General features: G+C 71.5%; 50 protein-coding genes (2 of these 50 running past the window's edge). 25 read left to right on the top strand and 25 right to left on the bottom strand.

From position 1 onward, the window contains the following. Together ETAA1_RS10060 and ETAA1_RS10055 are read right to left on the bottom strand one after the other, a co-directional pair. Positions 1-842: the 5' portion of an outer membrane beta-barrel protein gene (locus ETAA1_RS10060; protein ID WP_145237118.1), read on the bottom strand. The gene continues 478 nt to the left of window position 1, outside the view; 842 of the gene's 1,320 nt are visible here — the first part of the coding sequence; the start codon lies at positions 840-842; its stop codon lies off the left edge, out of view. Between the two features lie 213 nt (positions 843-1,055). Continuing rightward, positions 1,056-1,364 (bottom strand): putative quinol monooxygenase, encoded by a 309-nt coding sequence (locus ETAA1_RS10055; protein WP_145237115.1) that lies wholly within the window; start codon positions 1,362-1,364, stop codon positions 1,056-1,058. Positions 1,365-1,508: 144 nt separating this feature from the next. Here ETAA1_RS10055 and ETAA1_RS10050 point away from each other — a divergent pair, with 144 nt between their 5' ends. Further along, on the top strand, positions 1,509-2,210 hold the full coding sequence (locus tag ETAA1_RS10050) for an ROK family protein (RefSeq protein ID WP_202920807.1): 702 nt from the start codon (positions 1,509-1,511) through the stop codon (positions 2,208-2,210). Between the two features lie 12 nt (positions 2,211-2,222). Next, entirely contained in the window at positions 2,223-2,948 is a 726-nt protein-coding gene (locus ETAA1_RS10045; RefSeq protein WP_145237112.1) for an HAD family hydrolase, read from the top strand. Between the two features lie 11 nt (positions 2,949-2,959). On the opposite strand, the gene ETAA1_RS10040 is transcribed toward ETAA1_RS10045, so the two are convergent. Further along, a complete protein-coding gene (locus ETAA1_RS10040) occupies positions 2,960-3,781 on the bottom strand; it encodes a glycerophosphodiester phosphodiesterase (RefSeq protein ID WP_202920806.1) in 822 nt (273 codons plus the stop codon). Positions 3,782-3,856: 75 nt separating this feature from the next. Between ETAA1_RS10040 and ETAA1_RS10035 the strand changes: the two genes are divergently transcribed. Both ETAA1_RS10035 and ETAA1_RS10030 read left to right on the top strand, forming a co-directional pair. Beyond that, entirely contained in the window at positions 3,857-4,489 is a 633-nt protein-coding gene (locus ETAA1_RS10035; protein ID WP_145237106.1) for an FMN-binding negative transcriptional regulator, read from the top strand. Continuing rightward, the gene (locus ETAA1_RS10030) at positions 4,486-4,911 is read left to right on the top strand and encodes a GNAT family N-acetyltransferase (RefSeq protein ID WP_202920805.1); all 426 of its coding nucleotides are present in this window, start codon (positions 4,486-4,488) and stop codon (positions 4,909-4,911) included. The genes ETAA1_RS10035 and ETAA1_RS10030 overlap by 4 nt, the downstream gene beginning before the upstream one ends. 38 nt (positions 4,912-4,949) lie before the next feature. Here the strand turns inward: ETAA1_RS10030 and dcd are convergent, their stop codons facing one another. Continuing rightward, positions 4,950-5,510 carry a dCTP deaminase gene (gene dcd / locus ETAA1_RS10025; protein ID WP_145237103.1) on the bottom strand — a complete coding sequence of 187 codons (561 nt, stop codon included), beginning with the start codon at positions 5,508-5,510 and terminating at the stop codon, positions 4,950-4,952. A 171-nt stretch (positions 5,511-5,681) separates the two neighbouring features. Here dcd and ETAA1_RS10020 point away from each other — a divergent pair, with 171 nt between their 5' ends. Then, entirely contained in the window at positions 5,682-6,092 is a 411-nt protein-coding gene (locus ETAA1_RS10020) for an EVE domain-containing protein (protein ID WP_145237100.1), read from the top strand. Here ETAA1_RS10020 and ETAA1_RS10015 read toward each other — a convergent pair. The 3 genes from ETAA1_RS10015 to ETAA1_RS10005 all read right to left on the bottom strand — a co-directional run bounded on the left by ETAA1_RS10015 (position 6,089) and on the right by ETAA1_RS10005 (position 9,282). After that, complete coding sequence (locus ETAA1_RS10015; protein ID WP_145237097.1) at positions 6,089-7,948, bottom strand: PD40 domain-containing protein; 1,860 nt, start codon at positions 7,946-7,948, stop codon at positions 6,089-6,091. The genes ETAA1_RS10020 and ETAA1_RS10015 overlap by 4 nt on opposite strands. 101 nt (positions 7,949-8,049) lie before the next feature. Beyond that, complete coding sequence (locus ETAA1_RS10010) at positions 8,050-8,814, bottom strand: hypothetical protein (protein ID WP_145237094.1); 765 nt, start codon at positions 8,812-8,814, stop codon at positions 8,050-8,052. A 108-nt stretch (positions 8,815-8,922) separates the two neighbouring features. Further along, positions 8,923-9,282: a response regulator gene (locus ETAA1_RS10005; RefSeq protein ID WP_145237091.1), complete on the bottom strand. Its 360-nt coding sequence runs from the start codon at positions 9,280-9,282 to the stop codon at positions 8,923-8,925. A gap of 243 nt (positions 9,283-9,525) precedes the next feature. Here ETAA1_RS10005 and ETAA1_RS10000 point away from each other — a divergent pair, with 243 nt between their 5' ends. Then, the gene (locus tag ETAA1_RS10000; RefSeq protein WP_145237088.1) at positions 9,526-10,239 is read left to right on the top strand and encodes a Crp/Fnr family transcriptional regulator; all 714 of its coding nucleotides are present in this window, start codon (positions 9,526-9,528) and stop codon (positions 10,237-10,239) included. Here the strand turns inward: ETAA1_RS10000 and ETAA1_RS09995 are convergent. Both ETAA1_RS09995 and ETAA1_RS09990 read right to left on the bottom strand, forming a co-directional pair. Next, positions 10,229-11,044 (bottom strand): hypothetical protein, encoded by an 816-nt coding sequence (locus tag ETAA1_RS09995; RefSeq protein ID WP_145237085.1) that lies wholly within the window; start codon positions 11,042-11,044, stop codon positions 10,229-10,231. The two genes, ETAA1_RS10000 and ETAA1_RS09995, sit on opposite strands and share 11 nt — an antisense overlap. A gap of 19 nt (positions 11,045-11,063) precedes the next feature. Beyond that, complete coding sequence (locus ETAA1_RS09990) at positions 11,064-14,918, bottom strand: hypothetical protein (RefSeq protein ID WP_145237082.1); 3,855 nt, start codon at positions 14,916-14,918, stop codon at positions 11,064-11,066. A gap of 132 nt (positions 14,919-15,050) precedes the next feature. On the opposite strand from ETAA1_RS09990, the gene ETAA1_RS09985 reads away from it, so the two are divergent. Genes ETAA1_RS09985 through ETAA1_RS09970 form a run of 4 tightly spaced genes read left to right on the top strand, consistent with a single transcriptional unit; the run spans position 15,051 to position 18,393 of the window. After that, positions 15,051-16,940 (top strand): ArnT family glycosyltransferase, encoded by a 1,890-nt coding sequence (locus ETAA1_RS09985; RefSeq protein WP_145237079.1) that lies wholly within the window; start codon positions 15,051-15,053, stop codon positions 16,938-16,940. A 49-nt stretch (positions 16,941-16,989) separates the two neighbouring features. Continuing rightward, on the top strand, positions 16,990-17,622 hold the full coding sequence (locus ETAA1_RS09980) for a hypothetical protein (RefSeq protein WP_145237076.1): 633 nt from the start codon (positions 16,990-16,992) through the stop codon (positions 17,620-17,622). A gap of 17 nt (positions 17,623-17,639) precedes the next feature. Then, the gene (locus ETAA1_RS09975; protein ID WP_202920804.1) at positions 17,640-18,035 is read left to right on the top strand and encodes a DoxX family protein; all 396 of its coding nucleotides are present in this window, start codon (positions 17,640-17,642) and stop codon (positions 18,033-18,035) included. 16 nt (positions 18,036-18,051) lie between these two features. Continuing rightward, on the top strand, positions 18,052-18,393 hold the full coding sequence (locus tag ETAA1_RS09970) for an STAS domain-containing protein (protein ID WP_145237070.1): 342 nt from the start codon (positions 18,052-18,054) through the stop codon (positions 18,391-18,393). Positions 18,394-18,398: 5 nt separating this feature from the next. Here ETAA1_RS09970 and ETAA1_RS09965 read toward each other — a convergent pair whose 3' ends face one another. From ETAA1_RS09965 to ETAA1_RS09955, 3 genes are read right to left on the bottom strand one after another with little or no spacing between them, the layout of a single operon-like run. Continuing rightward, positions 18,399-19,652, bottom strand: a complete 1,254-nt coding sequence (locus tag ETAA1_RS09965; RefSeq protein WP_145237067.1) for an outer membrane protein assembly factor BamB family protein — start codon at positions 19,650-19,652, stop codon at positions 18,399-18,401. Positions 19,653-19,670: 18 nt separating this feature from the next. Continuing rightward, complete coding sequence (locus tag ETAA1_RS09960) at positions 19,671-20,159, bottom strand: GNAT family N-acetyltransferase (RefSeq protein WP_145237065.1); 489 nt, start codon at positions 20,157-20,159, stop codon at positions 19,671-19,673. Further along, complete coding sequence (locus tag ETAA1_RS09955) at positions 20,156-21,016, bottom strand: metallophosphoesterase (protein WP_145237062.1); 861 nt, start codon at positions 21,014-21,016, stop codon at positions 20,156-20,158. Before ETAA1_RS09955 ends, ETAA1_RS09960 begins: the two co-directional genes overlap by 4 nt. A 94-nt stretch (positions 21,017-21,110) precedes the next feature. On the opposite strand from ETAA1_RS09955, the gene ETAA1_RS09950 reads away from it, so the two are divergent. Beyond that, the gene (locus tag ETAA1_RS09950) at positions 21,111-21,689 is read left to right on the top strand and encodes a DUF1990 family protein (RefSeq protein ID WP_145237059.1); all 579 of its coding nucleotides are present in this window, start codon (positions 21,111-21,113) and stop codon (positions 21,687-21,689) included. Here the strand turns inward: ETAA1_RS09950 and ETAA1_RS09945 are convergent. Then, positions 21,667-22,350, bottom strand: coding sequence for an SGNH/GDSL hydrolase family protein (locus ETAA1_RS09945; protein WP_145237056.1), 684 nt, complete (start codon positions 22,348-22,350; stop codon positions 21,667-21,669). The two genes, ETAA1_RS09950 and ETAA1_RS09945, sit on opposite strands and share 23 nt — an antisense overlap. Before the next feature lie 89 nt (positions 22,351-22,439). On the opposite strand from ETAA1_RS09945, the gene ETAA1_RS09940 reads away from it, so the two are divergent. Beyond that, complete coding sequence (locus ETAA1_RS09940; protein ID WP_145237052.1) at positions 22,440-23,747, top strand: CehA/McbA family metallohydrolase domain-containing protein; 1,308 nt, start codon at positions 22,440-22,442, stop codon at positions 23,745-23,747. Positions 23,748-23,894: 147 nt separating this feature from the next. Here ETAA1_RS09940 and ETAA1_RS09935 read toward each other — a convergent pair whose 3' ends face one another. Genes ETAA1_RS09935 through ETAA1_RS09920 form a run of 4 tightly spaced genes read right to left on the bottom strand, consistent with a single transcriptional unit; the run spans position 23,895 to position 25,642 of the window. Continuing rightward, positions 23,895-24,371 carry an L-2-amino-thiazoline-4-carboxylic acid hydrolase gene (locus ETAA1_RS09935; RefSeq protein WP_202920803.1) on the bottom strand — a complete coding sequence of 159 codons (477 nt, stop codon included), beginning with the start codon at positions 24,369-24,371 and terminating at the stop codon, positions 23,895-23,897. Next, positions 24,368-24,772, bottom strand: coding sequence for an HNH endonuclease (locus tag ETAA1_RS09930; protein WP_145237050.1), 405 nt, complete (start codon positions 24,770-24,772; stop codon positions 24,368-24,370). Before ETAA1_RS09930 ends, ETAA1_RS09935 begins: the two co-directional genes overlap by 4 nt. Before the next feature lie 4 nt (positions 24,773-24,776). Further along, positions 24,777-25,034 carry a hypothetical protein gene (locus ETAA1_RS09925; RefSeq protein WP_145237047.1) on the bottom strand — a complete coding sequence of 86 codons (258 nt, stop codon included), beginning with the start codon at positions 25,032-25,034 and terminating at the stop codon, positions 24,777-24,779. Next, positions 25,031-25,642, bottom strand: coding sequence for an RsmD family RNA methyltransferase (locus tag ETAA1_RS09920; RefSeq protein WP_202920802.1), 612 nt, complete (start codon positions 25,640-25,642; stop codon positions 25,031-25,033). Before ETAA1_RS09920 ends, ETAA1_RS09925 begins: the two co-directional genes overlap by 4 nt. A gap of 46 nt (positions 25,643-25,688) precedes the next feature. Here ETAA1_RS09920 and ETAA1_RS09915 point away from each other — a divergent pair, with 46 nt between their 5' ends. The 3 genes from ETAA1_RS09915 to ETAA1_RS09905 are packed head-to-tail and all read left to right on the top strand — an operon-like array spanning position 25,689 to position 28,569. Further along, positions 25,689-26,954, top strand: coding sequence for an MFS transporter (locus ETAA1_RS09915; RefSeq protein ID WP_202920801.1), 1,266 nt, complete (start codon positions 25,689-25,691; stop codon positions 26,952-26,954). Continuing rightward, entirely contained in the window at positions 26,951-28,000 is a 1,050-nt protein-coding gene (locus ETAA1_RS09910) for a glycosyltransferase family 9 protein (protein ID WP_145237038.1), read from the top strand. Before ETAA1_RS09915 ends, ETAA1_RS09910 begins: the two co-directional genes overlap by 4 nt. Next, the gene (locus tag ETAA1_RS09905; RefSeq protein ID WP_145237035.1) at positions 27,973-28,569 is read left to right on the top strand and encodes a Maf family protein; all 597 of its coding nucleotides are present in this window, start codon (positions 27,973-27,975) and stop codon (positions 28,567-28,569) included. The genes ETAA1_RS09910 and ETAA1_RS09905 overlap by 28 nt, the downstream gene beginning before the upstream one ends. A 6-nt stretch (positions 28,570-28,575) precedes the next feature. On the opposite strand, the gene argG is transcribed toward ETAA1_RS09905, so the two are convergent. Then, positions 28,576-29,832, bottom strand: a complete 1,257-nt coding sequence (gene argG / locus ETAA1_RS09900) for an argininosuccinate synthase (RefSeq protein ID WP_145237032.1) — start codon at positions 29,830-29,832, stop codon at positions 28,576-28,578. A gap of 203 nt (positions 29,833-30,035) precedes the next feature. Then, positions 30,036-31,502, bottom strand: coding sequence for a hypothetical protein (locus ETAA1_RS09895; protein ID WP_145237029.1), 1,467 nt, complete (start codon positions 31,500-31,502; stop codon positions 30,036-30,038). A 159-nt stretch (positions 31,503-31,661) separates the two neighbouring features. Between ETAA1_RS09895 and ETAA1_RS09890 the strand changes: the two genes are divergently transcribed. Next, a complete protein-coding gene (locus ETAA1_RS09890) occupies positions 31,662-33,479 on the top strand; it encodes a hypothetical protein (protein WP_145237026.1) in 1,818 nt (605 codons plus the stop codon). 59 nt (positions 33,480-33,538) lie between these two features. On the opposite strand, the gene ETAA1_RS09885 is transcribed toward ETAA1_RS09890, so the two are convergent. Together ETAA1_RS09885 and ETAA1_RS09880 are read right to left on the bottom strand one after the other, a co-directional pair. After that, positions 33,539-35,386, bottom strand: a complete 1,848-nt coding sequence (locus ETAA1_RS09885) for a M61 family metallopeptidase (protein ID WP_145237023.1) — start codon at positions 35,384-35,386, stop codon at positions 33,539-33,541. Positions 35,387-35,406: 20 nt separating this feature from the next. Continuing rightward, a complete protein-coding gene (locus tag ETAA1_RS09880) occupies positions 35,407-36,804 on the bottom strand; it encodes a DUF1501 domain-containing protein (RefSeq protein WP_145237020.1) in 1,398 nt (465 codons plus the stop codon). A 62-nt stretch (positions 36,805-36,866) separates the two neighbouring features. Between ETAA1_RS09880 and ETAA1_RS09875 the strand changes: the two genes are divergently transcribed. Then, on the top strand, positions 36,867-37,727 hold the full coding sequence (locus ETAA1_RS09875) for a prephenate dehydrogenase (RefSeq protein WP_145237017.1): 861 nt from the start codon (positions 36,867-36,869) through the stop codon (positions 37,725-37,727). Continuing rightward, positions 37,690-40,581: a phosphoribosylformylglycinamidine synthase subunit PurL gene (gene purL / locus ETAA1_RS09870; RefSeq protein ID WP_145237014.1), complete on the top strand. Its 2,892-nt coding sequence runs from the start codon at positions 37,690-37,692 to the stop codon at positions 40,579-40,581. Before ETAA1_RS09875 ends, purL begins: the two co-directional genes overlap by 38 nt. Before the next feature lie 91 nt (positions 40,582-40,672). Here the strand turns inward: purL and ETAA1_RS09865 are convergent, their stop codons facing one another. From ETAA1_RS09865 to ETAA1_RS09850, 4 genes are all read right to left on the bottom strand, one after another. Then, positions 40,673-41,599: an NAD-dependent epimerase/dehydratase family protein gene (locus ETAA1_RS09865; protein WP_145237011.1), complete on the bottom strand. Its 927-nt coding sequence runs from the start codon at positions 41,597-41,599 to the stop codon at positions 40,673-40,675. 66 nt (positions 41,600-41,665) lie between these two features. Further along, a complete protein-coding gene (locus ETAA1_RS09860; protein ID WP_145237008.1) occupies positions 41,666-42,136 on the bottom strand; it encodes a hypothetical protein in 471 nt (156 codons plus the stop codon). A gap of 55 nt (positions 42,137-42,191) precedes the next feature. Next, the gene (locus ETAA1_RS09855; RefSeq protein ID WP_145237006.1) at positions 42,192-42,722 is read right to left on the bottom strand and encodes a hypothetical protein; all 531 of its coding nucleotides are present in this window, start codon (positions 42,720-42,722) and stop codon (positions 42,192-42,194) included. A 156-nt stretch (positions 42,723-42,878) separates the two neighbouring features. Then, a complete protein-coding gene (locus ETAA1_RS09850) occupies positions 42,879-43,973 on the bottom strand; it encodes a polysaccharide biosynthesis/export family protein (RefSeq protein ID WP_145237003.1) in 1,095 nt (364 codons plus the stop codon). 773 nt (positions 43,974-44,746) lie between these two features. Here ETAA1_RS09850 and ETAA1_RS09845 point away from each other — a divergent pair. From ETAA1_RS09845 to ETAA1_RS09815, 7 genes are all read left to right on the top strand, one after another. Beyond that, positions 44,747-47,005 carry a polysaccharide biosynthesis tyrosine autokinase gene (locus ETAA1_RS09845; RefSeq protein ID WP_145237000.1) on the top strand — a complete coding sequence of 753 codons (2,259 nt, stop codon included), beginning with the start codon at positions 44,747-44,749 and terminating at the stop codon, positions 47,003-47,005. 70 nt (positions 47,006-47,075) lie between these two features. Beyond that, entirely contained in the window at positions 47,076-47,753 is a 678-nt protein-coding gene (locus tag ETAA1_RS09840) for an exosortase-associated EpsI family protein (RefSeq protein ID WP_145236997.1), read from the top strand. A 51-nt stretch (positions 47,754-47,804) separates the two neighbouring features. Then, positions 47,805-48,596, top strand: a complete 792-nt coding sequence (locus tag ETAA1_RS09835; protein ID WP_145236994.1) for a sugar transferase — start codon at positions 47,805-47,807, stop codon at positions 48,594-48,596. Further along, positions 48,593-49,888 (top strand): TIGR03087 family PEP-CTERM/XrtA system glycosyltransferase, encoded by a 1,296-nt coding sequence (locus ETAA1_RS09830; RefSeq protein ID WP_145236991.1) that lies wholly within the window; start codon positions 48,593-48,595, stop codon positions 49,886-49,888. The genes ETAA1_RS09835 and ETAA1_RS09830 overlap by 4 nt, the downstream gene beginning before the upstream one ends. Further along, positions 49,878-51,059: a glycosyltransferase gene (locus tag ETAA1_RS09825; protein WP_145236989.1), complete on the top strand. Its 1,182-nt coding sequence runs from the start codon at positions 49,878-49,880 to the stop codon at positions 51,057-51,059. Before ETAA1_RS09830 ends, ETAA1_RS09825 begins: the two co-directional genes overlap by 11 nt. After that, the gene (locus tag ETAA1_RS09820) at positions 51,056-52,132 is read left to right on the top strand and encodes a FemAB family XrtA/PEP-CTERM system-associated protein (RefSeq protein WP_145236986.1); all 1,077 of its coding nucleotides are present in this window, start codon (positions 51,056-51,058) and stop codon (positions 52,130-52,132) included. The genes ETAA1_RS09825 and ETAA1_RS09820 overlap by 4 nt, the downstream gene beginning before the upstream one ends. A gap of 142 nt (positions 52,133-52,274) precedes the next feature. Continuing rightward, positions 52,275-55,697: the 5' portion of a hypothetical protein gene (locus ETAA1_RS09815; protein ID WP_145236984.1), read on the top strand. 2,187 nt of this gene lie beyond the right edge of the window; the window shows 3,423 of its 5,610 coding nt (coding positions 1-3,423); the start codon lies at positions 52,275-52,277; its stop codon lies beyond the right edge, outside the window.

Genomic DNA, 55,697 nt, shown 5'->3' with positions numbered 1-55,697 from the left:
AGGTACGTCAGCCGGTTCGTCGGGGCGTCGATGAACGTGTCGGTGCCCGTCGAGAGACCGTAGCCGACGGTCCAGTTGTCACCGACCGGGGTGGTGGCGTACACACCGGTGTGGGTGAACGGGTTGTACTGGAACATGTACGACCGGCTCACGAACGGCGTGTCGGCGGCCTGCACCAGCTCGTACCCGACGTGGGTGGCGAACCGGCCCAACTTCACCGTGGTGCCGCTGCCCGGCAGGTAGGCCTGGGTGTAGAACTGGAACGGGTCGATGCCGTACAGCTCGGGGCCGCCGTTGTTCCGCGTCAGCTGGCTGTTCCAGATGCCGCGCGGCAGGGTGGTGCGGTAGTCGCTACCGGGCAGGATCATGTCCACACGCCAACCGAGCTGGAAGCAGTCCTTCTCGGTGTCGAGCGTCTTCTCGACGACGAGGTAGTTCTGGTTCATCAGGAACTCGTTGGCCCGGTCGTTCATGTAGATCGGGGCGTTCGAGCCGCTGGCCGTGCTCGGGCTGTAGGACATTTCGGTCCAGCCGTAGATCTTGATGCCCCGGTTGTTGAGCAACTCGCCGAACCGGGTGCCCTCGATCGTCCGCTCCAGGAAGTACTTCTCCGGAGCCTCCTCCGGCTCCTCCGCGGCCGGCGCCTCGGCGGCGGGAGCACCGTTGCCATTCTTGGCCTCGGTCATCGGCATCGGGGTCGGCTGGGCGGTCATCGGGAGCTGACCGGGCTGGATCACCTGAACCGGCACCTGCCGCGTCGGCAGCGTGCCCGGCGGGTAGTAGCCGCCGGCCGGCGGCTGGCCGGCGGCGACGGCGGTCGTCAGTAGCAGGGACGTGAACATGGGTCGTCCGTGACCTATGGGGATGGTGGTCGGGCCGTGGTACAGCCCGAGCGGAACCGGTAGGCTACCGGTCCCGCGGCTTTGGGGTTTTCGGCTACCCCCGCGGATTACCTTGAACCCCCGACCTGCCCCGGCGGGGAAGACGTGTGAATCTGGAGAAGGCCGACCGGCCGCACCGGTCGGAGGATGCGTACACACGTGGCCGACCACGCCCTACGCCGGCCGTAGCACCAGCAGCGACACCCCGCGCACGTAGTCCTTCACCGCCACGCGGTAGTCCGCCATGTGCGGGGCGGCGCTGTGCGCCCGCAGCGCGTCCGGGCTCGCCCACTGCTCCACGACCACCACCGCGTCCTCGCCTGCCAGTTCCTGCACGGCCAGGCCGGTCGGCTCGTCCACGGTGGGGCCGTACGCGAGGCAGCCGTCCTCCGCGAGCACGAGCGGCACGAGCTTGTGAAACACATCCAGAAACGCGGCCCGGGTGCCGGGGTTGAGGCGAATCGTGGCGATCACGTGAATCACGGTCTGCTCCAGGGCGCTACCACAGGTTTCGGCACAATCTGCCGGTGAAGTTCGTTCTATCCCCTCTGGGTGCCCGGTGTCCTGGCACGGCTGCCGCGCCGGCGCGCGGCACGCCGTTCGCTCTGTCGGACGTCGGAGGGCCGCGTGAACGTTCTGGTCATCGACGTGGGCGGGTCGCACGTCAAGCTACTAGCCACAGGTCAGCCGGCGCCGCGCCGGTTCGAATCCGGCCGCACCCTCGCGCCGGAGTCTCTCGTGGAGGAAGTGAAGCTGCGGACGCACGACTGGCCGTACGAGGCGGTGTCGATCGGAATCCCTGGCGCGGTCGGGCCGGACGGCCCGGAGGTGGAACCCGGAAACCTCGGGCCGGGCTGGGTCGGATTCGACTTCGCCGCCGCGTTCGGCGGCCCGGTCCGCGTCGTGAACGACGCCGCCATGCAGGCACTCGGCGCGTACACCGGCGGGCGGATGTTGTTCCTCGGCCTCGGTACTGGGCTCGGTTCGGCGATTGTGACCGACCACGTCGTCATGCCGCTGGAGCTGGGCAGCCTCCCCTACGGCCGGCGGCGGACGGTCGCCGACCACGTCGGGAAGCGCGGCCTCAAGTACCTCGGCGAGGCGGTGTGGCTCGCCACCGTGATCCGCGTGGTGGAGCACGTCCGCGACGCGATGAAGGCGGATTACGTGGTCCTCGGCGGCGGCAACGCGAAGCGCGTGGACCCGCTGCCGCCGCACACCCGCCGCGGCGGCAACGAGGACGCCTTCGCCGGGGGGTTCCGCGTGTGGGCCGAGGACGTGGACCCGCACCGCTGCCCGCCCGAAGCGCCGTGGCGGGTCGTCCGCTGACCGGAGGAATCGGTGAAGTACCTGGCCTTGGCGACCGACTTCGACGGCACCCTCGCCCACGACGGCGTCGTGGACGACGCCACCCTCGCCGCCCTCCGCCGTGTCCGCGCCTCGGGCCGCAAGCTCGTCCTCGTGAGCGGCCGCGAGCTGGAGGACTTCCTCGCCACGTTCGCGCACGCCCACCTGTTCGACCGGCTGGTGCTGGAGAACGGCGCCCTGCTGTACGATCCGGCCTCGAACCGCGTCCGCCCGATCGCGGCCCCGCCGCCGCCGCAACTCGTTGCCGAGTTGCTGAAGCGCGGCGTGCCGCTGTCGGCCGGCCGGTCGATCCTTGCCACGGTGGTGCCGCACGAACACGCCGTGCTGGCGGCGATCCGCGACCTGGGGCTGGAGTGGCACCTCGTCTTCAACAAGGGCGCGGTGATGGCCCTGCCGCCGGGCGTGACGAAGGCCACCGGCCTGGCCCCGGCGCTGGAGGAGTTGGGCATTCCACCGGGGGCCGTGGTCGGCGTCGGCGACGCGGAGAACGACCACGCCTTCTTGCAGTTGTGCGGCTTGTCGGCGGCAGTGGCGAACGCCCTGCCGGCGGTGAAGGCCACGGCCGACGTCGTGACCACCGGTGCGCGCGGGGCCGGCGTCATCGAGCTGATCGACCGGCTGCTGGCGGACGACCTGGCGGGCGTACGGCCGAACCCGGCACGGCACCCGCCAGGGCCGGTGGCCACCACCGGGGCGTGACGCGCCCGCAGTCACGGCCGACGGCCGCGCAGCTCCCGCAGTGTTCGCACCAGCCGCGTCGGGTCGTCGCTGGCCAGCGACTCCGGCGCGTGGGCCAGCAGCGGCACCACCTCCGCCGGCGTGCCGCCGCCAGTGCCCAGGTGCAGCTCGCACTTCGCCTCCCGCACTCGCGCCACGGCCCCCGCGTCCGACAGCCACCGCGGCCACAGGCGGATCACCGTTACCCCCGCGGCCGCGAACGGGCGGACGTCGTCGAGCGTCGGCACGAGGCCGATCTGCCGCGCCTCGGGGAGCAGCTTCCGCATCGTCGTCGCGTGTGCGACCGACCGCACGCCCACGACCGCCCGCTTCGGCTCGCCGTGCTTCCGGACCTCCGCGGCGATCTGCGCCAGGTACGCGTCGCCGTCCTCCTTCAGGTCCAGCATCACGCCGACTTTGCCGAACGCCGCCGCCAGCACCTCGCGGAGCGTCGGCACCCGTTCGCCACGGAATTTGGCGTCGAACCGCGTTCCGGCGTCGAGCCGACGCACGTCGGCAGGGGTCAGCGCGGCCACTTTCCCGGTGCCGTCCGTCGTCTTATCCACTTCGGCGTCGTGAAGGCAGACGAGTACGCCGTCGCGGGTGGTCCGCACGTCCACCTCAGAGGCGTGCGCCCCCGCCTCGATCGCCCGGCGAAGGCCGGCGAGCGTGTTACCGGGCCGGTCGGCGCACGACCCCTGGTGGCCGATCACCTCGCGCACGCCGGCCGCGGCACGGGCCACGGCGGGAGTCGGCGCCGGCCCGGCGGCGAGGGCCGGCAGCACCAGCAGTACGGCGGGAATGACGCGGACCACGGCGACGCCTCCGAACCTTTGAGCCGGTGGTACTATCCTGGGAAGCGTGCCCCGCGCCGTCAGCCCCGGACCCGCATGTACGTCCCGCCGCACTTCGCCGAAACCGACCAGGACAAGCTCCACGACTTCATCAACTCCCACAGCTTCGGCCTCCTCGTGTCGCAGCTCGGCGGGGTGCCCTTCGCCACTCACCTGCCATTCCTCCTCGACCGTGCCGCCGGCCCGTGCGGCACCCTCGTCGGCCACGTCGCCCGCGGCAACCCCCACTGGCAGGATCTCGGCGGCGCCGCGGCACTGGCCGTCTTCAGCGGCCCGCACGCCTACGTCTCGCCGACGTGGTACGAGGCCGAGCCCGCGGTGCCGACGTGGAACTACCTCGCCGTCCACGCCACCGGCCGGACCGAACTGATCGACGCCCGCGACGAACTGCGCGACATCGTCCGCCGGTCCGTTGCCGTCTACGAGTCGGGCATGCCGCGGCCGTGGCAGTTCGACGCCGACTCGGCTTATGTGGATCGGTTGCTCGCCGGCATCGTGGGCTTCCGGCTGCGGATCGGGCGGCTCGAAGGGAAGTGGAAGTTAAACCAGAACCACCCGGCCGAGCGGCGTGCGAAAGTGATCCGCGCCCTGGAGGCGGCCGGCGGCGAGAACGGTTTGGCGGTCGCGGCGGCGATGCGGCAGATGCTCTCGGCGGAGGACCAACCGTGACGACCGACGTGGACTACGCCATCGAACCCGCCCTGACGGCGGCCGAGTTCATCGACGTGCTGGTCCGCTCGACACTGGCCGAACGGCGGCCGGTGGACGAGCCCGACCGCATCGCCGCAATGCTGGCCTACGCCGACATCGTGGTGACCGCCCGCGTCGGCGGGCGGCTCGTCGGGGTGGCGCGGGCGGTGTCCGACTTCAGCTATTGCTGTTACCTGTCGGACCTAGCCGTGGACGAAGCCTTCCAGCGGCGAGGCATCGGCCGCGAGCTGATTCGTCGGACACACGCCGCCGCCGGCCGGCGGACGATGCTCATTCTGCTGGCGGCGCCGAAGGCGCGGGACTACTACCCGCACATCGGGATGGCGCCGCACGACTCGTGCTGGGTCATACGTGGGGAAACCGCTCCCGACCTTCGGTAACGGTTGTCGCAGGTGTCGTTCGAGCCGTGAGGGTGGGTTCAGCCTTGTTCCGACCCGGGGACGAACGGCAGCGTCAGCCCGGTCTGGTCCTGGTACTTCCCCTTCTTGTCGGCGTAGCTGGTGCGGCACACCTCCGCCGCCTTCAGGAAGATGATCTGCGCGATCCCCTCGCCGGAGTAGATCTTCGCCGGCAGCGGCGTCGTGTTGCTGATCTCGATCGTAACCCGGCCGCGCCACTCGGGCTCCAGCGGCGTCACGTTCACGATGATGCCGCACCGGGCGTACGTACTCTTACCCACGCAGACGCACAGGATGTCCCGCGGGATTTCCAGGTACTCCACCGTCTCGGCCAGGGCGAAGCTGTTCGGCGGGATGATGCAGTGGTCGGCGTCCACGTCCACGAACGACTTCGGGTCGAACTGCTTCGGGTCGACCGTACGGCCCCACACGTTCGTGAACACCTTGTACTTGCGGTCCACGCGCACGTCGTAGCCGTAGCTCGTCACCCCGTAGGAGATTACCCCGGGGCGGCTCTGCTGGGCCGCGAACGGCACGATCTTCACGTCCCGCTCGATCATCCAGTCCGGGAGCACGCCCATCGCAGTCGCCTTCCGCAGGGTCCGGGGTATCCCCACCATCATCGGCACCCGTCGCGCGGCCTCCAACACCACTCCGTGAGCTGAGCCGCCCGCCGCGCCGAACGCGATGGCGGTTGCCGCGCAACCGGCACATCCGGTACAACGGGCAGCGCCACCCCGGAGGGCCGACGCATGGCGTTCTGGTTGTTCAAGGTCGAACCCGATTGCTACAGTTACGCCGACCTGGCCCGCGACAAGAAAACGAACTGGGACGGCGTGAGCAACGCTGCGGCGCAGAAGCACCTGCGCGCGGTGGCGAAGGGCGACCGCGTCTTCCTGTACCACACCGGCGACGAGAAGAGCGTGGTCGGCGTCATGGAGGTGACCGTCGGGCCGACGATCGACCCGGCCGACGAGGCGGGAAAGAAGGTGTACGTGACCGTGAAGCCGGTCCGGAAGCTCGCGACACCGGTGGCGCTGGCGACGATCAAGGCCGACCCGGCGTTCGCCGGGTGGGACCTGGTGCGGCTGCCGCGACTGTCGGTGATGCCGGTGACGGCCGAGCAGTGGGCGCGGGTCGAGGAACTCGGCGGCGAGGGCTAATCGAGCCGCCAGAAGAACACCGCCCCCTGGGCGCCGGTGCTGGCGACGTGCCGCCCGTCGGGGCTCGCCGCAACCCGCAGCGCCGGGCCGACGTGCGCCGCCACCGTCTGCACGTTCGCGCCGGTCGCGGCGTCCCACACCCGCACGGTGTGGTCGAGGCCGCACGACACCACCAACTCGCCGCGCGCCCAGGTGACGCCGGTGCAGCGGTCGGTGTGCCCCTTCCACGCGGCCAGTTCGGCGCCGGTCGTTGCGTCCCAGACGCGCACGAACGTGTCCAGGCACGCACCCGCGAGCTTCTTGCCGTCCGGCGACACGGCCAGGGCCATCACCCCGCCGCAGCCCTTCGACCGCCACACTTCCTTGCCCGTCGTCGGGTCGAAGGCCGCGACGCAGCCGTGTAGCATCGGCAGCTCCCACCGGCCGCAGCCGGCGAAGGCCTGCTTCCCGTCGGCGGTAACCGCCGTTCCCAGAACGGCGCCGCGCTTCGGCTCGCACACCCGGATCGTTCGCGCCTCGCCGCCCAACTCGCGGACCTTCAGCGTGCCGTCGCGGTGGCCGGTCACGAGCCACTTGCCGTCGGCCGACGCCGCTACCGACTCGCATTCCGCGGTCACGTCCGACTCGATGGCCGTGGTCCCCTTCTTGGCGATGTCCCAGGTGCGGACGGTCTTGTCGCCGCCGGCCGAGATCACGCCCGTGCCGTCCGGCGTGAACAGTAGCCCGGTCACTGAACCGCCGTGGCCGAGCAGCGGTGCCGTCGGGGTGAAGCGCTTGCCGTCGAAGCTGCCGACCGCGACCGGGCCGGCCTGGAGGCCGACGGCTACCTGCGTGCCGTCGGCCGACCACGCCACGCTCGCCGCGGACCCCGGCACCGTGCCCGGCACGAAGAACACCGGCTGCAACGGCGCCCTCACCGGCGCCGGCTCGAGGTGCGTCACCGGGCGGATCGGGTTCGTGGCCGGCCGCTCGGGCCGCGGCACGAACACGGCCGGCCGGCCGAGCGGGCTGGACGGCTCCACCTTCGTCATCGGGTGCAGGTCGAGCCGGGTGCCGTCGGCCTTCACCACGCCGTACGCGCCGCCGGCCGGGCCCGTCGCGTGGCCGAACATGACGCGATCCGGTGCGACCCACACCGGATTCGTGTTCATGCCGGGCAGCGTCGTGAGTTGCCGGACGGGGCCGCCGGTCGCCGGGGCGAGCGCGAGCTGCCAGCCGTACGGCGTCTCGACCGGGCAGGCGATCACGCCGCCGTCCGGGCTCCACGCCGGTGCCGGAAGATCGACCTTGCCGATGTCCGCGATCAGCACCGACAGGTTCTCGCCGTCCGCGTCGCAGACGCAGAGCGCCTGCTTCTTGCCGGCCGTGCGGCGGACGAAGGCTATCCGCCCGTCCGGCCCCCACGCGGCGCCGACGGCGTCGTCCCGGATGACGTCGTCCGTCTCACCGTCGGCGGTGACGACGCGGAGTTCGCACTTATCGCCACCGGGGTGCAGCCGGGTGTACGCGACGCGCTTCCCGTCCGGCGACCAACTCGGGTAGTAGCAGGCCGACGGCTCCGCGCCGGGCTTCGTGAGTTGCTTGCGGTTCCCGCCGTCGCTGCCGCACGCGTAGACCTCGAAGTCGTGGTCCTTCGTCTTGCACAGGTAAACGACGCGGCGGCCGTCCGGGCCGAACGCGGGGCCGATTTCGTCGGCGTCGGGCGTGTTGGTGAGGTTCTTGGTGTCGCCCTTGACCGGGTCGGTGAGGAACAGGTCCGGCCGCCCGGCACGGGCCGACGGGTGCAGCACCAGTTCCGGCCCGGGCGGTTCAGCGGCGGGGGCGAGCAGCGCGGCCAGCAGGACGGTAGTCCCCATGATGTGACTCCTTCACGGGGTGAGGGGGAAACGGGCGTGCGGGCTGTTCCTGAGCGTCTCGGGCACGTTCAGGGACAGCCCGCACGCGGGGTGAGTTTTGCTCACGCCTTCCGCGTGCGGTAGCGGCGGAGCGTCGTCGCGGCGATGCCGCCGACGGCGGCCAGTACCAGCGACGAGGGCTCCGGCGTGGCCACCGGGCCCGGGCTCTCTGGCACCGGGTCCACGACCGGCGGCTCGGGCGTCGGGGTGGGAGTCGGATCGGGTGTCGGAGTGGGCGGGGGGTCGATGACCGGCGGCGGGGTGGTACCCGCGTCCGGGCCGAGGCCGATCACGTAGTACCCACCGTCGGGAACGCTCACGGTGCCAGTGCCGATCACGTTTCCGCCGGCGTCGGTAACGGTCGCGGTCAGGTCGCGGGAGCCGCTGGAATCGGGGTCGGCGAGTTTCAGGCCGAGCAGCGCGGCGGTGTCGGGGACGGTGGCGTTTACCAACGGGGTGGCACCGGCGGGGCTACCGGCGTTCCCGCCCTTGGGTCCGCGGTTCTTGCCACCCTCGGGCACGGAACCGGCTCCACCGGCGAGGTAGGCCGACCCGTCAGCCAGGTTCAGGAGCAGTGGTGTGCCGAGGCCGCCGAAGCTGACCGTGCCGCCGGTGGTGCCGGCCTCCAGCGTACCGGGCACGCTGGTCACCGCCACGTACGGCGGGGCGTGCGGGGAGTCGAACCACAGGTCGGCCTCGGACGTCGGGGCAGCCCCCGAGAGCCCGGCCGCCAGGGTGACCCACACGCCCGCCGCGTGTGCTGTTTTGGGCGTGGTCATTGCGACCACGGCCCCGACCGTCCAGACCCAACCCGGTACCCGGCGCATCCGCCGCCCTCCGTGCCGGCCGCCACCCGTTTTGCCCGCGAACGGGCGGACCATAGCACGACCCGGGGGGTGAGAAAAGGTGAAGTTGAAGGGCCGTCCGGTCGAGTGTCAAGCGAGGCCGTCCAGGAGCCGGACCAGTTCCATCGGTTCGGCCGGCTTCAGGACGTGCCGGTCGAAGCCGGCCGCGGCCGCCGCCGCCCGGTCCGCTTCAGCGCCGCGGCCGGTCAGTGCCACCAGTAGCCGCGGCCGGCACCCCGCCGCCGCCATCGCCCGCGCCACCCCGTACCCGTCCAGCCCCGCGAGGTGGAGCGACACGAACGCCGCGTCCGGCCGGTGCGCGGCGGCCAGTTCTACCGCTTCCGGGCCGCTCCGCGCGACGTACGGGAAGTGGCCGAACAGGCGTAGGAGTTCGGCGAGGCTGTCGGCCGCGTCGGCGAACCCGTCGGCGATCAGGACGCTCCGGCCCACCGGGACACCCCGTTGTCACTCGCACACGATTCGAATCGGAACTCCTGCATGGTAGGCTTCGGCAGCCGGGTTTGTCTGTCAACTGCGTGACACTCCTGGTCGGAAAAGGCGAAAAATCGTCCGTCGGCCGGGGAACCCACGTTGCCCGCGGTGCCGCGCCGGGTAAAAGTTGGAGAACACCGCCTTTCTCGACACCACCGCCCGCCCCGCGGCCGCGCCCGACAACGGGGGTTGGATTCACGCATGCCCCGACCCGCCGCGCGCCGGCATACCGGCAACCACCTCCTCGACCGCCTCCCCGCCGCCGAGCAGGCGCCGCTGCTGGACGCCGCCACATCTGTTACCTTTGCCCCGCGCGAGGAGGTGGACGGCCTCCGGTGGGAGGACCAGCCGGTGTACTTTCCCACCTCGGGCGTGTACTCGCTGTTGCTGCCGATGAAGGCCGAAAACCCCGTCGAGGTGGGGGTGGTGGACAGCGAGGGGATGCTCGGCATCCCGGTCGTACTCGGCATGGCCGAGAACCCCGTCCGGGCCGTCGCCCAGTCCGCCGGGTCGTGCCTCCGCGTGCCCGCCGAGACGTTCCTCCGGGTGCTGCGGGCCGACGGCACCGTGCTCGACGCCCTGGTCCGCCGCTTCCTCGCCGTCAGCTGGCAGACCGCGAACCAGACGATCGCGTGCAACCTCCGGCACAACGTCCGCGAGCGGACGGCCCGGTGGCTGCTGAGCGTCCACGACCGCACCGGCTCGGACGAGTTCGTGGTGACGCAGGAGGTGCTGAGCGGGATGATCGGTGCCAGCCGGCAGAAGGTGACGGTGGTGGCCGGCGAGTTGCAGGCCGCGGGGACGATCGCGTACCAGCGCGGCAAGGTGCGGGTGCGCGACCGCAAGGCGCTGGAGGCGGCCAGCTGCGAGTGCTACCGGGTGCTCCGCAAGGCCTACGACTTCCTCACGTCGTGACGTGACGCGGGGTCCCGCCCGCTCCGCCGAGGGCGGCGGCGAGCGCCAGTGTGTGGTCGAGGAGCGAGTCGTAGCCGTCGGGCGTACACACGTAGTTCAGCCGGAACACTAGCAGCGTGCCGAGCCGGGCCGCCACCGTGTACTCCGGCCGCTTCAGGCACCGCACCACGAACCGCTCCGGTAACCCACCCTCGATCGAGTCCGGGTTCTCCGAGTAAACGATGAACGCCCGGTCGAACTCGGGGTCGTCGCGGAACCGCAGCCGCTCGCCGCGCGTGAGGTCGAGCACCTCGCCCATCTCGCCCTTCGGCAGGAGCACGAAGTCGAGCTCCCGCGGCAGCACGCCCACGAGCGCCGCCTCCGTCTGCTCCGCCTCCACCTCCACGACCTCGGAGAAGCCCGACCGACTCCACCGGTTGAGCACCTCGACGCGGCCCCCTCCCACCTCGCCGGTCATGTGATACTTCCGCTCGTTCTCGCCGCCCATCGTGTACACCGCGTCGGCGGCCGTCTTCTCCGCGCGGCGGCGGTAGCGGAAGCCGTTCTCGTCGGCCCAGCGGATAAGTTCGACCTCGGCCGCGGCCGCCTTCACCGGCCGCCGTGCGAAGAACGCCGCGATGAGGAACACGACCGGCAGCACCAGCGCTGGCATCAGGCCGAACGCCAGGTCCACCTCCGGTGGGAAGAAAAGGGTGCAGCAGCATGAAAGCACGAACGACGCCGGGGCCATCAACAGGCAGAACAGAAAGATGATTCGGCCGCGGGTGATGCGGCCGCGGGCGGCGGCGAGTTCGGCGTCGTTCATGGCGGGATTGTACCGCCGCTCACGCCGACTGCCGCAGGGCCGCCGGCGCGTCGGGGGCGTTCTCGACGACGTGTTTAAGCAGCTTGTCCCAGGCGTCGTCGCTGAACCCGGTGTCGCGGGCCACGCGCTTCAAGTCGGCGACCAGCTCGGCGGCACTGCCGTACGGTCGGTCGGCGGCGACGGTGTCGGCCATCGGCGGCTCCGGGTCGGCCTCCAGCCGGCGAATCACAGCCATCAGCTCGGCCGGGAACGGCTTCGGCCGCACGCCCTTCTTCTTGGCCGCGAGCTGCGCCCACCCGAACAGCACCTGCCCGAACGCCCGCAGGTCGGCGTCCGGCGTCGGCTCCGGCGGCACCGGGCCGGTGGTCAGCCACGGCGGCTCCCCGAACCCCGTCACCTTCACGACTCCGGTCGCCGTGAGCACCACCGAATCGGACGTGAGCCGGCCGTGCGCAAGCCCCGCGCGGTGTGCGGCCTCGATACCCTCGGCGGCCATCGTGGCGAGGCGGACCCAGCAGCCGGGGTGCGCGGCCTGCGCGGGCCAGTCGGCGCTAAACAGCCCGGTCAGCCACTCCTGCACGGCGGCCGGTCGGCCGTTCAGGTCGAGCACTTCGAGAACGGCGGCGAGGTTCGGGTGGGCCGCGTCGCGGGCGGCGGCGAAGCGCTGGCGGAACTCGTCGGGCCGCACCGCGTCGTGCACCTCAGCCTCGGCGAGCTGGCGAAGGAGGAACACGCCCCCGCCGCGGGTCGGGTCCGAGACGCGGTACAGCGTCTCGCGCGCGGCCGCCCGCAGCCGGTCGATGACGCGGAAGCGGCCGAGCACGAGCCCGTCGAGGTTGCCGGCTTCGATCAGCGCCAGCTGGTAGAGAGTAACGGCGCCGCCGGCGAGGAGTACCTGCCGCAGCGTTCGCCGCTGGCGGGAAGCTTCGGCCCACAGGGCGGCGAGCGTGTCGGCGTCCACGAGCCCGTGCGACTTCAACAGCTCGCCGAGTTGCCGGTCGCCGGGTTCGAGGTCGTCGGGGGCGGTGTGAAGTTTGAGAGCCGGCGGCTCGTCGCCGCGGGCCGGTTCCGCGCCGGTCACCTCGCGCAACTTGCGGCGGTACCACTCGCGCATGTCGGCGAGGTGCCGCTCGACCTCGGTGCGGCGCTGCACGACTTCGTCGCGCTCGCGCCGCAGCCGCTCGGCCTCCTCCGCCAGCTGCACGGTCGCGGCCTCGGCGTCGCGGGCCGCCTGATCGACCGCCGCCTGCCGGGCGTCCAGCCGCGTCTCCCCCTGCTGCAAGAGGCGCCGCATCTCCGCGACGCGGGCCTGCCAATCGACCAGCTGTTGCCGGAACCCGGTGACCGCGAGGCGGTGCTCGGCACGGGCGCGGTCGAGCGTCGCTTCCTGGTCGCGGAGCCGTTCGGCGTCGGCCCGCACCTGCACCCGCACGGCCTCCAGGTCGTCGCGGCTCTGGCGGGCGAAGTCGTTCAGCTCGGCGAGGTGGCCGCGGAGCGCGTCGCGGGCCGTCGTCATCTTCGCGGCGGCGGCGGCGGCCTGCTCCTCGAGCGCCGGCGCGTCGGCCTTCAACGCCGCGTACTCGGCGCGGACGGCGTCCGCCGAAGCGACCGCGGCGCGGCGGTCGGCGTCCCAGGTGGCGCGGGCGTCGGCGAGCGCCTTCCGCTCCGCGGCGACGGCCCGGCCCACGTCCTTCAGCTTCTCCACCTGCCGGCCCAGCGCCGCCTCGCGCCCGGCGAGTTGGGCACCCTGCCGCTCCAGCTCCGCGGCGCGGGCGTCCAGGTCGGCGCGGTTGAGCGTTATGGTTTCGCCTGCGGCGACTTGCTCCGCGGCGACCGCGGCCCGCGCCTGGTCGATGGCCCCCTGGTCGGCGGCGAGCCGGCGGACGGCTTCGTCCAGGGCCTGCGAGCGGGCCGCCAGGTCTTCCGCGCGCTTCCGCAGCTGCTCCTGCAGCGCGGCCCGCGCGTCTTCGGCACGGGCCAGTGCCGCCTCGCGTTCCCGCAGCGCCACGCGGTCCGCTTCGAGCCGCGCCTGTAGGTCAAGTGCCTGGGCCATCCGCCCCTTTAGAGCCCCGGCCTGCTCCGCGAACTCGGCCGAGCGCGCGTCCTGCGCCGCCTCGCGCTCCCGTACCCGCGCCTCGTCTGCGGCCACGGCCTCCTTCAGCCTGCGGAGCTCGTCCAGCCCCGCACTCAGGAGCGCGTCGCGTTCGTCGAGTCGCTCGCGCTCCAGGGCCGCGCTCTCCTGCACCGTGGACAGTTCGGCACGAAGTTGTTCGGCCTCGCGGATGCGGTCGCGTAGCTCGCCGTGCGCCGAGTCCTCGCGCACCCTCGCCGCGGCGAGCAACCCGGCCTCGCGTTCCACGTCCTCGCGCGTTCGGTCGAGCCGGGCGCGGACGACCGCCAACACCCCCTGCTGCGCCTCGAGCTGCGCCGCCCGCTCGCTCAGGCGGGCCGTTTGCGAGTCCAGTTCGGCGCGGGCGCGGTCGAGCCGGTCGGCCTCCTCGCGCTGCCGGTCCTGCTCCGCCGCGGCGAGGCGGACGGTCTCCTCCCACTCGGCCGCGTCGCGCTTCAGCTGGTCGAGCCGCACCTCGGCGTCGCGCCCGCGGGACGCCAGCGCCTGTTCGCGGTCGTCGAGTTCGGCCCGGCGGCGGTCGAGGCGCAGCAAGTCGTCGTTCAGAAGCGTGCGGTCCTGGTCGAACGCCGCGCGGTCCGCCTGAAGCGTCGTCTCACGGCGTGTCAGATCGGCCTCGCGGTCCGCCAGCCGGCTCTCGCGGGTGGCGAGGCGGTCGAGCTCCGCGGCGCGCTCGGCCTCGAACGTCGCGCGGGCGCGGACCAGAAGCTCCTGATCCGCGGCGAACGCGGCCCGCTGCCGCTCCAGCTCGGCCCGCTCGGCCAGCACCGGGGCGTGCCGCTCCAGTTCGGCGTCGAGCGCCGCCCGTCGACGGGCCACCTCCTCCTCGACGGCCCGCAGCCGGTCGGCGCACTCGGCCTCGGTCTGATCGCGGCGTTCGGCGAGGTGCGCGGCCGCGTCGCGGACGGTCGCCTGCGACCGGTCCAGTTCCTCCATCTTCGCCCGGTAGCGGTCCAGCACCTCGGCTTCGACCCCGGCCCGGCGGCGGTCCAACTCGGCGGCGAAGGCCGATTTCTCGCGCTCGAACTCCTGCCGCTCGGCGGCGAGCCGGTCGCGGCGGTCCTCGCACTCGGTGGCGAACTGCTGCCGCAGCGCGGTCAGCTCGCTGCGGACGCGCTCCGCCTCGTGCTCCCGCGCCGGCAGCGCGGCCGTGGCCTTGCGGAAGATCGACGCCTCTTCCTCCATCTCCTGCCGGCGGGCGTACCACAGCGCCCGGTCGGCTTCGAGTTCCTCCGTCTGCCGGTCCAGCTCACGCTGCCGGCGGACGACCTCGGCCTCGCGGCGTTCCATTTCCTCTGCTCGCTGCGCGAGCGCGTCCGCGCCGGGCGGCCACTGCGGCGGCGCGGAGGGCTCCTCGGCGGGGAGCAGCACGAGCTTCGGCGACAGGTACGCGGGGGCGTCCACGCTCAGCGTCAGTTCCACGTCGCCGATGGTGACGCGGTCGCGGTGGCCGACCGGCGTCGGTGTGTTCGCGGGAAGCGAAACGTTGTTCAGCTGCACGACGAGCGACGGGGCGAGGCGGCGGACCTTCAGGCCGTCGGCCCGGCGGAGGAACTGCACCGCGACGGGGGCGGTGCCGGGGAGCGGGAGCCGCAGGTCGCAGCCGGCGGCGGGGCCGACCAGGAACTCGTCGGTGGCGATCTCGTAGCTGACGGGCCTGCCGCCGCCGGCGCGCACCTCGACCCGGGCCCGCGGCAGTTCGGGCCGGTCGGGCGGCGGGGTGGGGCTCGGCAGAGGCGCCATCATGGCCGCTTCCGTGCGGGGAGGTCGGATTGGACCCGATTCCGCCCGCCCGACGCAAGCCGAACTCGGCTTCCGCCCGGCGGCGGGGTTGGGGTAACCTGCGCGGCCGATCCGCCGACCGCTCCGGAGGCCGACATGCCGGGCTGGTTCCGAACCCGGGCCGCCGACTACGCCGTACTGCTGTGCGCCGCCGCGGTGCTGACGCTGCCGAACCTCGGCGTGTCGAGCCTGTGGGACGTGGACGAGGGCGTGAACGCCGAGGCCGGCCGCGAGATGCGTGAGGCCGACTCGTGGGTCGTGCCGACGTTCAACTTCGAGCTGCGGACGCAGAAGCCGGTGATGCAGTACTGGCTGCTGCGCCTCAGCTACGCGGCGTGCGGTGTCAGCGAGTTCTCGGCGCGGCTGCCGTCGGTGCTGTGCGGCTGGCTCACGATCCTCCTCACCTACGAACTGGCCCGGCGCATGTTCGGCCGCGGCACCGGCCTGCTGGCCGGAATCGTGCTCGCGTCGGCGATCGAGTTTTGCGTGCTGGCCCACGCCGCCACGCCGGACGCCACGCTGCTGCTGTTCACGGTGCTGACGTACCTGATGTTCTGGGTCGGCCACGAGGCCGGCGGCCGCGGCTGGTGGGTGCCGACGGCCGCCGCGTGCGGGCTGGCGGCCTTGTCGAAAGGCCCGGTCGGCGTGGCGGTGCCGGGGCTGGTGTTCCTCCTGTACTTCGCGTGGAACGGCGAGTTACGGCGGTTGCTGGACCGGCGGCTCGGGTGGGCGCTGCTGACGTTCCTGCTGGTGGCGGGGCCGTGGTACGGGCTGGTGGCGGCGGAGACGCGCGGGGCGTGGCCGAAGGCGTTCTTCCTGAACGAGAACGTGAACCGGGCGCTGACGCCGATGGAGAACCACAGCGGGCCGATCTTCTACCACGCGGCGGCGCTGCTGGTGTTGTTCGCGCCGTGGAGCGTCGTCCTGTGTGCGACGCTGTGGTACGCGGCGGCCGAAGCGCGGGTGCCGGCGTTCGTGGTTCGCGTGTGGAACGCAGTTCCAGGACTTCGTCGCGCGTGGTTAACCCCCTCACCCCGCGTGCTTCGCCGCGACCCTCTCCCCCGAGGGGAGAGGGTGGGCGCTCCCGACCCTCATCACGGGCGGGCATTGCACCGCACACCACGACCCGAAACGGATGGTGTCTCGCCACCCTCTCCCCTCGGGGGAGAGGGTCGCGGCGAAGCACGCGGGGTGAGGGGGGTAACCACGCACGACGGCAGCCAACCGCCGGGCGACCGCGCTAATCGTTACCTGCTCTGCTGGTTCCTCTCGTACCTCACCGTCTTCTCGCTCGTCTCGACGAAGCTGCCGAACTACGTCCTGCCGCTGTACCCGGCCCTGGCGATCCTCACCGCCCGCTTCCTCGTCCGCTGGCGCGACGGCCTCGCCGTGCCGCGCTGGCTCGTCTTCGCCGCCGTCGTCGGCGTCGCGCTTGTCGGCGTCCTGTTCGCCGCGGGGCTGCTCGTCGTCGCCGGGACGATCCCAGTCCCGAAGCTGCGGACGTTCCCCGGACTGGAGCGGTGGGCGGTCCTCGGACTGATTCCGCTGGTCGGCGCCGCCGCGATGGCGTGGCGCCTGCGGCTCGGCGACCGGCACGGGTTCCTGGTTGCGATGGCGGCTTCGTCCGTCGCATTCGTGGCGGGTGTGGCGGCGGTGGTCCCCGCCGGCATGGATCCGTACAAGGCGCCGCGCGGCCTCGTCGCCGACGCCCGCCTCGACGACCCGACCCGCGACCTCCGCGTCGGCGGGTACGACTGGTTCCAGCCGAGCGTGGTCTTTTACGCCAAGCGTGAGGTGTCGAAGCTGCCCGGCCCGCACGCCGCCGCCGACTTTCTCGCCGTGCCGACGCCCGGCTACCTGCTCATCCCCGAGCCGACCTGGACACAGTGGGTGCGGCCGCTGACGACCGCGCCGCATCGGGTCGTTGCCCGCCGGTTCGACTTCTACCGCAACTGCGACGTGCTGGTCGTGACCAACGAGCCGTGACGCGGTGAGTGCGTAGACTGGACGGCGACACGGTCGCGGAGCCCCCTCGATGATCCCGCTCCCGGCGAAGCTGGCGTACACTGCGTTCGTCGCCGTGCTGGTGCCGTACTACTGGCACGCCTACGGCCCGACGAACTTCCTGTACTACTGCGACATCGCCCTCCTGATGGGCCTCGCCGCCGCGTGGACGAACCGCTCCCTACTCGCGTCCGCACCGGCCGTCGGCATTCTCGTCCCGCAGTCCGTGTGGATCGCGGACTTCCTCGCCACCCTCGCCGGCTTCCCGCTCACGGGCATGACGGCGTACATGTTCCGCGACAGCCTCTCGCTGTTCACCCGCGGCCTCTCCTTCTTCCACTTCTGGCTGCCGCTGGTGCTCCTCTGGTTCATCTACCGCCTCGGCTACGACCGCCGGGCGTTCTGGGCGTGGGCGACGCTGGCGTGGGTGCTGATGCCGGTGTGCTACTTCCTGCTGCCGGCCCCGCCGCCCGACCCGGCCAACCCGGACGTGCCGGTGAACGTGAACTACGTGTACGGCATGGACGACAACCAGGCCCAGACGTTGATGCCGCCCCTGGCCTGGCTGGCGCTGCTCATGGCGGGCCTGCCGCTGCTCGTTTACTTGCCGACGCACCTGCTGCTGAAGTGGCTGTTCCGCCCGCCGCCGACCGTGGTGCGATGACTCTACGGAGAGATGAGATGGACGTGGGCTCGAACCAGGCGCCGGTCGTGCAGTGGGCCGGACGCGTCATCAGCGGGCTGGTCGTGGCGTTTCTACTGGTCGACGCCGGCATGAAGGTCGTCGGGGCCGGTCCGGTACTGGAGGCGAGCGCCAGACTCGGCATTCCGACGGACGCGATCCGCGGCATCGGGTTGGTGCTGCTGGCGAGCACAACTTTGTACGCGCTGCCGCGGACGGCGGTTCTCGGGGCGATCCTCCTGACCGGCTACCTCGGCGGGGCGGCGGCGACGCACGTGAACGCCGGCGACGTGGGCTTCCCGGTCGGCTTCGCGGTCGGCCTCGGCGTGCTGGCGTGGCTCGGCCTCGCCCTCCGCGAGCCGCGGTTGTTCGGCACCATCTTCCTCGGCCGCTGAGCGGCCCCGGGGTCACATGACCGACGACCTGGCATGGTGGCTGCGCTATCACCACGGCGTGGCCGTGGTGTCCCTCACGGAGCGCGACGGCAGCACGGAGCTGGCCGACGACGGGCTCGCGAAGGTGATCGCACTTGAGCGCGGGCGCGTGGTCCTGGAGTTACCCCCGAAGGTGGCCTTACCATCGTGGGTTCTCGGGAAACTGATCCTGCTCCACCGGCGGGTGCAGGCCGCCCGCGGCACCCAATTCCGGCTGTGTTGCCCCGAGGGACCGGCGCGGGAGGAACTCCGGCTGACGAAGTTGGACCGCCTCATCCCCACGTTCGAGACACTCGACGACGCGGTCCGCGACTTCTGACGCCCTCACTTCTTCACCGCGACGCACCACAGGTGGCGGAACGTCCGCAGGAACAACTCGCCACCGGCCACCACCGGGGAGGCGTTCGTCTGCTCACCCGGCCCGAGTAGGTTCGTCGCCAGTAGCTCGAACTTCGCCGCCGGCGCCAGCACGTGCGTGCTGCCGTCGCGCATCATCACGTACAGCCGGCCGCCGGCGTGGACCATCGAGCCCCACGTCACGCCGCCCTTCAGCTTCGCCTCCTCGGCCCAGGCGTCGGCCCCGGTCCGCAGGTCGTAGCGGTGCGGTCGGCCGTCCTCGTCCACCTGGTAGATGTGCCCGCCGACGACCACCCCCGAGCCGACGCGCTGCGTGTTCTTCGGGTGAATCCACAGCCGGTCCGCGGTGACGTCGCCGCGGCCGCCCAGCTTCACGGCCATCGCCGAGCCGCCGTAGCCGGACATGCCAACGACCACGCCGTCGGCCACGAGTGCCGACGTGTAGACGTAGCTGTTCAGGCCGCGCGCCGACCACAGCTCAGAACCGGTGGCCGGGTCGTAGCCCTTCAGGTGGCCGTGCTTCTCCTCGGGCTGCGTCTTCACATCCTTCGACAGGCCGAGGATCAGTTGGTCCTGCCCGTTCACCTTGGCGAGCACCGGCGTGGCCCACGAGCCGGTCGGCTCGTCGTGCTCCCAGGCGGTCTTGCCGGTGCGTGCGTCAACGGCGAGGAGGTAGTTGCGGCCTTCCTTCTCGTTCGGGCCGCACCACAGGATGACGCGGCCGCCGTGCAACACCGGCGACGAACTGTTGCCGAATGCGTGCTCCCAGCGGCCCAGGTCCGTGCGCCGCCACTGCTCCGCGCCGGCGTGGTTGAAGCAGAACATCCCCGCCGAGCCGAAGCTGACGACGACGCGCTCGGCGTCCACGACCGGGGAGGCGTTCGCGTACCACGTCTCGTTCCAGTTCCGCTCCTGCTCCTCGTACTGCACGTCCTTCTGCCAGCGTGTCGAGCCGTCGGCGCGGGACAGGCACAGGAGGCTTCGGGTGGCGCCGCCCTTCGTCGCCAGCGTGAGGTAGATCGAATCCTTCCACACGACCGGGGTCGAGTTGCCGGGGTGGGCCAGCGGCACCTTCCACTTGATGCTCTCTTTCGGACCCCACTTCAGCGGCACGGCCGGCTCGTCGGCGAGCCCCTGGCCGGTGGGGCCGCGCCACGCGGGCCAGTCGGCCGCGGCGGCAACCGATGCGGTGAGTAGGACGACGGCGACGACTCGGGGCATGGCGGTCTCCGGGAGGGGTCAGTCGAGCAGCGATCGATACATGACGTGGGCGTCGACTAAGCCGAGGGTGGCGTGGCGGAACGCACCGGGAACGGTGCCGATGATACGGAACCCGCAGGCGGTCCAGACGCGGACGGCGGCCTCGTTCGTGGCGACGACGAGGTTGAACTGCATACCACGATAGCCGAGGCGGCGACATTCCTTTACCGAGTCTTCGCCGAGCGCTCGGCCGATCCCCATGCCCCGGGCAGCGGGATCGACGAGGTACGCGCCGTTGGCGAGGTGCGCGGCGCGGCCCGGCTGGTTCGGCCGCACCGTGTACGACCCGACGACGCGGCCGTCGGCCTCCGCGACGCGAACGTGCGTGCCCGGCGCGAACCAGTAGGCGAGCGCCTGCTCGCGGGAATAGTCGTCGGGGAACGGGAAGGCGTCGCCGGCGGCGACGACGGCGCGGAAGATGGCCCAGATGGCGTCCGAATCGGCGGCGGTGGCGTCCCGCAGGGTCACGTCGGTTCCTCGCGGACGAGGCGGAACAGTGTAATCTCGGGGCGGACGTTGAACCGCACCCGCGTCAGGTGGCCGAGGCCGCGGTTGATGTACAGGCGGCGGCCGTCGCCGAGGTCGAACTCGCCGGCGGTGTACCGCTTGTTCGCCACCGGCAGCAGCGGCGGCGGCAGGAACGGCGGCTTGCACTGCCCGCCGTGCGTGTGGCCGGAGAGAATCCAGCCCCGGTAGCGGCCCCACACGTTCACGTCGGCGGCGTCGGGGTTGTGACACAGCACCAGCCCCGGCGGTTCGGCCGCGAGCGCGGCCTGCACCGTCCGCAGGTCGAAGTTCGGCCCCCACACGTCTTCGAGCCCGGTGAGGCGCAGGCCGGACACGTCCGCGCTCTGGTTCCGCAGCACGCGGACGCCGACGTCGGCGAGGCGCTTCGTGAGCTGGTCGGCGACGCGGGGGTTGTTCCAGCCGGCGCCGTAGTCGTGGTTGCCGAGCACGGCGAAGGTGCCAAGCGACGGCCGCGACAGGTTCTCCAGCAGCTGCGCCGCCTCGTCCACGCGCTCGGTGCCGGTGGCGCTCACGAAGTCGCCGGTGAGCGTGACCACGTCAGGGTTCAGCGCCGACAGCGCGCGGAACGACGCAGCGAGGTAGTCGGGATCGACGCGCGGCCCGACGTGGATGTCGCTGACCTGCGCGAGGGTGCGGCCGACCAGGGCGTCGGGCAGGTCGCGGATCGGGAGGTCGCGGCGGACGAATTCGAGCCAGTGGGGTTCGACGCGCCAGGTGTACAGCCCGAGCCCGAGCCCGGTGAGCGCGGCGGCGCCCCAGAAGCGGCGGCGGGTCAGCCGGGGGAGGCGGCGGGTCATGGTGCCTCTGAGCGGAATTATTGTTGTAGCGGGCGAACCGTTGCGACACCTTCCGCGCCGCGGTTGAACACGCACATAACCCGGATGCGCCACAATGATCCTGTTCCGCCGGCCGACACCTGCCGCGCTCGACGCCTTCCGCGCGGCACAGGCCAAGTTGTCTTTCACCTACCTCTCGGTCGGCTCGACCGCCGCCACGCCGCCGCCGGGGTACACCGTGGACCGCACCCGGGTCCGGCTCGGCGAGGGGGAAGCGGTGTTCCGTACCGCCCGTGCCGCACTGGTGCGCTGGGAGCAGTTCAACCTCGGCTGGGCGAGCGCGCACCCGGCCGACCTGCCGCTGCGGCCCGGCGAGGTGGTTGCGGTCGTGGCCCGGCTCGTCGGCGTTTGGTGGGTGAACGCCGCGCGGATCGCCTACGCCGTGGACGAGCCGACGAGGTTCGGCTTCGCCTACGGCACCCTGCCCGACCACGCGGAATCCGGCGAGGAGCGGTTCCTCGTGGAGTGGGACCGCGCGACCGACACCGTGTGGTACGACATCGTCGCGTTTTCGCGGCCGCGGCACCCGCTGACCCGGCTCGGTTACCCGCTCACCCGCCGCGCCCAGCGCCGCTTCGCCCACGACTCCGCGGCCGCGATGCGGCGGGCCGTCATTTCGCCACCAACACCTTGAGCACGTGCCCGGCCACCTGTTCGCCGAGTGCCGCTGAGCCCTTCGCGGTAAGGTGAACGCCGTCGTTCGAGAACAGTTCGGGGTGCTCAGCCAGCGGCGCGAACAGGTCGTTCACCGGGACCCCCTCCTTCGCCATCACCGCCGCCGCGGCCGCGTTCCGCGCCTTCACGCGGTCGGTCTTCGCGTCCACCTGGTCGAGCTTGCCCGACACGCGAACCGGCGTCGTGTGGCCCCACACCAGCTTGGCCTGCGGAGCACCCTTCCGCAGCACGGCGACCAACTCCGGGAGCGCCTTCGCGTACTCGGCCTCGGTGTAGCCCCAGCCGTGCATCCCGTTGTTGAAGTGGACCACGTCGAACTTCGCCTGCCCGAGCACCAGCCGCACCTCGTCGAGCAGGCCGGGGTCGCCCAGGCTCTTGCTCGTCGCCAGCCGGCATATGATCGCCTTCCCCTTCAGCGCGTCCTCGACGGCCTTGTAGTACCCGCGCGTGATCGAGTCGCCGACCAGGAGCACCCGCGGCTGGCCGGTCGTGTTGTTGCCGGGAATCCACACGTCGAGCCACTCGATGTTCTCGCGCACGACGCGCGGCGAGTCGTCGGCCGCGGCCGGCAGGATGGTGAAAATCAGGAGAAGAATCGCGGTCGCGCTGCGGCGAAGCATGTGGCGGCTCACCGGGATGGGGGGCGGTGGCACACACGGCCCCGCGGGGTGGTATGCTATTCCCGACCCGCCCTCGCCGGACCCATGTCATGCCCCGTGCCCTCCTCGCCGTCGGCGCCACGCTCGCGCTACTGGCCGCCGCGGTTGCGTTCCAGAACCCGGCGCCCGACGCCCCCGCCCCGCCCTCGCCGCTGCCGGTCGCGGTCGCCGCGCCGCAGTACTGGAAGGGGAACCTCCACACGCACTCGCTGTGGTCCGACGGCGACGACTTCCCCGAGATGATCGCCGACTGGTACCGCACCCACGGCTACCACTTCCTGGCGCTCACCGACCACAACGTCCTCGCCGAGGGCGAGAAGTGGGCGCCCGCCGACGGCACCCCGAAGCGCGTCCAGGCCGTGCAGAAGTACGCCGCCCGTTTCGGCGAGCGCTGGCTGGAGCGGCGCGAGAAGGACGGCAAGCCGCAGGTGCGGCTGAAGCCCCTCGCCGAGTACCGCGGGCTGCTGGAGGAGCCGGGCAAATTCCTCCTGGTGCCGGCCGAGGAGATCACCCACAGCTACGCCAAGCGGCCGATCCACATGAACGGCATCAACCTCCGCGACGTGGTGAAGCCGATCGACGGGAAGGACGCGACCGAGACTATCAGCGTGAACCTCCGCCAGGTCGCCGACCAGCGGACGAAGACGGGCCGGTTCATGATCGCCTTCCTGAACCACCCGAACTTCGGCTGGGGCGTCCGCGCCGAGGAGATGCTGCTGGTGGACGGGCTCAAGTACTTCGAGGTGTTCAACGGCCACCCGGGCGTGAAGAATTACGGCGACGAGACGCACGCCTCGACCGAGCGCGTGTGGGACATCGCCCTCGCGCTGCGGCTCGGCAAGCACGGCCTCGGCGTGGTGTACGGCCTGGCGACCGACGACTCCCACGCCTACCACGAGTGGGGCCTGGGCAAGACGAACCCCGGCCGCGGCTGGGTCATGGTGAAGGCCGCTCACCTGACCCCGGACACCGTCGTGAAGGCGATCGACGCCGGCGACTTCTACTCCACGACCGGCGTGCTGCTGGACGACGTGCGGCGCGACGGCGGCGACTACACGCTGAGCATCCGCACCGAGCCGGGCGTGAGTTACAAGACGGAGTTCGTGGCGACGCTGAAGGGGGCCAACCTCGACTCGACGGCCCGGCTCGACAAGGACGGCCAGGAGCTGCCGGTGACGCGGGTGTACGGCGCCGACGTGGGGAAGGTGGTGGCGACCTCGACGGCTGCGCGGCCGAGCTACCGGCTGACCGGGAACGAGCTGTACGTGCGGGCCAAAGTGACGAGCACGAAGCCGCACCCAAACCCGTACGCGAAGGGCGACACGGAAGCCGCCTGGACGCAGCCCGTCACGCCGTAGTGGCGGGAGAACGAAAGCAGGATTAACCACAGAGTCACAGAGAGCACAGAGGGAAGACGAGAAGACCGAGACGGAGCAGAGTCTGAAACCAGACTTTGTCACCACTCTGCTTTTTGTCTTTCCTCTGTGCTCTCTGTGACTCTGTGGTTAATCCTGCGTCTGACTTCCCGATCGATAACGGAAGTCGCAGTGCGTCGCGCCTTCCATCAGCGTCTGCGTGCGGGTGAAGGCGATGGCGGGGTTGAAGCCCTCGATCATCGCCGCGTCGCGGTTGCACGACAGCACCGGCCCCAGGTCGGCGAGCCCGAGCCGGCGGTACATCTCGGCGTACCGGCAGCGCACCACGTCGAACTCGAACGCCTCCGCGTCGTCGCGCCGCACGACGAGTTCGAGCGCGTCGTCGTCGGTCCACCGCTCGACGGCGCGTTTCAGTTCGCGGAGGCCGTTGCCGCCAAGGACCGCGGCCGCGGCACAGCCGCCCTGACGGGCCAGCTCTTTGATGACGCCGGCGGCGATTTCGCGGGCGCGGTCGGCCCCGACCTCGGCGGCGAACACCGCGACCAGCGGGGCGATCACGCCCGCCTCGATCTCGCGCCGGCGGAGAAGCGGTAGTGGGTGCATCATGCGTCGTCCCCGTCGACGGCGTCGAGCGCGGCTCTGGCCTGAACGCGCCAGCGGTCGTTCATGTTGAGAACGCGAACGGTCGCCCGGCCGACCGCTGTCTGCCCCATGATGAGCGGGCCGCGGCGTGCGAAGTGGTCATCCCAACTCTGTGTTCGCGGGTTGAATAGTGGCGCGAGTGCGTCGTCGAAGGAGTCCAGGCCGGCAAGGTTCGGACCCTTGTAACGATTGCAGTGAGGGCAAGCCAGCGCAAGGTTGGACACGTGGTCCGACCCGCCGTGCTGCTTCGGAATCACATGTTCGATCTGGTAGACGTAGTACGGTTCATCGTCCTGCCGCGCACGGCAGTACTCGCACACGCCGGCGGCCCGCTCACGAACCCGTCGCAGGGTCGCACGGTCCATCCGGTCACCTCCCGACGACCGCGCGGGCTTTCGCCTGGAGGACGGCGATCATATTCCCTGCCTGAACCATCGCGTCGTACTCGTCGAGCTCGGCGGGTGTGATCGTACCCCCGGCGTTCTTCTCCGCGTACTCGTCGAGCTTCGCCTGGGTCACGGGGTCGGCGCGGAGTGCCAGAATCCGCCGAGCCACTTCGGGCGTCAGACAGTCGCGGACCGGATCAAGCATCCGGTCAAGGACCGACGGGGTCGCGGTCGCGCTCACGGTGTCTCCTCGGTTGTGGCCGCCGGCACCGGCTCGCCCTTGACGCGGAACAGGAGCAGGTTGCGACCGTACTTCCGCACGTCCCACGCCGGCAGGTCCGGGAGCCGGTCCAGTGGGAAGCCGTCCTCCGCCTGAATTACCAGCACCGACTCGTCCGGCGCCTTCTCCAGGAGCTGATCCACGAGCGTGAGGAACTCGTCGCCGCGCTCGCTCAGGTCGGGGAACGGCGGGCTCAGGAACAGGTTCACCGGAGCGTTCCCGGGTGGAATCCACCGCTCGCCCCAGCGGTACACGTCGGCCTTGAGCACCTGGAGCTTGTCGGCGACGCCGAACTCGGTCGCGTACTTCTGGATCGCGGCCCCGAGTTTACCGTCCTTCTCGACCGAGCGCGTGCCGCTGGCGCCGCGGCTCACGGCCTCCAGCCCGACCACGCCAGTACCGGCGAAAATGTCGTAGAAAAGGCGGCCGGGCACGGCGTTGCCGAGGATGCTGAACAGCGCCTCGCGCACCAGCTGCGGCGTCGGCCGCATCCCCTCATGGACGACGGTGTACACGCGCCGCCCGCGCAGCGATCCGGCCACGATGCGGACCATGGTCTTTTCGTTCATCGGGTCCATTCTACACGCCGACCCGCGGCGGCCGTATCCTCTCCGGATGACTCCGCCCACGAATCCGCCGCGGAAGGCGATGCTCGTCGTCTTCCTGGTGGTCTTCATCGACCTGCTTGGGTTCGGGATCGTCCTCCCGGTGATGCCGCGGCAGGCCGAGCCGTACCTCGGGGAGAAGGGGCTCGCCCTCTCGCCCGCCGCCGCCGGCGTCGCCATCGGCGTGCTGTTCTCCGTGTTCTCGCTCATGCAGTTCGTGTTCTCGCCGGTGTGGGGCCGCATCTCCGACCGCGTCGGCCGCCGGCCCGTGCTGCTCATCAGCCTGCTCGGCTCGGTCGTCTTCTACGCCCTGTACGGGTTCGCGGTCACGCTGCCGGCCGAGTCCGCGGCGCTGGCGCTGGGGCTGATGCTGGCCGCGCGAATCGGCGCCGGCGTCGCGGGGGCGAGTGTCGGCACGGCGGCGGCGGTGATCGCCGACTGTACGACGCCGGAGCGCCGCGCGAAGGGGATGGCCCTGATCGGCATCGCGTTCGGGGCCGGGTTCACGTTCGGGCCGCTAATCGCGTACTTCGGCCTCGCCGCGTTCGACCAGCAGCCGTGGGGCGTCGGCGCCCTCGCCTCCGGACTGTCCCTCGTGGCGCTGCTCCTCGCCGTCGGCATTTTCAAAGAGACGCGCGACCCGTCGAACAAGGCGGGGAAGGAGTTCTTCAGCATGGCACGGACGGCGGAAGTACTGCGGATGCCGACCGTCGGGCCGCTGGTGCTGATTTACTTCCTGGCGATCTGCGCGTTCGCCAACCTGGAGGCGACGCTGGCCCTGCTCACCGAAGCGGCGTTCGGCATGAGCGTCGAGGACAACTTCCTGGTGTTCGCGTTCGTCGGCGCCGTGCTGACGTTCGCCGGCGGGCTGTACCGCCCGCTGGCCAAGCGCGGCGCCGAGCACCGCCTGCTGGCGACGGGCCTCGTGCTGATGATCCTCGGGCTCGCGGGGATGGCCGGCGTGGCGTGGACGGCCGACGCGGGGACGGGCTCGAAGCCGATGTTCTACCTGGCGGTGTCGGTGGCGGTGGTCGGCTTCGCGTTCGTGAACCCGTCCGTATCGGCGCTGGTGTCGAAGCGGGCGGACCCGGCCCGGCAGGGCGAGGTGCTGGGCGTGAACCAGTCGTTCGCGTCGCTCGGCCGCATCATCGGGCCGTTCGTCGGCTCGGTGGCGTTCCAGGCCGACCCGCGGCACGCGACGCCGTACCTGCTGGCGGTCGGGCTGCTGCTGCTGGTCGCGGCGCTGCTCCCGCGGGTGCGGGGCGAACGGCCATGACGCCGGAGCGGATCGCCCTCATCAAGCCGAGCGCGCTGGGCGACGTGGTCCACGCCCTGCCGGTGCTGACGGCGCTGCGCCGATCCTATCCCGCAGCGCATATCACCTGGGTCGTCAACGCCGCGTACGAGCCGCTCCTGATCGGCCACCCCGACCTCACCGACACGCTGGCGTTCGACCGGGGCGCAGTCCGCAAGGGGTGGCGCGCCGCGGCCGCGTACTCGGCCCGGTTCGCCGCCGAACTTCGCGGCCGCCGATTCGACCTCGTCCTCGACCTGCAAGGCCTGCTCCGCTCCGGTCTGATGACGCTCGCTACCGGCGCCCGCCGGCGGGTCGGGTTTGCGAACGCCCGCGAAGGCGCCCGCTTCGCATACACGCAGCGGGTGAAGGTGCCGGACGCCGACCGCATCCACGCGGTCGATCGCTACTGGCGGGTGGCCGAAGCCGTGGGCGCGGGCGACGGCCCGAAGGGCTTCCACGTCCCGCTACGGCCCGACGCCGTGAGCTGGGCGAACGAGCAGCTCGCCGCCCTGCCCCGGCCGCTCGTCGCGGTCGGCGTCGGCGCCCGGTGGGTGACGAAGCGCTGGCCGCCGGGGCACTTCGCGGCGCTGCTGCGGCGGGCACACGCGCACTCCGGCGGGTCGACCGTGTTCGTCGGCGGCGGCGATGACAGCCCGATGTCTCAGGAGGCGGCCCGCGGCCTTACCGGCCCCTCGCTCGACCTCACCGGCAAGACCTCGCTCCCGCAGCTGGCCGCGGTCCTGGCGGCGTGCGACGTGATGCTGTCGAACGACACCGGCCCGCTCCACCTGGCCGCGGCGCTGGGTCGGCCGTGCGTCGCCCCGTATACCTGTACCCGGGCCGCGAAGCACGGTCCCTACGGCTCCCCGGCCGGCGGCGTGGAGACGACGGTGCCGTGCGGCGGCAGCTACCTGAAGACTTGCCCGCACGGGTTCGTCTGCTTCGCGGAACTCACCCCCGACCGGCTGTGGCCGCCGCTCGCCGAGGCACTCGACGCATGGCCCCGCCCCTCCCGTTCCGCCTGACGCTGGCCAGCGGCTCGCACGGCCGCCGGTGGCTGATGTCGCAGGCCGGCTACGCCTTTGACGTGCTCCCCGCCGACATCGACGAGCCGACCGAGGCGCGGCTCGGCGACTGCCGCCACTACGTCGGCGAGCTGGCGTGGCTGAAGGCCGCGGCGGTCGCCCCGAAGGTGTCCGACGGCGTCGTCATCGCCGCCGACACGGTCGGCTGGTTGAACGGCAAGGTGGTCGGCAAGCCGGAAGACGAGGCGGACGCCCGCCGCATCATCACGTCGCTCGCGGGCACGGTTCACGAGTTGTGGACGGGCGTGTGCCTGTGGCGCCGGCCCGGCGACTTCCAGCTGTGTTGGCAGGAGCGAAGTCTGGTGCGGATGAAGGCGCTGACGGCGGCCGAGATCGACGCCTACCTGCGGACGCGGAAGTGGGAGGGGTGCAGCGGGGCCTACGCGATCGAGCTGCCGAACGACCCCTACCTCACCGTCGAGGAGGGGTCGGTGAGCAACGTCATCGGACTGCCCATGGAGTCGCTGGCACGGGCGCTCTCGTGGCTGGGATCGACCGAGCGCCACTGACCTCCGTCACTTCGCCCACGCGGGCGCCACGACCTGCCCGTGCGCCGCCAGCGCGCGGGCCGACACCTGGAGCACGCGCAGGAAGCCCTCGCTGTCGGCGTGGTCGAACGCGCCGATGGCCTCCATGCTGGCGTTCGCCTCGGAGTAAATCTGGTGCGGCACGTCGGCCGCGGCGTCGAACTCGGCGCGGCCCTTGTACAGCTTCAGGCGGATGGTGCCGGTCGCCAGCCGGTTGATCGGCGCGAGCGCCTGCCGGGCCATGTGCGTACCCAGGTCGAAGCCGTAGCCCTGGTAAATCTGCTTCGACACGAAGCCGGACAGGTGGTCGAACAGGTCGCGGCTGCGGCGGTCGAGCACGAGTTGCAGCAGGTAGGCGTAGGCGGTGCCGAGCAGCTCCATGCCCGGCGCCTCGTACACGCCGCGGCTCTTGATGCCGACGAAGCGGTTCTCGACGAGGTGCGTGGCGATGCCGACGGCGTTGCGGCCGCCGATCGCGTTCGCCTGCTGGATCGCCTGGAACGGCGTCGTCGGCTTGCCGTTCAGCGACACCGGCCGGCCCTCCTCGAACCGCACCGTCACTGTCTCGGGCGCCTCGGGGGCGTCGGTCGGCAGCACGCCCATGCCGGGGGTGACGAACCACGGCGGGCAGTCGAGGTGTTCGAGCTTGCCGGCCTCGTGCGTGAGGCCGAGCAGGTTGGCGTCGGTGCTGTACGGGGCGGTCTTGCTCGCGGTGATGGGGAGCTTGTGGCTCTCGCAGTAGTCGATCATTTCGGTGCGGCCGCGGAACCGGGCCAGGAACGCCGGGTCGCGCCACGGGGCGTACACGGTCACGTCCGGGGCGAGCATGTTCGTGCACAGCTGGAACCGCACCTGGTCGTTGCCGCGGCCGGTCGCCCCGTGGCCGAGTACGCCGATGCCGCGCTTCCGCAACTCCGGGACCAGCCCCGCGACGATGACGTGCCGGCCGATGCCGGTCGTGTTCCAGTACGCGCCCTCGTAGCGGGCCTGGAACTGGATCACCTCGACGCCGCTCTCGGCGATCATGTCGTGGAGCGGCACGGCGACGTAGTCGGCGGCGCCGCTGGCGCGCATGCGGCGCTCGATGGCGCCGAAGTCCGTCTCGTCAGGCTGGGCGATGTCGGCGGTGACGGCGACGACCTTGACGCCGTGGTCGGTGAGCCAGCGGGTGACGGTGCAGCTGTCCAGCCCGCCGGATGCGGCGAAGGCGACGGTCTGGCCCTTCAGGTCGGCGACGGTGGTCATCGTAGTGGGTCCTCGGTGTGTGGGGGGTAGCGTATGAACCGGGGCGGCTGCCTTCCGTAGGTCGGGTCGAGTCTTCGAGACCCGACGCGGGGGTGGGGGAGTTCAGCGAGAACGGAGAAACCCGAACCCCCGTGGGTTCGGGTTTCGATCTGAGCTCTGGCGTCGGTGGCGTCCCGTTTCGAGTCTCGAAGCCTCGACCCGACCTACGGAAGCACCGCCGCCCGCCGCCACGCCTGCTCCAGCCCCGCGGGGCCGTCCAGGTCGTACTGCCGGCGCAGCGCCTGGGCGGTGCCATACCGCTGCGTGTCGCGCACGAACATCAGGAAGTGCTGCTCGCCCTTCAACTTCACGAGGTAGTCCACGAGCGTGACGCTGGCGCAGAGGTAGCCCGTCACCTTGTCCGCCGCGGGGAAGTCGGTCAGTTCCAGCAGCGACGCCATCGGCACCAACTCGCCGGCGCGGGCGCAGCGGCTCAGGGTGCGGACGTACCGGCTCACCTCGTCCGGCGACCCGGCCAGCACCGCCATGCCTTCCTCGGCCCACTTCGGCGGCGGGGTGCCGGGGAACAGGTCGGCCAGCACGACGTGCGTGAGTTCGCGCGGCAGCGCGTTCGGGATCAGGTCGGGATCGTCGGCGCGGAGGTCGAGGCGGCGCTCGGTCGGCCGGCCGCCGGACAGCTTGACGGTGGCGTGCCCGGTGCCCGCGGCGGGTCGGTTGGTCATGGCGGCGTAGCACGCGGCGGTCGGGTGCAGGACGATCTCGCACTTCGCGCCCCACGCCCCGCCGGGGGGGCCGCTCCAGCGGGTAAACGTCTCCGCGCGCCTGACCTCGGCCGCGGCGGCGACCGCGTCGGCGAGCGCCTTGTTCCCCTTGTGCCGCACGCGGAAGCTCGGCGATTCTACGGCCTCCCAGTCGCCGGGAACCGCGGCCGCGGGCGCGCCCGCGGCCTTGTTCCCGGCCCGGGCGCGGGCGACGGCCTGCACCTGCTTGCCGACGCGCTCCAGCTCAGCGTTCCCGGGCGCGAGCTTCAGCGCCTCGATCACATCGGCTTCGGCGGCGGCCGCGGCAGTGGGATCGCAGCCGGACGGGTTCACCGTGTCGGCGGCAGCGCGGATGCGGCAGTACGCCCACGCAACGGCCTCGTCCTGCGTCAGCGGCGCGGCCCCGCGGGCGGCCGCGAACTTCGCCGCGGCCTCGGCGTACTTCCCCTGGTTGAACAGCCCCCGCGCCTCGGCCGTGCCCGGCGCCGTTGCGGCGACGGCCGGCGCATCGGGCAACGGTTCGGCAGCGGCCGGCGCCGCTGGCAACGGTGCGGCAGCGCCCGGCGCGTCGGGGAGCATGACCGCGACGGTCATCGTGGCTTCCGCACCGAGCAGCGCCAGCCGGCGGGCGAGGGCCGCGGCGCGCTCGGCGTTCGGGGTGCGTTCAAGCTGCTTCAGCTCGGCGGCGTACGCCCGGCGGAGGGCGTCCAGGAACGGGGCGCGGCCGTCGGCGTTCGGGAGTTGGGTTTCGAGAACGGCGACGGCTTCGGTGGGCCGGTCGGCGGCGAGGTGCTTTTCGGCGGCGGCAATCGCCTGCTGAACGCCGAGCGCCCGTTCGACCGGGTCTTGCCCGGTTGCGGCGGCGGTCAGCGCGAGCACGAGCGCGAGGGGAGCGAGCGAGCGGGACATGCGGCAGCCCTGCCGGAGGGAGCGGGACCGTCCTGGCCCGCCCACGGGGACGGGAGGATATAAGCAGGCGGGGCAGTCGACACAAGGCGGTTTTATCGGAAGCGCCCGACCGCGTGTCGCGTGGTACGATTGACGCCCGCCCGCCCCCGGAGCCGCCCCATGCGTCCGCTGTTCGCCGTGCTCCTGCTGACCTCGTTCGCCTCCCCGGTTGTCGTCGCCGACCCGCCCGCGCCGCGCGCCGAGTTCACGCGGCTCATCGCCCACTGGGACGCTTACGGGGACGACGACTACCTCGCGTTCGTCGCCGAGGCGCGGCCCGAGGTGTGCCAGCTCGGCTTCTACGGCGGCCACTTCTACAGCCTCGTCCACACGCCGGACTACAAGGGTTATCCCGCCCACTTCCCGGTCCGCGGCGTCGCCGAGTGCGGCAAGTGGTTCGAGCAGCGGAACGCCGCCGTCCACAAACTCGGGGCGAAGGTGGTGGGGCACTTCAACGTCACGTTTCTGGTCGGCGAGCCGGACGGCAAGGACGGCCCGAAGGGGTTCTTCAAGTTCTACCGCGACCTGTGGGACGAGAAGGAGTTCGGCCCCAAACCCGTCGCCGACCCGCTGCAACTCCTGGCCCGCAACGCGGACGGCACGCCGATGGCATCCAAGCAGTACAGCATCGGCGGCATGCGCGAGTACACCGCGTGCCTGAACAACCCGCACTGGCGAACCGTGCTGAAGGCCTGGACGAAACGCGCCGCCGAGCGCGGCGTGGACGGCCTGATCGCGAACTACTTCTACCGCCACAACTGCCTCTGCGACCACTGCCAGACCGGCTTTCGCGGCTACCTCGCCGAGCGGCACACGCCCGCCGCGCTGAAGCAGTTCGGCATCGACGACATCAAGACACACAAATTCCCCGAGATCGTCGGATGGCACGACCCGAAGGAGAGCACGCCGCTGCGGCGCGAGATGCTGCGGTGGAGCCAGATCAGCCAGAAGGCGGCGTTCGACGAGGTGTTCGTGCGGTACGCGAAGGGGCTGAAGCCGGGGTTCCTGGTGGCGCAGTGGAACCACCTCGGCGACTTCGGCCAGATTAGCGGCGACGAACGGTGCCTGCTGCCGAAGGAGGTGTGGGGGAAGGACGAGGACTATCTGTGGTACAGCACCGGCGGCGCGGCCAACTTCACCGACCTGGCCGCCGGCGTGCTGGGGGAAGGCACTTTGCAGGCCCGCTACATCCGCGGGGCGTTCGACGACAAGCCGTTCACCCTCGGGAAGTACGAGGCCACGCGGACGCGCGTGGCCATCGCCGAACTCGCTGCGAACGGCGGCGCCCCGATGGGCTTCTACGCCCGCCACAAGGACCCGGAGGCGCGGAAGGAACTGGTCCACTACTACCGCTTCATGGCCGCGAACGATTCGGCCTTCAAGGGGAACCGGCCGCACGCCGAGGCGGTGCTGCTGTTCCCGAGGTCGAAGGTACACCAGGGCGACGTGGCGAGCGTCGAGGCGTTCAAGACAGCCGGCCGCGACCTACTCGACCGGCACGTCCTGTTCGACGTTCTCCCCGACGACCTGGCGACACCGGAACGGGTGAGGGGGTATCGCGCCGTGGTCGATTCCGCGAGAGGAATCGAACTGCCGACGGGATTGAGCACGTTCGCGGCGCCGAAGACCGTCCGCGTGTCGGCGAACGTGTCGGCGTCGGGAAAGGAACTGACCCTCCATTTCGTGAACTACGACCGCGACGAGCCGAAGGAGAAGCGGAGCCCCGGCGGCGGCATCAAGGACGAGAAGCCGCGGGCCGTGGACGGCGTGAAGGCGGACGTGGTGCTACCGGCCGGGGCACGGGTGACCGCGGTGCGCGTCGTGACGCCCGAGGGGGAGCCGGTGGCGGTGCCGTTCGAGGCCCGCGACGGGCGGCTGCGGTTCGCGGTGCCGCGGTTCCTGGTGTACGCCGTCGCACGGGTGGAATTGGCGAAGTAGTTCGGTTCGCCGCTTGCGGCGTAGCGGCGCAAACGCCGCTACGCCGCAAGCGGCGAAACTCATTGCCGCGGCGCCAGGATCGCTCCCATCCGATCCGGCTCCGACTGCGTGCGTTCCAGCTTCGGATACCGCAGCCCGCCGGCGTAGGCCACCGCCGCGGTGCTGAACCAGTCGCCGTTCTCGATCAGCAGTTCCAGCTTCCCGCCCGTCCGCGTCGCGGCCACGGCCGACTTCAGCAGCTCGGGCGTGAACTTCCGCTGGTTCACCGCCACGACCTTCGCCCCCGGCGCCAGCTTCGCCTTCGCCGCCGGGCTGTCCGGGATCACGTCGCCGATCACCCCGTCGGCCGACACCTTCACCCCCAAAGACGCCGTCAGGTCCGTCCCCTTCGACACGCTCTCGTTCGCCTTGAGCGTGTCGTTCGGCTTGTCCGCGTAGCCGAGCGACCAGCCGCCGAGGAGCAACCCGTCGAGCGGCGCGTCGGCCGACGGCAGCGTCACGCGGCGCGTCAGGTGCGTCTTCCAGTCGTAGGGGCAAACCGCGTTCAGCCCGCTCACGATGTCGTCGAACGAGTACCCCTTCACGGCCGGCCGGCCCGCCGGGCACGCGAAGAAGGCGCGGCAGAAGTCGTCGAGCGACTTCGCGCCGTTCGTCTCCTTGCGGATGATCGCGTCGGCTTCGAGCCACAGCAGGGTGCCCTCGTCGTAGTAGTCGAGGGACCGCCGCCACGCCCCCCACGCCCCGCGGGAGCCGGCGAGGACGTGGCTGCTGGTGCCGGTGTCTTCGAGCGGGCGCCAGCTGCGGCCGCGGGCGTTCTTCATCCGCTCCGCGGTGCCGGCCAGGTCGTCGCGCGCCGCCTCCGCCGAGATCAATCCGCTGCGGGCGGTCAGCACCCAGCCGAGGTAGTTGGTGAGCCCCTCGTAGGCCCACAGCATCCGGGTGTCGGGCGTGGCCTGGAAGTCGGGCACGATCATCCCCGCCGGCCGGCGGAACTTGCCGCACCACGCGTGGACGTACTCGTGCGGGAACAGCGACGCCGCGTACAGCCGCAGGTGCGGCGTCTGGAGCGTCATCTCCGACAGCCGGTTGTCGCTGGACTCGTGGTGCTCCAGCCCGCGGAAGCGAATCTTGTCCGAAAGCGCCAGCAGGAACGTGTACGACCCGTACGGCCGCGAGCCGAACATCTTGTCGGACTGCTCGACGAGCTTGTCCCAGCCGGCCTTCACGTCCGCGGGCACGCCCAGCCCCGCCTCGCTGTCGCACGCCAGGAAGACGCGATGCTTGCCGTCGGTGCCGATCGCCACGGATTTCGTGTGGAGCCCGCACAGGAGCGGCGAGTCGATGAGCGTTTCGAGCGTGCACGGGGCGAAGCCGGTGATGTTGTGCCCCTGCTCCACCGGGTTCAGGGCGCTGCCGTGCTTCCACCCCTCGGGCACCGTGAGCGTGAGGCGAAACGGCGTGTCCATCGCCTTCGCCGCCTTCGGGTACACCAGCAGGTCGCAGAAGTTCAGTACCGCGAGCCGGCCGGACGCGACCGTGTTCTGCCGCGCCGGTGGCTCGTTCAGCCCCGGCAGGAGCAGGTCGAACGTGACTTCCACGGCGTTCGCCCCGGCCGGCACGGTGACGTTCACCGCGTGCGAGTCGGCCGGGTCGCGCGTCCACGGCACGTCGGCCCCCTTCGCCTTGACGCGGAACCCGGCCACGTCGGCGAGCGGCGTCGTCGGGCCGTGCGTGCCGGGAATCCACTTCGGGTACAGGAGCGTGAGCGGCCCGGGGGCGGCGGGGATTTCGACCCGTGAGTGAATGATGCGGCCGGACACGTCGGCCAGATCGACGGCGAGTTGCACCGGGTCGGCGGCGCGAGCGGGGGCCGCGAGGAGCAGGAGCGCAAGGAGCGAACGGGGCACGACGGCCTCCGGGGGTTGGGTCAGCGGTACAGCTTGCTCACGGGGTGGCCCGACACGACGCGCTGCGGGCGGTTCGTGAGGTCGTCGTAGTGCGTGTCGGCGGACACGCCGAGGGCGTGGAACAGCGTCGCCGCCAGGTCGCCGGGCGTGGTCGGCTCCGAGCCGGGGTACGCGGCGATGCGGTCCGACCGACCCACGACGGCGCCCGGCGTCACACCCGCGCCGGCCAGCACCACCGAGTAGCAGCCACCCCAGTGCTTGCGGCCCGGTGTCGTGCCCGCGAAGTTTTTCTCCAGCGCCACCAGCGGCGCCCGGCCGAACTCGCCCATGACGCACACCAGCGTCGAGTCCAGCAGCCCGCGCTGGTGCAAGTCCTCCAGGAACGCCGAGACCGAATGGTCGAACCGCGGCAGGAGATGGTCCTTCAGCGCCTCGAAGATGTCGTTGTGGGTGTCCCAGCCGTAGGCGTCGGTGTCGTCGGGGGCGTCGTCCTGGCCGCGGATGCCGTGGTTGAAGAACACCGTCGTCCACGGCACCCCCGCTTCGACCAGCCGCCGGGCCATCAGGCACGCTTGCCCGGAGCGATGGAGCCCGTACCGCTCGCGCACCGCGGCCGGCTCGCGCGACAGGTCGAAGGCGGCGCGCACCTGCGGGGCGCGGATCAGCTCGAACGCCTGCCGCGCCAGCGTCACGCGGTCGGCCGCGGCGGGGAGCCGCACGTCCGTCCGCGCCGCGGCTTCGAGTCGGTTTGCAAGTGCCTCGCGGCCGCCGAGGCGGTCGGGAGTAACGCCGGCGGGGAGGTCGAGCCCTTCGAGGAAGCGGTCGGTTTCGAGGACGTTGCCGATCTCGAACGGCTCGAACCCGCGGCCGAGGAAGCCGCCATACTGGCCGGGCGACACTTCCTTCGGGGCCAGCAGCGGCCCGTTGACGTGGACCGCGGTGTGCGGGAACGTTCTCGCCGGCCGCACCCGCTTCAGCACCGCCCCGAGCGCCGGGAAGTCGGTCGGCCGCGGCGGCGGGTTGGACGACTTCCGCGGGTGGAACTGCCCCGTCAGCGCCAGGTAGCACGCCGACCCGTGGTCGAGGTCGTCGTGCGTCATCGACTTCAGCACGGCGTAGCGGTGGCTCAGCGCCGCGAGCCGCGGCATGTGCTCGCACACGCGCAGGCCCGGCGTGCGGGTGCCGATCGTGCGGAAGACGCCGCGGATTTCCTCGGGCGCGTCCGGCTTCGGGTCCCAGGTGTCGAGCTGGCTTTGACCGCCGCTGGTGAAGACGACGACGACCGACCTGGCGCGGCCGAACCCGGGCGAGCCGGCCGGCGCCGCACCCGCAAGGAGCGCGGGCGCGGCGAGGCGAAGCAGCTCGCGGCGGCTGGGCGGGCGGCCGGTTGAACCGAGTTGCGCGGACACGCCGGTCATGGGGTGGATTATCTCCGAAGCCGGCCCGCGGTGCCAGCGGCCGCCGTCATACAATCGACCTCATGCGGTTCGAGCAGATCACGATTGTGGGTGTCGGCCTGATCGGCGGGTCGGTCGGACTCGCCGCGAAGGCGAAGGGCGTGGCCGCCCGCGTGGTCGGCGTCGGCCGCGACCGCGCGAAACTCGACGCCGCCGTGACGCTCGGCGCCATCGACGCCGGCACCACGTCGCTGGCCGAAGGCGTGGCCGGGGCTTCGCTCGTCGTCGTGTGTACGCCGGTCGATCGCATCAGCAGCACCATCGTTGATGCGGCGCCATTTGCCCCACCCGACGCGCTCTTCACCGACGCCGGCAGCACGAAGCGTAACCTCCACGCCGCGGCGCGGGCGGCGCTGAAGCCGGGGCAGGCGTTCGTTCCCGCCCACCCGCTGGCCGGCTCCGAGAAGGCCGGCTGCGAGCACGGCCGTGCCGATCTGTTCGAGAGCCGAGTCAACATCCTCACGCCGGAACCCGGCGACGAGGCCGCGGCGGAGCGCGTCGCTACCTTCTGGCGCGCGCTCGGCTCTCGCGTCGTCCGCATGACCGCCGACGACCACGACACCGCACTGGCCACGACGAGCCACCTGCCGCACGTCGTCGCCGCGACGACGGCCGGCGTGACGCCGCCGGAGTGGCTGCAACTCACGGCCGGCGGCTGGCGCGACACCACCCGCATCGCGGGCGGCGACCCCGGGATGTGGGTGCCGATCTTTCTCGCCAACCGCGACGCGGTGCTGGCGGCGACGCAACAATTCACGACACGACTGGCCGAGTTCCGGCTGCTGCTGGAGGCCGGCGACGGGGCCGGCCTCGGGCGGTGGCTGGCCGAGGCCAAGCAGGTGCGCGATGCTCTGGGAAGTGGAAATCCGGCCGCTCGGGCGTGACGGCGAGCGCGAGCGGGTGTGCGACGAGTTCGACCTGCTGACGCACGCCCAGCGCGGCGGCGACCTCGTCGCTGCCAGCGCCCGCGGCGTGCTGCTGGAGGGCGAGCTCACCGAGGCCGACGCCGCCCGCCTCGCCGCCGAGGTGCTGGTCGATCCGCTGATCGAATCCGGCCTCGTCCGCGCCGCCGGCGGCAGCAGCGAGTTGGCGTACACCGTGCTGCTGAAGCCGGGCGTGATGGACCCGGTGGCGCAGACCGTCCTCGACGTGTGCCGGATGCTGAAGCTGCCGGTCGCGGCGGTCCGCACCTTCCGCCGCTACTTCGGCCCGCCGGAGCTCTCGTCCCCCGACCGCGACGTGCTGTTCCGCAAGGTGCTGGCCAACGACGCCATCGAGCACATCGTGGTCGGCCCCGTCCGCGCCGACCACCTCGGGCTCGGCTCCGCCTACTCGTTCCAGCGCGTCACCGTCCCGCTCCGCGGCCTGGACGACGCCGGGCTCGTCAAGCTGAGCAAGGACGGGATGCTCGCGCTGACGCTGGACGAGATGACGGCCGTACAGCGCCACTTCCGCGAGGTCGGCCGCGACCCGTCGGACGTGGAGTTGGAGACTATTGCGCAAACGTGGTCCGAGCACTGCTCGCACAAGACGCTGAAGGGGACGATCACCCTCACCGACCACACGACCGGCGAGACGCGGACGTACAAGAACCTCCTCAAGGAAACCGTCTTCGCCGCGACGCAGGCCATCCGCCAGAAGCTCGGCGACGACGACTGGTGCGTCAGCGTGTTCGCCGACAACGCCGGCGTGGTGAAGTTCGACGACGCGAACCACCTGTGCTTCAAGGTCGAGACGCACAACCACCCGTCGGCGATCGAGCCCTACGGCGGCGCGAATACCGGCCTCGGCGGCGTCGTCCGCGACCTGCTCGGCACCGGCCTCGGCGCCCGCCCGATCTGCAACACCGACGTGTTCTGCTTCGCCCCGCCGGACCTGTCGCCGGACAACCTGCCGCAGGGCGTGCTCCACCCGCGGCGCGTGATGCACGGGGTCGTGGCCGGGGTGCGCGACTACGGCAACCGCATGGGCATCCCCACCGTGAACGGGGCCGTGCTGTTCGACGAGCGCTACCTCGCCAACCCACTCGTGTTCTGCGGCACCGTCGGCATCATTCCCGCCGACAAGGCGTTCAAGCAGGTTCACCCCGGCGACCTGGTCGTCGCCGTCGGCGGGCGCACCGGCCGCGACGGCATCCACGGCGCGACGTTCTCGTCGCTCGAACTCACCCACGAGTCCGAGACGGTGAGCGGCGGCGCAGTTCAAATCGGTAACGCGATCACCGAGAAGAAGGTCGCCGACGTGATCCTGCAGGCCCGCGACCGCGGCCTGTTCAGCGCCATCACCGACTGCGGGGCCGGCGGGTTCAGCTCGGCCGTGGGCGAAATGGGGGCCGAGCTCGGCGCCGCGGTGGACCTCGACGCCGCACCGCTGAAGTACGACGGCCTCAGCTACACGGAAATCTGGATCAGCGAGAGCCAGGAGCGGATGGTGCTGTCGGTGCCCCCGGCGAAGTGGGCCGAGCTGAAGGCGCTGTGCGACGCCGAGGACGTGGAAGCGGCCGTGCTCGGCACCTTCGAGGCGACCGGCCGGCTGAAGCTCCGGTTCAACGGGAACGAGGTCGCCGACCTGGACATGCACTTCCTGCACGACGGCCGGCCCACCCAAGTGCGGAGCGCGGAGTACACGCCGCCCGCTCCGGTGGCTACCGGCGCCCCGCAGACGCTCGCCCCGCAGGAGGCGCTGACCCGCATCCTGGGCCATTACTCGGTCTGCTCGAAAGAATGGATCGTCCGCCAGTACGACCACGAGGTGCAGGGGGGCAGCGTCGTCAAGCCGCTGGTCGGGGTGAAGAACGACGGCCCTTCGGACGCCGCGGTGGTAATGCCCGTACTCGGCTCGTGGACCGGTGCCGCGGTCGGCTGCGGCGTGAACCCGCAGTACGCCGACCTCGACCCGTACCACATGGCCGCGTGCGCGATCGACGAGGCGGTCCGCAACGTCGTCGCCGTCGGCGCCGACCCGAGCCGCACGGCCATCCTCGACAACTTCTGTTGGGGGAATGTGAACGACCCGAAGGTGCTCGGGGCGCTGGTCCGCACCGCGGAGGCGTGCCACGACGTGGCGGTGGCGTACGGCACGCCGTTCATCAGCGGCAAGGACAGTTTGAACAACACCTACGCCGGCAAGCACGGCGAGCGGCTCGACATCCCGAGCACGCTCCTGGTGTCGGCCCTCGGCCGCGTCCCGGACGTGCGGAAGTGCGTGACGATGGACCTGAAGGAGCCCGGCAACGACCTGTACGTCGTCGGCCTCACCCGCGACGAACTCGGCGGCTCGCACCTGCATCTGGTCACGGGCCGCAGCGGCGGCGGGGTGCCGAAGGTCGATCTTCAACAAGCGCCAAAGGTGTTCGCGGCCGTTCACCGCGCCATTGCCGACGGGCTGGTGCGCTCGTGCCACGACCTGAGCGAGGGCGGGCTGGCGGTGGCGCTGGCGGAGATGGCGTTCGCCGGCGGCGTCGGGGCGGACGTCACCGGGCTGTCACATCTCCCCGGCGCCGACGGGCTTACGGACGAGGCGCGGCTCTTCAGCGAGTCGCCGACCCGGTTCGTGATCGAGGCGAAGCCGGGCGCCGCGGCCGGGCTGGCGGCGGCGTTCGCGGGGCTGCCGCTGGCGAAGGTCGGCGTGACGCTCGCGGAGCCGCGGCTGCGCGTCGCCGGGGCTGGCGGCGAGTGGCTCATCTGGGCGAAGTTGGCGGAGCTGAAGGAGGCGTGGCAGAAGCCGCTGCGGTGGTGACGGTACGTATGAGGCCACGTCATTCTGGCGACGTGACATGTTTCCGCGACCCCACCCCCACCGCGCGGAAACAAGGATTTCCGCCCGAACGTCACCCGCGGGACCAGGCGAGCGTTCGCCGCAAGCCCTCCTCGAAACTCACCTTCGGGACGAAACCCAGCTCCGCGGTGATCCGCTCGATCTTCGCACGAGAGTGCCGAATGTCGCCGGCGCGGGCCGGGCCGTGCGTCGGGACGACGCTCGTCCCCAGCTGCGAGTTCAGAGTGTCGAGCAGTTGGAGTAGCGTCACGCTGCGTCCGGTTCCCACGTTGAAGACACGGCCCGACACGCCCGGCGTGTCCGCGGCGAGGATCAGGGCGCGGGCCACGTCCTCGACGGCCACGAAGTCGCGCGACTGCAAGCCGTCGCCGTGGACGCTCGGCACCCGGCCCGCGGCCAGCATGGCGCTAAAGATGGCGATCACGCCCGAGTACGGGCTGTCGGGCCGCTGCAGGGGGCCGAACACGTTGAAGAAGCGGAGCCGCACCGTCTCCAGGCGGTAGCTCGCCGCGAACGCCTGACAGTAGAACTCGCCGGCCAGTTTCGCCGCGGCGTAGGGCGAGAGGGCGCACAGCGGCGTGTCTTCGCCCTGGCCCGCGGGGTCGTCGGCGCCGCCGTAGGCGCTGGCGCTGCCGGCGTAGACCAGGCGCCGCACGCCGGCGTTCCGCGCCGCGTCGAGCACGTGCAGGGTGCCGGTGGCGTTCACGGCGTGGTTCAGGCCGGGGTCTTCGACGCTCTTGGCCACCGAGGCCAGTGCTGCGAGGTGGAACACGACCTCGCAGCCCGCCACGGCCCGCGCCACTGCCGCGGGGTCCGTGAGGCAGCCTTCCACGAACTCGACGCCGGCCGGTACGTTGGTGCGGAGTCCGGTGCTGAGGTTGTCGAAGACGCGGACCGGCCGGCCGGCGGCGAGCAGCGCTTCGACCAGGTGCGAGCCGATGAACCCCGCCCCGCCCGTGACCAGATGCAGTCCAGCCATACGACCTCCCGAAACGATACCGAGCCCCGGGATCACCCGGGGCTCGGTAGTTCTACAGGGCCAGGGTCACTTCCCGAACTTCCCGTCCGGCGGCGGGATGGTCGGCAGCCCACTCTTCGCGCCCGGGGTGGGCATCGGCATCGGGGCCGACTTCGCCGGGGCGTCGCTGCGGGGCGTGGCGAGTGGGGCGGCCAGGGGCACCGGGACGCGCGGCGGGGCGTCGGGGAGGCCGACCCCCTGGTACGGGATCGGGCACACGTCCTCCCAGCGGTGCCACTGCGTCTGGAAGTAGCCGTAGCACGCACCCGGCCGCAGCTGGCCGACCACCGGCTTCCTCGGGCTGCACGTGTTGCACGTCTTGCACCCGCCCAGCCTGCACGGGGCGCCGCCCGGTCCCGCGGCGCAGGTCGGGCAGCCTTCCGCAACCGGGGCCGCGGGCACCACGACGATCGGCTCGTCGGCGGCGGTCGCCAGCCCAACCGACCCCGCTACTACTCCGACGGCCGCGAACCGGCCGAGCACACGTCCGACGTTCATCGCCCCACTCCTGTTCGGGATTCCGGGTCGGTCCTCGACCCGTGTACTCGATCCGCTACCGCTTCGCACCGCCGACCGGAATGCCGTTGCCCGACGTCCGCGGGGCCGCCGCGCCGCCGATGGCGTTCGCCGTGGCGGCGCCGGTCATCGCCGTGTTCATCAGCCCCATCGCACCCGTGCCGCGGTACGGCACGGGTCCGCCGAATCCGCCGCCGCCGGCGGCGAACGGCACGCCCTGGCCGCGGTACGTCGGGTACCAGTGGCTCAGGTTGTTGAACGTCGCACCTCGGCCCGTCGGGCTGGACATCGGGTTGACGCCGAAGGCCAGGAATTGCTGCAGGTTGGCGACGGCCGCGTTCGTCTGGTTCAGCTGGTTCAACACCGCCGCCTGTTGGACGCCGGCGCCGAACCCGTACGGGTTGAAGCCACCCGCACCCGCGCCGTACCCGTAGTACCCGCCGCCGGGCGAGTACAGATTCGAGTACGAACTGAACGTCGGCCGTCGCGGCGGCGCGATCGGCTGGGCCGCGACCTCGCCCGCGCACGCAATGAGCACGAGGGCGACGGCGGGGGTGCGGACGCGCATGGTGCGACTCTCGGGGGGTGGGGCGACGGGGCTACCCCCCATGCTATGCCGCCTGCCAACGACATCGGCGGCGGCGGGCTTGCTTCCGCAAGCCCGCCGCCGCCGTGGGGAGATTCCCGGGGCCGGTCGGCCGCACCCCGGGCACTACCGCTACCGTCAGAACCCGACCGGGATGAACGGCTGCACCCCGTTCTGACCGTTCTGCTGGGTGAAGGTCTGGTACGTGGACGCCCCGAGCAGTACGCTGCCCATCGTCCGGTTGATCGGAGCGAGCACCCGGGCCAGGTAGGTGTCGAACTTCGTCAGCGGCTGGCTCAGAATGTACACCCGGTCGCCCGGCAGCAACTGGTAGTTCGTCTTCACCTGCCCGCGCTGTGTGATCCCGCACCAGTCCACGGGCAGAATCTGGTCCGCGGCGCAGTCCGTCGGCGCGGGCCGGGCCACCCAAATCTTCTTGCTCGACACCGCCGACAGGCCGCCGATGTTCGACACCGCGTCGAGCACCGTCTCGTTGCCGACGTGCGGCAGCCGTACGACCTGTTCGCCGGCCCCGGCGAAGTCAGTGATCACGTAGTAGAACTTGCTGTTGAACGCGTACACGTCCACGTTCACTTCCGGCCGGTACAGGTAGCGCGACAGGTGCTTCTCGATCTCCGCCTTGGCCTGGGCGATGGTCATGCCGGCCACGTACACGCTGCCGTAGCTGCCGAGGCCGACCGTACCGTCCGGCCGCACGATGTGCTGGCCGCTCACCGCCTGCGCCCCGCGGCTCTGGGCCAGCGACACGGTCACCGTGCCGTTCGGGGCCACGGCCTTCACCTTCGCCTGTACGGCCGCCTGAATCTGCTCGGTCGTCAGGTCGGCGACCCGCACCACCCCGCCGTAGGCCGGGCCGAGGTTGATCGTGCCGTCCGGGTCCACCGGGTACAGGCCGTTGATCGGGTCGGTGTCGAACACGCCGCGGGCGCTGACGTACAGCACGTCCAGCGGCTCGACCCGGTATGGCGGCAGCGGGATCAGCCGCGTCGCCTCAATGATCAGGATGTCCGGCGTCTCGATGACGTAGGGCGGCAGCGTCACCTTGTTCAGTTCCCGCGGCACGGGCAGTTCGGGGATGCAGCACGGGTCGAATTTCGGCGGCTTGCAGCACTTGTGACCGCTCGGCAGGCTGTGACACCCGCCCCCGAAGGCGGCCAGCACGGCGACGACCGCCGCGGCCACCAGCCTCCGGTTGACGCTCAGGCGGACCATCGCAACTCCTCCGGCACGGAACGGGGGTCGACTCGCAGGGGGCGCCGCGCATTCGGCACGGCCGCACCTCCCGGACTAGCCCTCTTCATCGGCCCACCCGGATTCCCGCTGTAACCAAAACCCCCCGTCATTCCCGAACCGCCCGGCCGGCCAGAAACCGCCCGAAGCCGCTTGACACGCCCCAAGTCCCAGTTTTGCCAGCCCACGCGGTCGTGACACTCGAGCCGGCGTCATTGTGTGTAGCCGACCCCCCGGGGGGTCAGGGCACGCATTGAGTCAATGACACGAAAGAGTGTGAGACCGAGTCTCAACCCTGTTTCCGCGCCACAACAGGCGCCACCCGCAGGGTTTCCCATGCAAGGGTCCCGCAGATCGGCCTTCCGCTTGACAGCTGCCCTTTCGTATCCTGTGGTTGATCCAGTACAGTAAGCCGGATTGGTGGGGACGTAACGGTTGGAGCACGGGCGTTACAGATGGTTTGCACCACCGCGGTAATCCTTGCCGGGTGCCGCCTGAACACTCACAAACGGGCAAGAATCGCCCGTGTCGCGTCGGCGGCGTAACTTCCGCCAGGCCAAACGCTTCCGTGAACGCGGTAGCTGTGCGGGTTTTGCCCCCGCCACGAATCCCCGTTCCGGCACTCCGGGTGCTGACCCGTGGGAGACGACTCCCCCGCGCCGAGCGCGATGCCCTCCCCCGGCTACCACCGGGGCCGGACCTGTGGGACGGACCGCCGACCCACCCGCACCGACGACCCTGCCGGGAGAGTCTGAATGGCCCGCTCGAACAACGGTGAGAACCCCCCGACCGGGCCGCTGCAGCCGTACAACAACCCGCCCGGCGGGATGCTCGCCCCCGGCGGCGGCCCCTACGGGCCGAGCGTCACAATCCCCGGCGGTACCGGCAAGACCCCGCCCACGCCGCTGGGCCTGCTGAACGCCCTTCGTCGCCGCTGGGTGCTCGCCACCTTCCTCGGCCTGCTCGTCGGTTCGGCGCTGGGGACCGGGGTGTGGTTCATCCTCCCCGGCGGCAAGCACACCGCCCGCGCCACCGTGCAGCTGCGGCCGTCCACCGTCGAGTCGGGCAAGGGGCAGGTCGAAGACTTCGACTCGTTCCGCCGCTCGCAGATGTACCTGGTGAAGTCGCGCGACCTGATCAACCGCACGATCGCCGAGCCGAAGGTCGCCAGCCTGCAGACCATCCGCGAGGCCGACGACCCGGTGGCGCTGCTCGAGACCGGCGTCCGGGTGGACGGGTCGATCGCCCCCGACCTGATGCAGGTGTCGTTCAACGGCAACAACCGCGACGACCTCGTCAAGATCGTGGACGCGCTGGTCGGCAAGTACGTCGACGACGCCAACAACGCCGTCCGCAAGAACCTGATGGACAAGGCCGACCGGCTCGAGAAGCTGATCGGCGACCTGCGGGCCAAGGTGGAGCAGGACGAGCGCGAGATCAAGCGGAAGGCCGAGTTCAACGGCACCATCGGCATCGAGGACACGAACAAACAGCTGAGCACCCTCAAGCTGATGGAGACGCAGCTGTCCCAGGAGGTCGCCGCCCTCAAGACCATCAACCAGGACAACGAGCTGCTGCTGGAGAAGGTGAAGGAGAAGGTCGAGCAGGCCAAGACGGACAAGACCAAGCTCGACGCCGACACGCTGATGCTCCGCGACTGGGTGGCCAAGCACCCGCGGGTGGACACGCTGGTGAAGCAGAAGCTGGCCCGCGAGATCGACCTGGGGCAGGCCAAGACCGCCGCCGGCACCGTGCCCGACGCCCCCGTCGTGCTCGCCCTCGACGCCGAGGTGAAGCAGCTGCAGAAGGCGATCGACAAGGCCCGGACCGAGGTCCTCCCCGACGTCCGTGCCGCGCTGCAGGAGTACGGCGAGGAGATGCTCAAGGCGAAGCACGCGGAACTTCAGGAGCAGCTGACCCTCGACCGCGCCCGGCTGGAGCGGAAGGAGCGGACGCTCACCGAGCTGACGAAGAACGCCGGCAACATCGCCAAGACCGGGTTCGACATCCAGAGCCTGACCCGCGGGCTGGAGCCGATGAAGAAGCGGCTCGACACGCTCGAGGACCAGAAGATTCAGATCGTCATCGAGCGCGGCATGGAGTCGCGGGTCAGCGTCCGCGAGGCGGCCGTGTTGATCCTGAACGAGAACCTGAAGCAGAAGGTCATGCTGTCCGGGGCCGTCGGCGTGGCCGGGTTCCTCGGCGTGCTCGCGCTCATCGCGCTGCTGGAGTGGCGGAACCGCCGGGTGGACGGCGTGGACCAGGTGGTGACCGAGCTGGGGATGCGCGTCATCGGCACGGTGCCGGCGTTCCCGAACCGGGCCAGCCTGAAGGCCGCCGAGGCCGCGGGAAACGCCAACTGGCGGTTCATCCTGAACGAGTCGATCAACAGCACCCGCACCATGCTGCTGCACACGGCCCGGAGCCAGTCGATGCAGGTGGTGATGGTGACGAGCGCGACCCAGGGCGAGGGCAAGACGTCGCTGTCGAGCCAGCTTGCGAGCAGCATGGCCACGGCCGGGATGCGGACGCTGATCGTGGACTGCGACCTGCGGAACCCGTCGATCCACAAGCTGTTCGACCTGCCGCTGACGCCCGGCGTGAGCGAGGTGCTGTGCCAGGAGGTGGACCCGAGCGACGCCGTGCAGCCGACGGCCGTGCCGAACCTGTGGGTGATCCCGGCCGGGCAGTGCAGCACGCGGGTGATCGCGGCCCTGGCCCAGGGGCACCCGCTGGAGACGCTGTTCAACCGCCTGCGGGGGCAGTTCGACTTCGTGGTCGTGGACAGCTGCCCGGTGCTGCCGGTGGCCGACGCGCTCCTGATCGGTCAGCACGTGGACGGCGTGGTGTTCTCGATCATGCAGGACATCAGCCAGCTGCCGAAGGTGATGGTGGCGTCGGAGAAGCTGCACCAGCTGAGCATCAACCTGCTGGGCGCGGTGGTGAACGGCGTCCACATGGGGAGCGCGTACTACGCCTACGGGTACAACTACGTGAAGCAGTTGCCGGCGTAGTCCAGCCGGGGCCCACCCGCCGCGACGGGTCAGGCTATCGAGGAGCCCTTAACTCAAACGCGCACCGCTCATGCCTCGGCGCCCGTCATCACGACCCGTCTCGTCGCCGCCGCTGTCGCGCGGCGCTGCGGGCGTGCTGGTGGTGATCGTCCTCGGCGGGCTGGTCGCCGCGGCCGTGTTCGAGGGGGTGCTCTCCAACCGCTGGGGCGTGCCCGAAGACCTGAAGGCCGCCGCCGCCCGCCTGGACCGCGTCCCGCCGGCGTTCGGCGACTGGACGAGTGTCGAAGTTCCGGTCGACCGCAAAATCCTGGAGCGGGCCGAGGCCGTCGGTTCGGTGTCTCGGGTTTATCGGAACCAGAAGTCGGGCTCGAGCGTCACAGTGATGGTGCTGTGCGGGCCGACCGGGCCGATCGCCTCGCACACGCCCGACGTGTGCTACGCCGGCCTCGGTTACAAGATGCAGGGCGGGGAAGTCAAGAAGACGCTCGGTGACGCGACGTACTGGACGGCGCGGTTCGACAAGGGGGACGCGGACCCGGGCCTGGAGGTGAACTGGGCCTGGGGCGCCGACGGCACCTGGCACGCGGCAGCCACCCCACGCCTGGACTTCACCGGCCACGCGTACCTCTACAAGATTTACGCGACCCGCAGCCTCGCCGCCGCCGGCACCGCCCAGACCGGCGACCCGGTCCACGAGTTGCTGACCGAGTTCCTGCCGGTCCTGCGCACGGCGCTGGGCCCCGGCTAACGCAAACCCCCAGGCTCTACTCTCCCCGAGCCACGGCCTTCACGGACGCCCATGAGTGTAACGCCCACACCACCGCCCACCGCCCGCGACCCGTGGCCGGAGATCGACCGCCTCGCCGGTGACATCGGCGTGAGCGTGGCGCTGTGCCCGACGTGGTACAACGCCGGCAAGGTCGTGTTCGACTACGCAGTCGCCCTCGCGGCGCTCGCCCCGGCCCTGCTTCTCATCTGCGTCGCGGCCGTCGCAGTGAAGCTGTCCTCGCCGGGCCCCGTGTTCTACACCCAAACTCGCCTCGGCTTGCGCGGCCGCCGGTACCGCATCGTGAAGCTGCGGACGATGCACCACAACGTCGAGCTGAAGTCCGGCATCAAGTGGGCCGGCAAGGACGACGACCGCGTGTTCCGCGTCGGGAAGTGGCTCCGCCGCACGCACGTCGACGAGCTGCCGCAGCTGTTCAACGTGCTGCTCGGGCAGATGAGCCTGGTCGGCCCGCGGCCGGAACGCCCGGAGGTGATCGAGTCGAAGGGGCTGGAGCGTCTCGTCCCCGGCTACTCGGCCCGACTACTGGTGAAGCCGGGAGTGACGGGGCTGGCCCAGGTGCAGTTGCCGGCCGACAGCGACATCACCGGCGTACGGCACAAGGTGGCCTACGACGTGTACTACGTTCGCCAGCAGGGCTTGTGGCTGGACCTGCGGCTGGTGCTGGCGACGGGCCTGAAGGCGGCCGGCCTGAACCCGCGGCTGATCCGCGTCTCGTTCCTGCTGCCCGGCCGCGACGCCGTGGCCGCCGAGTTCGGCCGCGTCGTCCACTCCGCCGTCCTCACGCCGCCGCTGCCGGCATGACCGCGGCCCATGACCAGTTGACCAATGACCCACCACTGACCAAGGACAGAACCCAGCTGTCTTCCTTGGTCAGTGGTGGGTCATTGGAAATTGGTCAGTCCCGCGCTCCGCGGGTTCTTTACCTCACGCACCGCGTCCCGTTCCCGCCCGACAAGGGCGATCGCATCCGCAACTACCACATGCTGCGCGGCCTCGCCGCCCGGGGGCGCGTGTGGCTGGGCTGTCTCGCGGACGAGCCCGTTTCCGCGGAGACGCGCTCCGAGCTGGACCGGCTTTGCGAGCGCGTGGCAATCGTGCCCGCGGCCGGGACGCGCAAGTGGCTCCGCGCCGGCTGGAGCGTCCTCAGCGGCGGCAGCATCTCCGAAGGCATCTTCCGCGAGCCGGCGCTGTTCGACGTGGTCCGCGGCTGGGCGAAGGAAGCGGGCTTCGCCGCGGCCGTCGTGTCGGCGTCGAGCCTGGCGCCGTACCTCGCGGGTGACGCACTCGCCGGTGTGCTGCGGTTCGTGGACCTGATGGACGTGGACAGCCAGAAGTGGCTTGACTTCGCGACGACGGTCCGCGGCCCGAAGCGCTGGGTCTACCGCCTCGAAGCCCGCCGCGTGCGCAAGCTCGAACGGACGCTACCGACATGGACCGCGGCGCGGGCGGTGGTCAGCCGTGCCGAGGCCGACGTGTACGACTCGTTCACGGCGCCCGGCGCCGCGACCGTCGCGTCCAACGGCGTCGACCTCGACTACTTCGCACCGCGGGTCGTGCCGGTCGAGCCGGCGCTGGCGTTCGTCGGGGCAATGGACTACCTGCCGAACATCGACGGGGCCGTGTGGTTCGCGCGAAGCGTCTGGCCCGAACTGCGGGCGAAGCACCCCGAGGCGGAGTTCCGCATCGTCGGGCGATCACCCGCCCCCGAGGTGCGGCGGCTAGTGGAGTTGCCCGGCGTGAAGGTAGTGGGCACCGTGCCCGACGTGCGCCCGTTCGTGCTCGGCGCTGCGGCCGCGGTGGTGCCGCTGCGGTTGGCCCGCGGCATCCAAAACAAGGTGCTCGAAGCGCTGGCGCTGGCCCGCCCCGTGGTCGCCGCCCCGCCCGCCCTCGCGGCGCTGGGAACGACCCCCGGCGAGCACCTGCTCCGCGCCGAGTCGCCCGCCGAGTGGGTGGGCGCTTGTTCGACGCTGCTGACGGACCACGCCCGCGGCACCGCCCTCGGCGCCGCCGGCCGCCGCTACGTGGAGGCGAATCACCGCTGGGCGACGTGCCTCGACCCCTTCCTCTCGCGGGTCGTGCCGCATGACGGCTGACGCGCCGGTCGTCTTCGACACCCGGGTCGTGACCGGGGCCGGCGGCGGGCCGGAGAAGACGATTCTGAACTCGCCGCGCTTCCTGGAGCCGCTCGGCTACCGGATGGTGTGCGGCTACCTCCACCCGCCCGGCGACCCCGGCTACGAGGTGATTCGCAGGAAGGCCGCGGAGGCGAACGCTCCGCTGGTGTCGATCCCCGACCGCGGCTTCTGGGACTGGCGCGCCGTGCGGCAGCTTCTGCGGGCGTGCCGCGAGCACAAGGTGACCGTGTGGCACGGTCACGACTACAAGACCAACGCGCTCGGCCTCCTGCTGACGCGCTTCCACCGGATGCGGCTGGTGACGACGGCCCACGGCTGGGTGCAGCAGACGAGCCGCACGCCGCTCTATTACGGCATCGACAAGTGGTGCCTGCGACGGTACGAGCGCGTGGTGTGCGTCTCGACCGACCTCGTGGAAGCGTGCCGTGCCGCGGGCGTGCCGGAGAAGCGGTTGCTGCTGCTGGACAACGGCATCGACGCAGCCGACTACGCGCGCCGCCGGTCGGTCGCGGAGGCGAAGCTGGCGCTGGGCTTCCCGCCGGCCGCGCCGCTGGTCGGCGCCGTCGGCCGGCTGTCGGGCGAGAAGGCGTTCGACGTGCTGCTCCGCGCCGTCGCCGCGCTGCCGGGTGTGCGGCTCGTCATCGTCGGCGAGGGGGGCGAGCGGGGCACTCTCGAGCGACTGATCGCGGAGTTGGGCCTGACCGACCGCGTGAGGCTGGCCGGCTGGCAGGCCGACGTGCGCGGGTACTTCGAGGCGATGGACGTGTTCGCGCTGTCGAGCCTCCGCGAGGGGCTGCCGAACGTCGTGCTGGAGGCGATGGCCCTGGAGGTGCCGGTGGTGGCGACGCGCGTCAACGGCGTGCCGCGGCTCGTGCAGGACGGCGTCAACGGGACGCTCGTCGACAGCGGCGACGCCGCCGTCCTGTCCGCGGCGCTCGGCCGGCTGCTCGGCGACGCCGCACTGCGGGAGCGGTTCCGCGCCGCGGGCCGCGAGACGGTCGAGGGCCGGTTCAGCTTTGCGGGCCGGATGCGGAAGCTGGCGGCGGTGTACGACGATCTCCTCGGCCGCAGGCTCGCGGCCCGTGCTACAGTAGCGTGTGAGCCGGCCGCCGGAGCCCCACCCCGATGATTCGCCTGATGTCTCCGCCCGCGCCGGAACTCGCCGTCGTCGTCCACCCCCGGGCCGCGCTTGCCGCCCGCCTGCCGGCGCTCACCGACTTCGTGCGCCGCTCCGCGCCCGTCGTGCCGCTCGGCAAGCACCCGGCGTGGCTCGGCGTGCTGAACGCGGGCCTCGGTCACGAGGTGTTCGCGCTCGAAGCCGTGAGCGGCGGAACCACGCACGGCTTCCTGCCGCTGGCGCACGTCAGCGGGCCGCTGTTCGGCCGGTTCCTCGTCAGCCTGCCGTACCTCAACTCGAACGGCGTCGTGGCCGCGTCCGCCGACGTGCAGGCGCTCCTGGTGTCCCGCGCCGCCACCCTCGCCGACGAGCTGAACGTCCGCTACCTGGAGTTGCGGCAGGAGGCACCCGTCGACCACCCCGACCTGACGGTCGAGGTCACCAGCAAGGTACACATGCGGCTCGCGCTGCCGAAGACGGCCGACGCCCTGTGGAAGCGGTTCGCCCCGAAGGTGCGGAACCAGGTCCGCAAGGGCGAGCGGCACGGATTCGCCGTGGCGTGGGGCGGGGCCGAACTGCTGGCCGACTTCTACGCCGTGCTGACGGAGAACATGCGCGACCTGGGCACGCCGGTGTACGGCATCGGCCTGTTCCGCGAAATCCTGGCCGCGTTCCCCGGCGCGGCGGAAGTGTGCGTGCTTCGCACCGGCGGGAAGCCGGCCGCAGCAGCGCTGCTCCTCCACGGCTGGGGCACGACGGAGGTCCCGACGGCGTCCGCGCTGAAGGAGCTGAACCCCACCTGCGTGAACATGCTGATGTACTGGCAGCTGCTGAAGCGGGCCGTGGAGCGGGGGCAGACCGAGTTCGACTTCGGCCGCTCGACCGCCGACGGCCCGACGTTTCGGTTCAAGAAGCAGTGGGGTGCGGAACCGCGGCCGGCGGTGTGGCAGTACGCCGGGCACGCCGGCGGCCGCGAGTTGCACCCGGACAACCCGCGCTACCAGCGGGCCATCCGCGTGTGGCAGAGGCTGCCCGTCGGCGTCACCAAGTTGCTCGGCCCGGCGATCGTGCGCGGCATCCCGTAATCGTGGGGCCGGCTTCCCGCCCGCCACCACCGCCCCGGCCGGCGGGAAGCCGGCCCCATCTCGTCCCCCACCCCTTGCGGTCCGCGGGAATACCGGTCAGGCTACGGTGTCCGGTCTGTGACGCCGCCCTCCCGGGTCGCCCATGGAATTCTGTTGCGGCTCCGTTCTCGTGCTCGGCTTCGTGGTCGTGCTCGGGCACGCGCTGTGGGTCGCGGCCGTCGCCGGCTACAGGGCACTGTCGGGGAACCAACCCGCGCCGCAGCACTCCCCGCGCCGCCGACGCTGGTGCCCCGGCTGCGAGCACGAACTCCTCCCGCACCACCAGAACTGCCCGAGCTGCGGCCTCGACCAAGACGGCCGCCGCGCCGCCCAGCTCGAACACGCCCGCTTCGCCGTCCGCGAGGTGGGCGGGCTCGTTGACCGTGGCGAGCTCGCCGCGGACGCCGCCGAGCCCGTGACCGCCGCCCTCCGCGCCCGCATCGCCACCCTGGGCGGCCGCGCCACCGTAGCGGCGCCCGCGAAACCCGTCCTCGTCCGCCCGCTCGACACCGTCCCGCCGCTCGAACCCCGTCCGGCCCTTCCGGATGAAGCGATCCCGGTTGCGACGCTCGCCGCCGAACCGAACACCGAGGCGATTCCGACGGCGGTCCGCGTAGCGGAGCCGGTGGCGCCCGCGGAGCCGCCGCGGCGCGGCGGCTCGCTCGCCGGGTTCATGGAAGAGCGGAACATCTTCTGGGGCGAGCTCGTCGGCGGGCTCCTCATCGTCGGCTGTTCGATCGCGCTGGTTCTCTCGTTGTGGCGGACGCTGGAGCAGCTGCCGTACGCGCCGTTTGCCCTGGCCGCCGCCGTGACGGCGGCGCTGTTCGGCGCCGGCCAGTACACGCTGCACCACTGGCGGCTGGCGTCCACGAGCCGCGGGCTACTCGTTATCGCGCTGCTGCTGGCGCCGCTGAACCTGCTCCTGCTCGCCACGCCCGCGGCGGACGGCGGCGTACTCGATCTCGGCGTGAAGGCGGCGGCGCTGATCGGGTTCGTGGCGATGGCCCGAGCCGCCGGCCGCGACCTCATCGGCACCGGCTGGCTTCCCGGTCCGGTCGATCGGCGTTGGCTCTTGGCGCTGGCGGTGGTGGGAGCGCCGGTTGCGGTGTGGGTCCAGGCCGGCGTCGCGGCGGCGTGGTTGCCGCTGGCGTGCCATGCCGCCGCGTGCGCCGCCGTCCTCGGCGGGCTGACGTGGTACCGCCGGGAACGCGCCGCGGAGCCGCTGAATGAACAACCCGCGTCCGCGGTGCTGGTGTTCGTCGGCGTCAGCCTGTTCGCCCTGTGCGCCGCGTGGGGGCTGCTGCTGACGCGCGCCGCCGACGTGTCGCAGGCCGTGCGCGGACTCGCGGCGCCACTGGTGATCGGGGCAATCCCGCTGCTCGAAGCGGGGTTGCTCGTGCAACGCCGCCTCGTCACCGGGCACGGCGGGCTGAGGGCCACCGCGACCGGCACCGCACTCGCTGGCGCGGCCCTGTTGGCGACCGGCGTGATGCTGGCCTGGCCGGACCCGCTGCGGCTGACCCTCGCCGCCGCGGCCGCCGGCGCCGTGCTAACGCGGGTGGCGTGGCGCGACGGGCTGCCGTGGTTCCAGCTCGGAGCCGTGCCGTTGCTGGGGCTCGCGTCCGTCCTGGCAGTACAGGGCGCCGCCGGCCGCTGGACCCTTCTCGACGACACGCCGGCCGCGTCGACACGGCAGTTGCTCACGTCGTCGGCCGCAGGCGTGACGCTGACCGGGCTCGGGCTGCTACTCGCCGTCGCAGCCGAACTCGGGGCCGCGCGAGGGCGAAGGGCACCGGCCCGCGGCTCGGCTGCGGGCGCTCTCGCGGCCGGGGCGGCCGGGCTGCTGCTGGTGAACGGGCACGGCGCGAGCGAGCCGTGGCCGGCGGCGGGGGCACACCTCGCGGCCGCGGTCGGGATGCTCGCGGCCAACGTGCGTTGGAAGCTGCGGACCGTCGCCCAGGCCGGGGTGTGGCTCCTCCTGCCCGCGACGCTGTGGACGCTATGGGCCATTCGACCGGAACCGCCGGCCACGTGGAGCGTGACAATCGCGCTCGAGGCACTGGCTCTGGCCGCGGCCGCGCTTGCTCTCACGCCGCTCGCCGCGCGCCCGGGGCCGCGCGGCGTCATGCTCGGCCAGCTACGCATCGGCTGCCGCGACGTGGCGGCGGCCGCCGCCGTACTCGGGGCCGTGCTCACTTTCGACGGAACAACCAGCGGCCTCCACGCGGCGACGTTTCTGGCACTGTTCCCGACCGGGCTTCTGCTGGCTCGAGTCGCCGGCCGGTCCGTCTACACCTACGCAGGGTCCGCGGCCGCGCTCGTGGGGCTTGCGCACCTCGCGTACTACACGCTGGACTTGCGGCCGACGCGGGCGGCGCTGCTGCCGGCGGCGCTGACGCATGCCACGGCGGCGGCCCTGCTGGCACTCCCGTTCCGTGGCAAGCGGAGCCGGGAGCGGCTGTTCTCGAACCCGCTCCGCGACACGACGCGGGTGACGGCGTGCCTCGCCGGCGTGCTGCTGTTCCTGCCGCCGGCCGGTCAGGCGCTGGAATGGGCCGGGGCCGCGGCGTGGTTGGCGGCGCTGCTGTTTGCCGCCGCGTGGGGCTCGCGCGAGGCCGCCGGCTTCACCGCGGCACAGGCGGCGCTCACCGCCGCGACCGTGCTCCTCGGGCTGGCGTGGGTCGAGCGGCAGGACTGGTGGGCTGCCGCCGACCTCGGCCTGACCGACCCGCGCGCGCTTCGTGCGTTCGGCGTCGCGCTTGGCGTCCTCGGCCTCGTGTGGGTCGCCGCCCGACGACTCGCCGCCGGCAGCGGCCGGTTACGACAACTATGGCTCGCCGACCCGTTCGCACTCGACCAGATCGTGGTCGGCGCAGTCGTCGTGGTGCAGGTAGTACTTCTAGCAGCCGCCGTCGAGCCGTTCGCGCGCGCCGAGCTGACGCCGCTCGGCTGGCCGCTCCGTGCGGCGCACCCGGACCTGGCGTTCGCGTTCGAGCCGGCAGCGTGGCTGGTGCCCGCGTTGCTCGCGGCCGTACTACTCGGCTGGCTCCGACTCCGCACCGACGGCGAACCGGCCGGCGACGCGGCGATCGTCGGCCTCTTCGCGCTACTGCTGACGGCGGCCCTTCTGATCGCTGGCACGTTCGCCGAGGAACTGGCAACTGCGTCCGCGTTGCGCTGGGGGCTGGCGGCCGCGTTCGCGGCCGGGTCCGCGCTCGTGTTCGCACGCCGACCGTTGGGTGAAGTCGCGGACCGCCTCGGCTTCCGCCCCGCGACCACGCCCGCCGCGACCCGCGGGGCGTACGTGCTGCTCGCGGCCGCGGCGGCGGTCGTGGTGCTGCTGACGGCCGACGTGGCGCGGCTCGGGCTCAGCCGGCGAACACCCAGTGGGCCGGCTGCGGAGTCGGTGTTCGCCCGCCTCGGCTGGACGTGGTCGAACGTGGTGCCGATGGCGCTGGTGGTGCTCGGCCTCGCCGGGACGGCGGCACGCGAGCGACTTGCCGGCTACGCCTTCGCCGCGGGACTG

The organism is Urbifossiella limnaea, from assembly GCF_007747215.1.
In the GTDB taxonomy this organism is placed as follows: Bacteria; Planctomycetota; Planctomycetia; order Gemmatales; family Gemmataceae; genus Urbifossiella; species Urbifossiella limnaea.
The sequence above is the reverse complement of the archived record's forward strand: the minus strand, read 5'-3'. Positions and strand labels throughout refer to the sequence as shown.

What these genes read in the sequence shown, in the direction of transcription:
- ETAA1_RS10035 (WP_145237106.1), top strand. Translation starts at nt 3,857, where the DNA reads ATGTACGTCCCGCCGCACTTCGCCGAAACCGACCAGGACAAGCTCCAC.
- dcd (WP_145237103.1), bottom strand. Translation starts at nt 5,510, where the DNA reads ATGGGCGTGCTCCCGGACTGGATGATCGAGCGGGACGTGAAGATCGTG.
- ETAA1_RS10020 (WP_145237100.1), top strand. Translation starts at nt 5,682, where the DNA reads ATGGCGTTCTGGTTGTTCAAGGTCGAACCCGATTGCTACAGTTACGCC.
- ETAA1_RS10015 (WP_145237097.1), bottom strand. Translation starts at nt 7,948, where the DNA reads ATGGGGACTACCGTCCTGCTGGCCGCGCTGCTCGCCCCCGCCGCTGAA.
- ETAA1_RS10010 (WP_145237094.1), bottom strand. Translation starts at nt 8,814, where the DNA reads ATGCGCCGGGTACCGGGTTGGGTCTGGACGGTCGGGGCCGTGGTCGCA.
- ETAA1_RS10000 (WP_145237088.1), top strand. Translation starts at nt 9,526, where the DNA reads ATGCCCCGACCCGCCGCGCGCCGGCATACCGGCAACCACCTCCTCGAC.
- ETAA1_RS09995 (WP_145237085.1), bottom strand. Translation starts at nt 11,044, where the DNA reads ATGAACGACGCCGAACTCGCCGCCGCCCGCGGCCGCATCACCCGCGGC.
- ETAA1_RS09990 (WP_145237082.1), bottom strand. Translation starts at nt 14,918, where the DNA reads ATGATGGCGCCTCTGCCGAGCCCCACCCCGCCGCCCGACCGGCCCGAA.
- ETAA1_RS09985 (WP_145237079.1), top strand. Translation starts at nt 15,051, where the DNA reads ATGCCGGGCTGGTTCCGAACCCGGGCCGCCGACTACGCCGTACTGCTG.
- ETAA1_RS09980 (WP_145237076.1), top strand. Translation starts at nt 16,990, where the DNA reads ATGATCCCGCTCCCGGCGAAGCTGGCGTACACTGCGTTCGTCGCCGTG.
- ETAA1_RS09975 (WP_202920804.1), top strand. Translation starts at nt 17,640, where the DNA reads ATGGACGTGGGCTCGAACCAGGCGCCGGTCGTGCAGTGGGCCGGACGC.
- ETAA1_RS09970 (WP_145237070.1), top strand. Translation starts at nt 18,052, where the DNA reads ATGACCGACGACCTGGCATGGTGGCTGCGCTATCACCACGGCGTGGCC.
- ETAA1_RS09965 (WP_145237067.1), bottom strand. Translation starts at nt 19,652, where the DNA reads ATGCCCCGAGTCGTCGCCGTCGTCCTACTCACCGCATCGGTTGCCGCC.
- ETAA1_RS09955 (WP_145237062.1), bottom strand. Translation starts at nt 21,016, where the DNA reads ATGACCCGCCGCCTCCCCCGGCTGACCCGCCGCCGCTTCTGGGGCGCC.
- ETAA1_RS09950 (WP_145237059.1), top strand. Translation starts at nt 21,111, where the DNA reads ATGATCCTGTTCCGCCGGCCGACACCTGCCGCGCTCGACGCCTTCCGC.
- ETAA1_RS09945 (WP_145237056.1), bottom strand. Translation starts at nt 22,350, where the DNA reads ATGCTTCGCCGCAGCGCGACCGCGATTCTTCTCCTGATTTTCACCATC.
- ETAA1_RS09940 (WP_145237052.1), top strand. Translation starts at nt 22,440, where the DNA reads ATGCCCCGTGCCCTCCTCGCCGTCGGCGCCACGCTCGCGCTACTGGCC.
- ETAA1_RS09935 (WP_202920803.1), bottom strand. Translation starts at nt 24,371, where the DNA reads ATGATGCACCCACTACCGCTTCTCCGCCGGCGCGAGATCGAGGCGGGC.
- ETAA1_RS09930 (WP_145237050.1), bottom strand. Translation starts at nt 24,772, where the DNA reads ATGGACCGTGCGACCCTGCGACGGGTTCGTGAGCGGGCCGCCGGCGTG.
- ETAA1_RS09920 (WP_202920802.1), bottom strand. Translation starts at nt 25,642, where the DNA reads ATGAACGAAAAGACCATGGTCCGCATCGTGGCCGGATCGCTGCGCGGG.
- ETAA1_RS09915 (WP_202920801.1), top strand. Translation starts at nt 25,689, where the DNA reads ATGACTCCGCCCACGAATCCGCCGCGGAAGGCGATGCTCGTCGTCTTC.
- ETAA1_RS09910 (WP_145237038.1), top strand. Translation starts at nt 26,951, where the DNA reads ATGACGCCGGAGCGGATCGCCCTCATCAAGCCGAGCGCGCTGGGCGAC.
- ETAA1_RS09905 (WP_145237035.1), top strand. Translation starts at nt 27,973, where the DNA reads ATGGCCCCGCCCCTCCCGTTCCGCCTGACGCTGGCCAGCGGCTCGCAC.
- argG (WP_145237032.1), bottom strand. Translation starts at nt 29,832, where the DNA reads ATGACCACCGTCGCCGACCTGAAGGGCCAGACCGTCGCCTTCGCCGCA.
- ETAA1_RS09895 (WP_145237029.1), bottom strand. Translation starts at nt 31,502, where the DNA reads ATGTCCCGCTCGCTCGCTCCCCTCGCGCTCGTGCTCGCGCTGACCGCC.
- ETAA1_RS09890 (WP_145237026.1), top strand. Translation starts at nt 31,662, where the DNA reads ATGCGTCCGCTGTTCGCCGTGCTCCTGCTGACCTCGTTCGCCTCCCCG.
- ETAA1_RS09880 (WP_145237020.1), bottom strand. Translation starts at nt 36,804, where the DNA reads ATGACCGGCGTGTCCGCGCAACTCGGTTCAACCGGCCGCCCGCCCAGC.
- ETAA1_RS09875 (WP_145237017.1), top strand. Translation starts at nt 36,867, where the DNA reads ATGCGGTTCGAGCAGATCACGATTGTGGGTGTCGGCCTGATCGGCGGG.
- purL (WP_145237014.1), top strand. Translation starts at nt 37,690, where the DNA reads ATGCTCTGGGAAGTGGAAATCCGGCCGCTCGGGCGTGACGGCGAGCGC.
- ETAA1_RS09865 (WP_145237011.1), bottom strand. Translation starts at nt 41,599, where the DNA reads ATGGCTGGACTGCATCTGGTCACGGGCGGGGCGGGGTTCATCGGCTCG.
- ETAA1_RS09860 (WP_145237008.1), bottom strand. Translation starts at nt 42,136, where the DNA reads ATGAACGTCGGACGTGTGCTCGGCCGGTTCGCGGCCGTCGGAGTAGTA.
- ETAA1_RS09855 (WP_145237006.1), bottom strand. Translation starts at nt 42,722, where the DNA reads ATGCGCGTCCGCACCCCCGCCGTCGCCCTCGTGCTCATTGCGTGCGCG.
- ETAA1_RS09850 (WP_145237003.1), bottom strand. Translation starts at nt 43,973, where the DNA reads ATGGTCCGCCTGAGCGTCAACCGGAGGCTGGTGGCCGCGGCGGTCGTC.
- ETAA1_RS09845 (WP_145237000.1), top strand. Translation starts at nt 44,747, where the DNA reads ATGGCCCGCTCGAACAACGGTGAGAACCCCCCGACCGGGCCGCTGCAG.
- ETAA1_RS09840 (WP_145236997.1), top strand. Translation starts at nt 47,076, where the DNA reads ATGCCTCGGCGCCCGTCATCACGACCCGTCTCGTCGCCGCCGCTGTCG.
- ETAA1_RS09835 (WP_145236994.1), top strand. Translation starts at nt 47,805, where the DNA reads ATGAGTGTAACGCCCACACCACCGCCCACCGCCCGCGACCCGTGGCCG.
- ETAA1_RS09830 (WP_145236991.1), top strand. Translation starts at nt 48,593, where the DNA reads ATGACCGCGGCCCATGACCAGTTGACCAATGACCCACCACTGACCAAG.
- ETAA1_RS09825 (WP_145236989.1), top strand. Translation starts at nt 49,878, where the DNA reads ATGACGGCTGACGCGCCGGTCGTCTTCGACACCCGGGTCGTGACCGGG.
- ETAA1_RS09820 (WP_145236986.1), top strand. Translation starts at nt 51,056, where the DNA reads ATGATTCGCCTGATGTCTCCGCCCGCGCCGGAACTCGCCGTCGTCGTC.